General features: G+C 70.0%; 22 protein-coding genes (1 of these 22 running past the window's edge). 15 read left to right on the forward strand and 7 right to left on the reverse strand.

What is annotated here, in order from left to right; genetic code table 11:
• The 5 genes in view from DDE18_RS21025 to DDE18_RS21045 are tightly spaced (at most 2 nt apart) and all read left to right on the forward strand, a layout consistent with a single transcriptional unit that may run on beyond the window.
• Positions 1-1,463: the 3' end of a DUF6603 domain-containing protein gene (locus tag DDE18_RS21025; RefSeq protein WP_116574313.1), read on the forward strand. 1,834 nt of this gene lie to the left of the window's left edge; the window shows 1,463 of its 3,297 coding nt (coding positions 1,835-3,297); its start codon lies off the left edge, out of view; the stop codon is at positions 1,461-1,463.
• The gene (locus DDE18_RS21030) at positions 1,460-4,711 is read left to right on the forward strand and encodes a hypothetical protein (RefSeq protein WP_116574315.1); all 3,252 of its coding nucleotides are present in this window, start codon (positions 1,460-1,462) and stop codon (positions 4,709-4,711) included. Before DDE18_RS21025 ends, DDE18_RS21030 begins: the two co-directional genes overlap by 4 nt.
• 2 nt (positions 4,712-4,713) lie before the next feature.
• Entirely contained in the window at positions 4,714-9,126 is a 4,413-nt protein-coding gene (locus tag DDE18_RS21035) for a hypothetical protein (protein WP_116574316.1), read from the forward strand.
• The gene (locus DDE18_RS21040; protein WP_116574317.1) at positions 9,123-10,790 is read left to right on the forward strand and encodes a hypothetical protein; all 1,668 of its coding nucleotides are present in this window, start codon (positions 9,123-9,125) and stop codon (positions 10,788-10,790) included. Before DDE18_RS21035 ends, DDE18_RS21040 begins: the two co-directional genes overlap by 4 nt.
• On the forward strand, positions 10,790-12,322 hold the full coding sequence (locus DDE18_RS21045) for a phage baseplate assembly protein V (RefSeq protein ID WP_116574319.1): 1,533 nt from the start codon (positions 10,790-10,792) through the stop codon (positions 12,320-12,322). The genes DDE18_RS21040 and DDE18_RS21045 overlap by 1 nt, the downstream gene beginning before the upstream one ends.
• A 231-nt stretch (positions 12,323-12,553) precedes the next feature.
• Here the strand turns inward: DDE18_RS21045 and DDE18_RS21050 are convergent, their stop codons facing one another.
• Positions 12,554-12,934 carry a hypothetical protein gene (locus tag DDE18_RS21050; protein WP_133241295.1) on the reverse strand — a complete coding sequence of 127 codons (381 nt, stop codon included), beginning with the start codon at positions 12,932-12,934 and terminating at the stop codon, positions 12,554-12,556.
• Positions 12,935-13,097: 163 nt separating this feature from the next.
• Here DDE18_RS21050 and DDE18_RS21055 point away from each other — a divergent pair, with 163 nt between their 5' ends.
• The 3 genes from DDE18_RS21055 (at position 13,098) to DDE18_RS21065 (ending at position 18,632) form a co-directional block, all read left to right on the forward strand.
• Positions 13,098-15,755 (forward strand): tetratricopeptide repeat protein, encoded by a 2,658-nt coding sequence (locus tag DDE18_RS21055; protein ID WP_165821283.1) that lies wholly within the window; start codon positions 13,098-13,100, stop codon positions 15,753-15,755.
• Between the two features lie 799 nt (positions 15,756-16,554).
• Entirely contained in the window at positions 16,555-17,205 is a 651-nt protein-coding gene (locus DDE18_RS21060) for a response regulator transcription factor (RefSeq protein WP_165821284.1), read from the forward strand.
• A 35-nt stretch (positions 17,206-17,240) separates the two neighbouring features.
• The gene (locus DDE18_RS21065) at positions 17,241-18,632 is read left to right on the forward strand and encodes a sensor histidine kinase (RefSeq protein WP_116574326.1); all 1,392 of its coding nucleotides are present in this window, start codon (positions 17,241-17,243) and stop codon (positions 18,630-18,632) included.
• A 93-nt stretch (positions 18,633-18,725) separates the two neighbouring features.
• Here DDE18_RS21065 and DDE18_RS21070 read toward each other — a convergent pair whose 3' ends face one another.
• The 5 genes from DDE18_RS21070 to DDE18_RS23860 all read right to left on the reverse strand — a co-directional run bounded on the left by DDE18_RS21070 (position 18,726) and on the right by DDE18_RS23860 (position 43,026).
• On the reverse strand, positions 18,726-19,466 hold the full coding sequence (locus DDE18_RS21070) for a hypothetical protein (protein ID WP_116574328.1): 741 nt from the start codon (positions 19,464-19,466) through the stop codon (positions 18,726-18,728).
• Between the two features lie 41 nt (positions 19,467-19,507).
• Positions 19,508-39,304 carry a right-handed parallel beta-helix repeat-containing protein gene (locus tag DDE18_RS21075; protein WP_165821285.1) on the reverse strand — a complete coding sequence of 6,599 codons (19,797 nt, stop codon included), beginning with the start codon at positions 39,302-39,304 and terminating at the stop codon, positions 19,508-19,510.
• 504 nt (positions 39,305-39,808) lie between these two features.
• Positions 39,809-40,498, reverse strand: a complete 690-nt coding sequence (locus DDE18_RS22680; protein ID WP_165821286.1) for a response regulator — start codon at positions 40,496-40,498, stop codon at positions 39,809-39,811.
• Entirely contained in the window at positions 40,495-41,946 is a 1,452-nt protein-coding gene (locus DDE18_RS21085) for a sensor histidine kinase (RefSeq protein ID WP_165821287.1), read from the reverse strand. Before DDE18_RS21085 ends, DDE18_RS22680 begins: the two co-directional genes overlap by 4 nt.
• Positions 41,947-42,831: 885 nt before the next feature.
• Positions 42,832-43,026: a hypothetical protein gene (locus tag DDE18_RS23860; RefSeq protein WP_245916922.1), complete on the reverse strand. Its 195-nt coding sequence runs from the start codon at positions 43,024-43,026 to the stop codon at positions 42,832-42,834.
• Between DDE18_RS23860 and DDE18_RS21095 the strand changes: the two genes are divergently transcribed.
• Entirely contained in the window at positions 42,971-45,784 is a 2,814-nt protein-coding gene (locus DDE18_RS21095) for a CBM96 family carbohydrate-binding protein (RefSeq protein ID WP_245916921.1), read from the forward strand. The two genes, DDE18_RS23860 and DDE18_RS21095, sit on opposite strands and share 56 nt — an antisense overlap.
• An 894-nt stretch (positions 45,785-46,678) precedes the next feature.
• Positions 46,679-47,794 carry a GlxA family transcriptional regulator gene (locus tag DDE18_RS21100; protein WP_245916919.1) on the forward strand — a complete coding sequence of 372 codons (1,116 nt, stop codon included), beginning with the start codon at positions 46,679-46,681 and terminating at the stop codon, positions 47,792-47,794.
• A 901-nt stretch (positions 47,795-48,695) separates the two neighbouring features.
• Here the strand turns inward: DDE18_RS21100 and DDE18_RS21110 are convergent.
• Positions 48,696-49,217 carry a hypothetical protein gene (locus tag DDE18_RS21110; protein ID WP_116574341.1) on the reverse strand — a complete coding sequence of 174 codons (522 nt, stop codon included), beginning with the start codon at positions 49,215-49,217 and terminating at the stop codon, positions 48,696-48,698.
• A 1,125-nt stretch (positions 49,218-50,342) separates the two neighbouring features.
• Between DDE18_RS21110 and DDE18_RS21115 the strand changes: the two genes are divergently transcribed.
• The 5 genes from DDE18_RS21115 to DDE18_RS21135 form a co-directional block, all read left to right on the forward strand.
• Positions 50,343-51,239 carry a LysR family transcriptional regulator gene (locus tag DDE18_RS21115; RefSeq protein WP_116574342.1) on the forward strand — a complete coding sequence of 299 codons (897 nt, stop codon included), beginning with the start codon at positions 50,343-50,345 and terminating at the stop codon, positions 51,237-51,239.
• A 222-nt stretch (positions 51,240-51,461) separates the two neighbouring features.
• Positions 51,462-52,433, forward strand: a complete 972-nt coding sequence (locus DDE18_RS21120) for an ABC transporter substrate-binding protein (RefSeq protein WP_116574344.1) — start codon at positions 51,462-51,464, stop codon at positions 52,431-52,433.
• A complete protein-coding gene (locus DDE18_RS21125) occupies positions 52,430-53,662 on the forward strand; it encodes a quaternary amine ABC transporter ATP-binding protein (protein ID WP_116574346.1) in 1,233 nt (410 codons plus the stop codon). The genes DDE18_RS21120 and DDE18_RS21125 overlap by 4 nt, the downstream gene beginning before the upstream one ends.
• The gene (locus DDE18_RS21130; protein WP_116574348.1) at positions 53,655-54,590 is read left to right on the forward strand and encodes an ABC transporter permease; all 936 of its coding nucleotides are present in this window, start codon (positions 53,655-53,657) and stop codon (positions 54,588-54,590) included. The genes DDE18_RS21125 and DDE18_RS21130 overlap by 8 nt, the downstream gene beginning before the upstream one ends.
• On the forward strand, positions 54,587-54,835 hold a 249-nt coding region (locus tag DDE18_RS21135), incomplete at its 3' end, for an aldehyde dehydrogenase family protein (RefSeq protein ID WP_116574361.1). The genes DDE18_RS21130 and DDE18_RS21135, both read left to right, overlap by 4 nt.

Raw genomic sequence — 54,835 nt, forward strand, 5'->3', positions numbered from 1 at the left:
CCCGCCCCGGCCAGGTGGTCGTCGGCCCGATGCTCAAGCTCGGCTGGGGACGACCGACGTCGTTCGTGACGGCGGCCGTCGGGGTCGTGTTCACGTTCCCTGACCCGGTCGTCATCGCGGTGATCGGGTCGGTCCGGGTCACCCTGCCGGTGCCCGAGGCCCCGCTGATCGACATGCGCGCGGACTTCGCCGGGTTGATCGACGCCTCGACGGGGGAGGTGAGCTTCGACGCCTCGCTGACGAACTCCCGCATCGCCACTTTCGACGTCACCGGCGACCTTGCCCTGCGCGCCGGGCCCTCCGGCTTCCTCTTCACGGCCGGCGGGTTCTACCCGGGCTTCCCGGTGCCGGCCGGGCTCGAGGCGGTCCGCCGGCTCGGCATCTCGATCTCGCCGCAGCCGATCCTCTCCATCCGGGCCGACGCCTACTTCGCGCTGACCGCCAGCACTGTCCAGTTCGGCGGCGGGCTGCTCGTCGTGGCCGAGCTCGGCCCCATCGGGGCGCGTGGCAGTCTCGCCCTCGACACCCTCATCCGTACCTCGCCCAAGCTGCACTTCACTGCCCAGCTCACCGGCAGCTTCCGGCTCAGCTTCGAGGGCGAGGACCTCATGGGCGCGAAGCTCGACGTTCTCCTCGAGGGCCCCGGGCGCTGGCACGCGCGCGCCCGCGCCGAGATCGAGATCCTGTTCTTCTCCGTGTCCGGGACGCTCGAGCTCAGCTGGGGGGACGAGGCCGAGGAGACACCGCCCAGCGTCCTCGTGGCGGAGAAGGTGCGCGAGGCGCTCGAGAAGCCTCCGGTGTGGGCGCACGTGCTGCCCGCCGCGGACGGCGGCCTGGTCACCCTGCGTGAGGGCGGCGAGGGACTGCACCCGCTCGGGAAGCTGCGCCTCACCCAGACGATCGCCCCGCTCGGGGTCCCGCTGGCGCGCTTCGGGAGGGCCGCGGTGGCCGACGGCGGCCCCGTGACCGTCACGGTCTCGGCCGACCTGGCGACGCCGACACCGGCCGAGGAGCTGTTCGCCGCCGCCCAGTACTTCGACCTCACCGACGACGAGAAGATCTCCAAGCCGCCCTTCGTCCCGCACCACGCCGGCTATGAGCTCGGCGGGCAGGCCTGGGCGCCGCTGGCGGACCCGCTCACCGTGGATGTGGTCTACGAGGAGAGCGACGGCCACGAGCGCCCACCCGCAGGGTCGCGCTCCCTCGGAGCGCTGGGGGAGGAGTTCCTCGCCTGGTCGGTGGTGGGAGCCGCGGGCCGCTCGCACGCGCAGCAGGTCCCGGTGGCCCGACCGCTCGCCGGGCTCAAGGTGACGCCCACGTCGTACGCCGTCGCCGACGCCGCGACGGGCACGGCGGTGGCCGCGGCGGTCACCGGCCTGGAGGGGGCGTTCGGCGCGTCGGCCAGGGTGAGCGCCGACAGGGTCGTAATGGCCGACTACGAGCTGGCGGGACTGGGCGGATGAGCCTCGCCCAGTACACCTTCGCGTCGTCGGTCCGCCGGGGCTTCACTCCGGACGCCAGCGGCAGAGCGAACGTGACGGTGAGCGTGGCCGGCCAGGCCGACTTCAGCCGCGAGGTCGAGCTGATGACGGCGGCCGACGCGATCGGCCTCCCGCCCGGGCAGGTCATCCGCACGTGGCCCCGGCCCGGTGTCCAGAACGCCGAACCCAACTACCTCGCCCTCGTCGAGTTCGACGCGCCGAACCTGCCCTGGCTGCTCGGCCGGCCGGACCCAGCCGGAATGGTCCACCCCTGGCTCATGCTCGTGGTGGTGGAGGACGACGGCGTCGCGCTCTCCTCGCCGGGCGCCGGGCACACGAGTCTCCTGCTGCCCGCCGACCAACGGCCCGATCCCGGGGAGGCGTGGCTGTGGGCACACGCCCAGCTCCTGGACCGGGAAACGGTCCCCGACGACCCGTCCAGGTCGCTGTCCAGGCTCGTGTCTCCCCGGCGGCTGGAGGAGGACACGGCGTACGTCGGCTGCGTCGTGCCGACCTTCGAGTCGGGCCGCCTCGCGGGTCTGGGCAGCGATGTGCCGCCCGAGATCCGGATCCGCGCCGCTCCGGGATGGGACCAGCCCGGCGACGTGGAGCTCCCCGTCTACTACAGCTTCCGGTTCCGCACCGGGCCTGCTGGTGACTTCGAGTCGCTCGTTCGCCGCCTCCACGGCGTCGCGTTCCCCGCGGGTCTCGGCTTGCGCAAGCTGCGGCTCGACCACCCTTTGAGCAACCTTCCGTCCTCCGGCGCCGGCGACCTCGACCTGCCGGTCGCCCTGCGCCCGATCGGCCCCGACTCGGAGCCGGTGGCCGGCCTGGTCGCCACCGACTACCTCACTGCCCTGAGGGCCCGGCTGGTCGACGCCGACTACGACGTCTCCCTCCTGGGCACGAGGCTCCCGAAGGTCGGGCCGCCCGTCTACGGCCAGCTGCCCGTCGGCGCGCCCGCCCGTGCCGCGAACCTCGGCAGCGGCCTGGTGCCGCCCTGGCTCGAGGCCGTGAACACCGATCCGCGGAACCGGGTGGCCGCCGGCCTGGGGGCGGAGGTCGTGCGGCGCAACCAGGAGCGTTACATGGAGGAGGCCTGGCGGCAGGTCGGTGACGTGAACACCGCCAATAGGCTGCGGCGGCGTGCCGAGTATTCGCTTGGCGCCACCCAGCGGTTGTTCCGGCGGTGGCTCTCGGCGATCGATGCCGGTGACCTGGTCACCGTCACCTCGCCGGTGCACGCGAAGGTGTCCTCCGCGGCGGGGGAGACCCTGGTCGGCCGGCTCCGCGACTCGCCGCTTCCCCCCGCGGTGCTGTCCGTCGAGCTCCGGCGGTTCGCCCGCACGCGGGGGCAGCTTTCGCATGCGACCGACTGGCAGGCTTCCGCCGGGGTAGCCGCGGTGGCCGCGCGGGCCGAGCAGGCCCAGCCCCTGTTCGACCGAGTCGCCCTCGACGGGATCGAGACCCTCGACCCGCCGAGCACGATCTGGGGAAACGCTGCCACCGTGGAGATCCTCGGCAGGCTGGTCACCGAGGGGGTCGCCGGCCTCGAGCCGGAGGCCGCGGCGCGGCGACTCGACGCGATCAGCACGATCGACCAGGCCACCCTGCCGGAGCCGGAGGCCGTCGCTCGACGCGTGACCGGCGCCGACCTGGACAAGACCATGACGGCGATGGGGCTGATCCCCACCGCCGCGGTCGTGGACGCGGTCACCGAGCCCGACCCTGATCGCGGGGCGGGCCGAGGCGAAGGCCGCGGCGAAGGTCGTGGCTCGGGTCGCGGACGCGCGGTGGGACGGTTCGAGCCGGGGGAGGAGCACGTGGTGGTGGGGCGCGGCGCGGGCGGCGGGCTGCGTGGCGGGCTGCGTGGCGGCGGCCTCGACAACCTCCTCGTCCGGGCCGGCCGGGACCGGCTCGACCTCACCACGATCCTGCGGCCGACCGAGGTCCTCGACACCATCAAGAGGCAGCCCGGGCTGGTCACCCGCGCGGGCGACCGCGTGGTGCTCGACACCGGCCTGCTCGAGGAGGCCGCCCGGACGGGCCTCGAGGCGACCACCGTCTCCAACCAGGTGCTCGACCGGATCGTCGACGGCACCTTCCAGGCCCCCGTGGCGCCGCCTCTGGAGTTCCGGCTGCCCACGGACCGGGCCGACGGCATCCGCGCCGAGCTCGGTGCGGCGCTGGCCGGGCTCCTAGAGCTTGGCATCCGGCCCGACGATGGAGTCCCGGCGCCGGGGCGGCCGCTCGATGGCGGTCTGGAGTCGCTGCGCGGCCCGCTGCTGGCCGCCCTCGACCCGTCGGTCACGATCCTGCGGGCGGTCAACAGCCGGATCGCCGCGCTGGCCGACGCCGACGCGGGTGGGCTCGACGACATCATGGCCGCGCCGGACCTGTCGGAGCCGACGTACCTGCGCCTGTCCGAGATCTCGCAGGACTGGTTGCTGCCCGGGCTCGACGACCTGCCGGCCGACACGACGACCCTGGTGCAGGCCAACCTCGACTTCATCGCGGCCTTCCTGGTCGGCATGAACCACGAGATCGCCCGCGAGCTGCTCTGGCGCGAGTACCCCACCGACCAGCGCGGCACCTACGCCCGGCAGTTCTGGACGCACGTCGGCGCCGGGGGCCACGACCTCGCGCAGCTGCTCCACGCGGCGCCGGCGGCCAGCCTCCGCGGACTGACGCGACCGGCGGGCGGGCCCGAGCCGCAGGACCCGCTCGTGCTGGTGGTGAAGGCCGAGCTGGTCCAGCGCTACCCGGGCCTGATCATCGTCGCGGCCACGACCGAGAAGAACTCCGAGGGCGTGCGCGTGCCGAAGCAGACGATGGTCCCCGACTTCGTCGGGACGCTGGAGCCGGACGTGATGCTGGTCGGCTTCACCGGGCTCACCGCCGAGATGGTCCGCGACGCCGAGGCCGCCAACGACCCCGAGAAGCGATGGTGGTTCTACTTCTCCGAGCACTTCACCGAGCCGAGGTTCGGGCTCGACGCGGGCGACGAGGAGGACCCGCCGCCGCCGACGTCCTGGAACGAGGTCAGCTGGAATCACGTCCAGGACGCCACCTTCCTGCAGAAGGCTTCCTTCTCGCTCAGCCTGCCGAAGGGCCTCCACCCGAGCCCCCTGCACGCGTGGGGCACGGACGCCGCCAGGCAGGCCTGGATCACGCTGCAGTTCCCGTTCCGGCGCGGCATCGCCGCCGTGGACCTGCTGCCCGAGGAGTGACGGTGAACGACTTCCACGACCTGCGCGAAGCACTCGCACGCCGACGGGCAGCACTCGGTGACGCCGAGCAGGACGCCGCCCGGGCCAGGTGGTCGCTGGCCGCTGCGGACACGGCACTCCAGGACGCGATGCGCCGTGGCGACGCCGAGGCGATCGCGCGCGCCGTCGACGAGCGGCGCACCGCGGAGGAGGAGCACCTCGCCATCGCCGGTCGTCTCACCGACCTGCACCGTGCGGTGCACGGTGGGCTGGCGGAGTTCGTGGACCGCCTTCCCGTCGCTCCCGAGGGCCGGGCGGACAGCCTGCTGGAAGGCGTCGACCAGGCCGTGCCGATCGCGTTGTTCCCGGTCCGGCTGGAGACCCGGTTCGCCGGCCCCGATTCGGCGCCCGTCCTCAGGGTGCGGATATATCCCGACGACCTGCACGTCGACGACCACGAGCCTGACCTCAGCGAGGAGGAGGCGGATCTCGGCCGGGCCTACTGGACGTCCGTCGGTGCAGGCGCCGGCGAGGCAGACGCGTGGGCCGTCCTCGCCGGCCGGCTCGGCCCGCACCGCGCGCTGTGGGTGCGGCACGTGCTGGAGCCCCCCGACGGGACCTTCCCCGAGGTCGTACTTCGCCCGCCCGGCACGTCCCGGGCGCCGGTGGCTCGGGCGCTCCCCGACCTGTTCCTCGTCCGGGTGCGTGCCGCCGGCCAGACGACGGTGACGACCGGGGGACCGGTCGCCGACACCCTGGCGGTGGGTGCCGACCTGACGGGCACGACCGCCCCGGTGGCCGCCGACGGCGACGTCCTGGCCCTCGGCGAGGAGGCACGCTGGCTCGCGGACTTCGACGCCGCCGTCGCCGCGGGCATGGCGATCGAGGTGGCCCTGCCGGTGGGCACCACGGTGGTCGACGAGGTGGCCGTGACCGGCGTCTGCGTGTCGATGTCCCCCGACGAGGCGAGCGCCCTGGTCGGTGACCTGGTCGCCCGCCACCGGGTCACCCACGGCGCGGGCTTCATTGCACCCGGTACGCCGACCAACAACCTGGCCGACACCACGAGCGGCTGGCTCAGCAGGCCCGACCCGGCCCGGCTGGACCCCGCCACCCGACCTGTCTCGGGCAGTCGCTCCAACGCCGCCGTCCTGGGGCACGCGCTCGGGCTCCCGGCCGAGTCGCTCGCCGGCCTCGTCGGCGCCGCGGACGCCGATGCCGAAGAGGCCGAGGTCATGGCCAGGGTGCTGTTCGAGGCGACCTGGGGCCCCTACCTGCGCATGCATGCGCAGCCCGGCTTCCCGCTGCGCCACCTCCCCGAGGCCTACGTCCATATCACCCGCTGGGTGAGGGGCGGCGGCCCGCTGCCGGCGATCCGGCTGGGTCGGCAGCCCTACGGGGTCCTGCCGATCCAGCCGCGCGGCGCCGTACCTGCCCCGGGGGACGACGCGGTGACGGCGTGGCTCACCGACTTCCTGCCGCGGATCCGGGCTCTCTGGCTCGCGGGCAGGGGCGACGCCCCGGCGGGCATCGCGGCGTACACACACGAGCCGGTGTCGAGCCGCTTCCGGGTGCGCACTGCCTACGCCAGCCGGACCCGCCCCCTGCTCGACGGCCTGGGCCTCCTCGGCGAAGGCGTCACCGCCGAGGCCGGCGTCCGCGAGCGCCGGCTGGTGGCCGAGCTCGGGCTGGGCAACGTGCTGCCCTCGGTGGTCTCCACCATGTTCCGCGACGCCGTCGACCTCTGGCTGCCACCGGCCACCGACGACGACCTCGACTTCCTGCTCGCCGACCCGGACCCGAAGGAAGCCACGAGCATCCTCGGCCTGCTGCTGCGCAACGCCGCGCTGCAGGTGACCAACAACCTTGCGGACGAGTTCCTCGAGCCGCACCTCGACGCCGAGGTCAAGGGGTACGCCGCCAGGCAGGTGCCGTCCCTCTTCCTCACCACCCCCGACGAGCTGGCCGTCAGCGCCACCCCGGAGGTCCGGGTGGGCGAGGCGGTCACCCTCGCCGACAAGCTGGCGACGCGCGTGCCCGAGGGTGACCGCGCCGGGGCGACGGTGGCCGAGTCGATCGCCGCGATCCTCGGCGACGCCAGCCCGATCGACGTGCTGGACGACTACCGCCACATCGAGGCGCTGCGCACCTACGCCGGCGCCCACCAGGACCTCGCCGCGATGCCCACCGAGCGGCGCGCGCGCCTGATGGGGGAGGTGCTCGACTGCGCCTCCCACAGGTACGACGCGTGGGTGACCTCGCTGGCGACCAGGCGGCTCCACCTTCTGCGGGACGACCGGCCCACCGGGCTGCAGATCGGTGCCTGGGGCGTGGTGACCGACGTACGCAGGCGGCTGCTGCCCACTCTCGCCGACCGGCCGGACCTCCCCGAGGGCACCGTCACGGACGACGCCAACGCGGGGTTCGTCGTGGCGCCCTCTCTCCAGCACGCCGAGGTCGCCGGGGTGCTGCGCGCCGCCTGGATCGCCCACGGCGGGCCGGCCGGGGACGCGGAGGCGCCGTTCGCGGTCGACCTGAGGTCCCGCCGGGCGCGGCAGGCCCTCGCCCTAACCGACGGCATGCGCAACGGCCAGCAGCTCGGCGCCCTGCTCGGCTACCAGGTCGAGCGCGCCCTCCACGACGCCTCCGGCAACGGGGTGGAGGTCGACTGGGCCGTCTTCGAGCTGCGCCGGCTCTACCCGCTGCGGGTCGACTCAGCCGAGAACGCCGGGCTGGCGAGCGAGCGGCTCGTCGTCGACGGCTGGCGCCTGGCCAAGGACGCGATGGCGTCCCTCGACCCGGTGCTCGACGCCGTCCTCGCCAGCATCCCGACCAGGCCGGACGGATCCCCGGCGCTGGACGTCGGGGACTCCCGGTCCGCCATCGCGGCCGCAATCACCGACCTCGTGGGGGCCCTCGACGGCCTCGCCGACCTCGGGCTGGCCGAGGCCGTGCACCAGCTCGCCGGGTCCAACTTCGCGCGGGCGGCAGCGGCCACCGACATGATCGGCCGGGCCGCCGTGCCACCGGACTCCTTCGACACGGTCGCGACCCCGCGCGGCGGCCAGGGCATCGACCAGCGCCTCTTCGTCGTCTTCGGGGACACGACCCGACCGGCGGGCTACGCGGCCGATACCCCCCGCGCCCGGCTGGCCCCGGCGGCGGACGCGTTCGTGGCCAGACGGCTCGGGCCGCTCACCGGGATCCAAGTGCGCCTGCGCGGCCCGGACGGGGCCGAGGTCGGGCCCAGCCTCGCGGACCTCGGCCTCTCGGCCCTCGACCTGGCCGCGGACGCGGCCTCCACCGGGCACACCGATCCCTTCCCGCTGCTGCTGGCTCGGGCTCGCGACGCGACCAGCCTGTCCGACGCGGCGCTCCAGCTGGATCCCGAGGCGGACGAGGACCTCGTCGACCTGCTCGAGCACGCCGCCCGGTGGCACCGGGCGCTCGCCGGGCGCAGGCCGCTGGCACCCTCCAGCATGGTGACCCGCGGCGACAAGCCCCCCGCCGGTGAGGCGGACGGTGGCGCGCTCGCCGCCGTCCTGGTCGCGGCGGACCAGCTCGCAGCCCTCCAGCCCGACGACGTGGACGCCTTGTCCTCCTGGGGCTTCGACCGGCATCTCACCCGCACCCAGGTCGAGGTGGCGAAGGAGCGTCGGGTGGCCGACGCCCGCGCAGCAGGCGACGCCGCCACGGCCGCCTCCGCTCTGTTCGGAGGCAGGTGCGTCGTGACCGGGAAGGTGACGCTTGCCGACGTCGCGCCATGGGCCGCCGAGCAGGACGCCCTCGGCCTGCACCAGGGAGACCTGGTCGGCTGGATCCAGGACACCGGCCGCGTCCGGGACGCGGCGTACGCACTCGACGAGGCCCTACTGCACGACGAGCTGCGTGGCACCGGCGACGCGGTGGCGATCCGCGCGGGCCAGACCCCCGCAGTCGCGGGCGCCGTCTCGGCGAACCCCACGGCGGAGCAGCTGGCCGACGCGCGGCGCTGGGTCGGCCGGGCGTTCCCGGGCGCCCTCGGCCGGCAGCCGGTCGTCTCGTTCGTCACCGTCCAGGACGACGGGGCGCACACAGCCCAGGAGGTCGTCGGCATCGAGGTCGACGCCTGGGTCGAGGCGGTGCCGGACCGGGCGGGTGCAGGAGCGATCGCGGCGAACCTGTCCTCGCCCGACTCCCGGGCCCCGAACACCATCCTGCTGGCGGTCCCCGGCGACCTCGGCGCCGCCTGGACGCAGGAGTCGCTGTTCTCGGTGATCGATGAGGCGCTCGAGCTGGCCGAGTGCCGGCTCGTCGACCTGGACGCGAGCCGCCGCGTCCCCGCGATGCTGCCGGCCGTCTACATCTCGGAGTACGACGACGACCAGCGGTGGCGAGACATCCTGCGCCAGCGCGTGGAGTTCCCGCAGCGCTACGTCGCGAAGGGGGCGCTGTGAGCATCCGGGTCTACGCGCTCCACCGGGTCGAGCCGATCAGCCGCCAGGGCGACCCCGGCCGCGGGCTCGCCGCGCCCGTCCACGACCCGCTGTGGGGCCTGGCCAGGCAGCGGCACTTCGGCGAGCTCGCCGGGGAGGACACGGGCAGTCCGATCCAGGTGTCCGTCCGGATGCGGGTTGACCGGCTCGACGGCTGGCGTCCTGTGGACACCGACGACGTGCTGCCCTACGACCCCGACCGCGACGTCCTGGAGGCCGTGGTGGCGGGGGAGTCCGCGGCTCCGGCCCCCGGGCTTCGCGACCGCGTCGACGCCGGGCGGCGGCTCGCCGCCCTGCTGCCCGCCGCGACGGTCTCCGACCTGCGCGACTCCGCGCCGATCGAGGTCGGTCCCGACGCCCCCCGCCTCCTCGCCAGGGCAGCCGCGCGCTATCCCGACGGGATCCAGGTCGCCGCCGCCTACGACGGCGTGGCCGGTGACTCCGACGACGCCGTCGGCACCGCCCTCGGCACGACGGCCGCCCGGGCGTCGCAGGCGCGCCCCGTCCTCGACGAGTACGCCGCCTGGGTGCGGACCACGTTCGGCACCGGACCCGCCACCTGGATGCCCGAGCGGCTGGAGCGACGGTTCGAGCTCAGCACCGGCGGGCACGTCGTACTCACCGCGCCCGCACACACCCGCGACACCGTGGACGCCCTCGACCTCGACCTCACCGAGGCGGCCCACGAGCTCCAGGCCTGGCCAACGCCCACCGCGGGGGAGTGGCACCGCCGGATCCCCAGCAGGCTGTCCTTCCCCGGCATGCCCAACAACCGCTTCTGGGAGTTCGAGGACGCGCAGATCGCCCTCCACCGCATCGACGCGGCAACCCACGACCTCGCCCGCCTCGCGCTGGTCGAGTTCAGCGCGACCTACGGCAACGACTGGTTCACATTCCCGATCCCGGCCGAGCACGGCACCGTCGCGACCGTGCCGGAGGTGCTCGTCCGGGACACGTTCGGGGAGCACGAGCTCGTCCACGTGGCCAACGACCCGACATGGTCCATGTTCGTGCCGAGCGGTCCGGCGTCCGCCCCGCATCTCCTCGTGGCTCCGGTCACCGTCTCCCGCCTCGCCGGCCAGGTCGTGGAGGAGGTGCGGTTCGTCCGCGACGAGAACGCCAACCTCGTGTGGGGGCTGGAGGCGGTCGTCACCGACGCAGCCGGGGTGACGCACGACGTCATCGGTGAGTACGCCGCGTCCGCGGCCCCGGTGCCGGAGCTGCCCGTGGACGCCGAGCTGCTCTACCGGTTGATGACCGACGTGCCGAAGCACTGGGTGCCGTTCATCCCGGCGCACCTCGACGAGGACCGCGAGGGCCTGGAGCACGTCGAGCAGGAACGGCGTGCGGTCGGCCTCGTCCAGGCGCTCCTGCCGCGGCCGGACACGTGGGGCATCCCGGTGCTCACCGCCCCACGCTCGAGCGTGCTGGCCGAGCTGCGCCAGAAGGTGCTGTGCGAGGAAGAGGTCGGGCCGGCCGGTGTCACGGTGCGCCGGCGCTGGTACCTCGCCCGCTCCGCCGACGGCGGACGGCACGTGTGGTGCGCGCGCTCGGTCGCGACCGGCCGGGGCGAGGGCAACAGCGGCCTGGCCTTCGACGTCGCGCTCGACGTACGGGGGACGTGATGGGCGAGATCATCTACCTGATGGATCGCGACCCCGGGACGACTGGCTACTTCCACGAAGCCGAGGGCTACTTCTCGGCGCGGCCCGACTCCACCGTGGTGCCGACGGCCGCGGGAGACCCGGCGACCACGCTCCAGGACGTCTTCAAGGACCTCCGGGCGCGCGCCCGGACCGATGACATCTTCCCGGTCATCAACCTGGTGAGCCACGCGACCGGCTTCTCGTCGCTCGAGTTCCCGATCAGCGACGCCCGCCGGGACAAGGATGGCGGGCTGATCACCAAGGAGACCCTCAAGGCGGCCTTGGCCTCGCCCGGCTCGGGCGGCTACCCTGCGGTGCTCGGCCCCCCAGCCGTCACCAAGGCGACCAAGGTGGTGCTCTACGGCTGCGACGTCGGTCGCGACGAGGAGTTCATGAAGCTGCTCGGCCAGCTCTTCGGGCCGGAGCTGACGATCTACGCACCCGTGCGAGTCGCCGTGTTCCGGCACACCGGCACGCTCTTCGAGCACCGGCTGGCCCGCACCTGGGCCGCCAACCACACCTCGGACATCACGAAGACCACGAACTGGGCACCGGTGCGGACCGCCTTCGTCACCAAGGCGGTCACCAAGTTCAAGCCGCGCGGCGGCGCGGAGGTGGAAGCCGCGATCAAGGCGGCCGCCCAGACCGCCACCGCCGTGCAGGCCAAGACGTTCTTCTTCAGCGAGTCGCTGTCGACCGGGGACGACCCCGTCGCGACCTCGGTCAGCGGCTCCAGCGCGGTGCTGCCCTCCGGCACCACCGACGACACCACCGTGCCGATCACCGTCGGCCCGACCGACTTCGCCAAGCAGCCGGGCCAGCCCCCGACCTGGGTGGCGTGGGTCGCCGTCCTCGGCCAGGTGATCGAGGAGGAAGTCTCGATCAGCAACCGCAGCCAGTTCCGCGAGACCGTGATCAAGCCGCAGAAGGCGGCGTCGGTCAACCCGCTCGTGCCCCAGCCCGATCTCGAACCCAACCCGATCGATCCCGACGAGGAGAACACCATGGCCTTCTTCGGCAAGTACCGCGGAACCGTCGTCGATGCCGCCGACCCTCTGGGGGAGGGCCGGCTCCAGGTCGAGGTGCCGGTGGCCTCCGTCACCGCCGAATGGGCTGCAGCGTGCCTGCCCCCGGTGCCGCAGGCCCTGCTCCGCCTGCCGGAGGTCGGAGCCTCGGTGTGGGTGGAGTTTGAGGGCGGTGACGTGCTGAAGCCGATCTGGACGGGAGCCACCTGGGACGACGCCGCGGCGGGTGGACTCAGCCTCGAGAGCGAGGACGAGCTCACCCTTCGGTCCGTGGGGAACCTTCTTCAAGAGAGCTCAGGCGGGCAGATGATCAGGTCGGGGGCAGACCTGACGCTCGAGTGCGGGGGCACCCTGACGCTCAAGGCTGGCAATGTGCGCGTCGAATCGTCGACAGCTGACCACACGGGCATCCTCAAGTCCGACCAACTGATCACAAACAGCGTCGTGGCCTCGTCGTACACACCTGGCGCCGGAAACGTCTGGTAGGAGTGGGCTGCTTCGTCCCTGGTGGCAGAACCGAAGGAGTCGCCAAGACGACCTGGATATCTACGCGCACCTGTCACGGACGAGGCCTGGTTCCTTCATCGCATCAGACGGCAGTGGTTCTCTTGCTCGCGATCAACATTCGCGATCAGGCGCACCGCGTCCCCAGGGCTTGTGTCGGCTTAGCGGCGTGCTGGAAGAGCCGCGCCCATCAGCGTCGGAATCGTCTCCGTTTCATCGGCCACCGTCAACGCGGGTCTCCTTGGTGCCGACCCCGATGATGTCGGCGCGCTGCCTCTCTGTGAGGTCGGCGACCAGCAGCCCCGGGATCGGGTTGCCGCCCAGTGTCCAGTCCCAGAACTGCCGTCCGCTGCGGACCTCCACCCGCTCCTTCTGGGTGGTGTCGACCGTGACGTCCCGCAGGCCGGCGTCGATGAGCCGCTGTCGGAGCACGTCTGGGTCGGCGACCTGGAACTCCAGGAACGGCTCGTCCTCCGCGGGGCCCTCGAAGTCAGGGACCACCGCTCGGGTGGCGCTGAGGAAGTAGTGCAGTGCCTCGAACTGGGAGGGGTCGCCGTACGCCGTGATCAGCACGCGCCCTCCGGGTCGGGTCACCCGGACCATCTCAGGAACCGCTGAACGGCGGACACAAGGTCGAGTCGCTGGCGCACCCCCCTGTTGAACTACTGGCCATGAAGGACCACCGGGTGTGGGGATCAGGAGCAGATGACTCGAACAGGCGTGGTCGTGGGCTTCGCTGAGTCCTAGGGTGATGGTTGTGACGACGGATCATCTGTCCAGTTCGTCGGCGCGGCGGCTTCCCGAGGGCGTCGTCACCTTGCTGTTCACCGACATCGAGGGCTCGACACGGCTCCTGAGCCGATTGGGTGCGGCGTACAGCGAAGTGCTCAGCATCCACCATCGACTGCTGCGCTCCTGTATCGCCGCGCACGAGGGATACGAGGTCACTACCGAGGGGGACGCGTTCTTCGCCGCCTTCTCCTCTCCTCGTCAGGCGGTCGCGGCGGCCGTCGAGGCGCAGCGCTCCCTGCATTCATATCCTTGGCCGCACGGCGAACCGATCAAGGTCCGGATGGGCCTGCACACCGGTGAGCCGGTAGTCGTCGACGGCGACTACGTCGGCATCGACGTGCACCGGGCAGCCCGGATCGCGAGCGCGGGCCATGGGGGCCAGATCCTCATCTCCGCCCTGGTGCGCGACCACGTTGCCGATCAGCTGCCCGACGGTGTCACGGCCAATGACCTTGGTAGTCACTGGCTCAAGGATCTACCCGCGCCGGAGCACCTCCTTCAGCTGGACATCGAGGGCCTGCCTCACCGTTTTCCGGCCCTGAAGTCCCTGCTTCCTTCGACGAACGTGCCGCGCCGCGCGGCCGCGCTCGTCGGAAGGCACCGGGAGCGCAGCGAGCTACGAGAGCTGGTGGCCGGCTCCGACGTGCGGCTGGTCACCGTCACCGGCCCAGGTGGGGCGGGCAAGACCCGGTTGGCGAGTGCGGTGGCCCTCGACCTGAGGGGGGAGCATCCACACGGCGTCTACTTCGTCGATCTCACCTCCGTGAGCGATGCTGCGGATGTGGTGCCCGCCGTCGCCCGGGTGCTCGGAGTGGCAATCGACGGCGATGGGCCCGCCGGGCAATTGGTCGAGTCCTACATCGGCGACCGGTCGATGCTGTTGCTGCTCGACAACCTGGAGCAGGTCATCGACGCGGCGCAGGCGATCGGGCACCTGGTGGCCGCGTGCCCCGGTCTGACCGTCCTGGCAACCAGCCGCATCCTCCTGGGCTTGAGAGACGAGCACGAGTACGCCGTCCCGCCCATGACGCTCCCGACCGGAACATCGCTGACCGAGGTGACCGCGTCGGAAGCCGTCCAGTTGTTCGTCGAGTGCGCCGGCCGGGTCCGCCGCGGCTTCGAGGTAACCGAGGAGAACGCCGCGGCGGTGGCCGCGATCTGCACGATGCTCGACGGGCTGCCACTGGCGATCGAGCTGGCCGCGGCCCGCACCCGGCTTTTCCCACCGCAGGCTCTGGTCACCCGTCTGGGGGACCGCCTGGGTTTCCTCACTAGCGGAAGCAAGGACACGCCCCTACGGCATCGCACCCTGCGCGCGACCATCGACTGGAGCTACCTGCTGCTCTCTGAAGAGGAACGGCGGTTCTTCCTCGACCTGGCCGTGTTCAGGGGCGGCGCCCGGTGGGACAGCATCGTGGCTGTTGTCACGACCGACACCGAGGCCCTCGACCTGGTCACCGCGCTGGTTGACCACAGCCTGGTCGTCCAACGTGAGGACCGGGACGGCGAACCACGCTTCACCATGCTGCAGAGTATCCAGGAGTACGCGCTGGCTCGCCTCGCGGATGACCCCGTCCATGACCTGGAGCTTCGCCAGCGCCATGCCGGGCACATGCTGGAGCTGCTGGCCGGCGGGATCGAGCAGGGAGCTGCAGCCGACGAGGAGATCGCGGCGCGGGAGTACGACAACGTGCGGGCGGCGCTGGCCTTGTGGCTCGAGGGCAGCGTGAGGGGCGGCGCCCCAGCGGGGGAGAAGGCACTCCGGCTGGCGGCGGCTCTTGGCGCCTACTGGTACCACCACGGGCTGGCGAGCGAAGGCGCCGCGTGGCTGGAGCGCGCGTTCGCCGCCGCGGATGATCCGCCGCCCCAGGTCGCGGCGCAGGCGTTGCGGGAACTCGGCGTCATGTACGAGGTGCGCCAGGAGCTGGACCGCGCTCGCGATCTCATGGTCCAGGCGCTGGCGCTGTACCGGGAGCTCGGCGATGCCGCGGGTGAGGCCCGGTGTCTCAACAGTCTGGGGGTGGTCGCGCGTTCGGCCGGGCAGGTAGACGATGCCGAGCGGTACGTCCGCGAGGCGGTCGCGATCCGTCGGCGCACCGGAGATCAGAAGGGGCTCTCTACGGCGCTGAACAACCTTGGCATCCTCCATCTGGACCGTGGTGACTGGGCGCAGGCGCGGGCGGTGCTGGCCGAGGCGCTCACGCTCGACCGGTCCAACCAGGACACGTGGGGCGCCGCCTGCACGTCGGTCAACCTCGGCCTGGCGCACGTACTGGGCGGAGCGGTCGAAGCTGCGCAGCAGCTCTTTCGGGACGCCCTCACCTCGTTTGGCACCGTCGGGGATCCCGACGGTGTGATCCAGACGCTGGAGTCGACGGTGGGCCTTGCGGTCGCGCGAGAACTGTGGGCAGCGGCGGCTCGGCTGGCGGCGGCCGCCAGCGAGGGACGTACGCAACTCGGGCTCCCGGGCTCGCCGGCAGACAGTCGCCAGCTCGACGCCTGGGTCGAACAGACGCGCGCAGCGTTGGGAAGAACGGCATACGAGGAGGCGTGGACCAAGGGCTCTGCGATGACCTTGGAGCAGGCCACGAAGCACGCCATCGAGGACGTGCTCACCGACTGATAACACTCGTCAAGCACCGCCGCCGGTTCGATGAGTCCATCTGCCACCAGGCGACCCCGCCGAGCCACAGAGACCCGGTGCTGCAGTTGATGAGCGTCAGGATTGCAGTGGCTCCGCCGGCGCTCGTCGGGGCACGAACGAGGGGAAACACAACGTCAAGACTGCACGATGAAGAGTCTCAGAAGCCCAGCCGACCGGTGCGATGGTGGTGTGCATGTGCGCGCCCCGGCCACAACTCACTGGCGCTTCCGCTCTGTCGAGATTCGAGGGTGGACGCACTTTTGGACGCGGATTGAGGCGCGTATATCCGCGAATCGGAGCAGGAAGAGACAAGGGGAAGCAAGGCCGACCTGTTGTCATTCCTGCAGGCCAGAGCATGTTTGCGCACAATCCGGCGGGGGAGCGCAAACGGCCGCAAAGAGCGGATTCTGACGCTGATGTGCGTCCTAACGGCCAATTCGGACCCACATGGAACTCATCGCTGATCATCTATATCCGCAGGTGAGAGTGTCTTCTTCGGTCGGGCTGACAGGATTTGAACCTGCGACCCCCTGACTTTGAACCGCTGATTGAGCGTGAAGTGGCCAAAAGCTGACCCCGGCCCTCTGCGCGACTGCCGGAGGCGACGAGGAGCGCTCCGTTCGTCACCTCCTGCTGGACAGCCTGCGGCGTTTCGCGAAGCTCCGTCGCCGGCGGCCTCAATCTGGGCGCTCCGGGCGAACGCCGGAGGAAAACCATGCGATGGCACCTGGTCCGCCGGTATGGTGCCTACCAGGTGGGGACACCCGGGAGAGCGCACATGGATGAGTCATCACGCACCGGCGCGTTGCGGGTTGTCGTGGTGGACGACCACACCTTCTATCGTGATGGGCTGGTCGGACTGCTCGAGGAGAGTGGACTGGACGTCGTCGCTGACGTGGCCACCGGAGAGGCTGTTCTCGGAGTGGTCGGGGAGACGAAACCCGACGTCGTGGTGATGGACCTCAGCATGCCCGGCCTGGGTGGCATCGAGGCGACGCGTGCGTTGGGCGTGCGCTATCCGTCGACCCCGGTCGTGATGCTCACCGTGAGTCAGGAGTCGGACGACGTGCTCGGAGGGCTTCTCGCCGGGGCTCGGGGCTTTGTTCTCAAGGACGGACCCGTGGAGGACGTTGTCACGGCGATCGCAGAGGCGGCTGCGGGTGGTGCTTACCTGTCCTCTCGGGTCTCGCTGCGTCTCCTGGAGTATGTACGGCGTACACGTGGGCGCGCTGGCGGTGCGCGGTTCACGGACCAGGAGATCGAGGTGCTGACGCGTCTGTCCGAAGGCGACAAGCCAGCGGTGATCGCGGAGACGATGGGCATCACGGAGCGCACCGTGCGGCGCCTTGCTTCTGACGTCGTGATGAAGATGCACGTTGAGAACCGCGGGGAGATCGCGGTCCGTGCGTTGCGAGATCGCATCGTCTGATGGGGGTCGTGCGAGGGGTCGGAATGCGAGGGGCGGTGCTCGGCGCGGTCGGCCTGTGCCTCGTGCTTTCGGTGCTGCTGGAGGTGGTCGACTTCGACCCCAGTGCGGGCAATCGCCGCTTCCACGTGGCGCTGGAGACTGCTGACGCGCTGGTGCTGATCTTCTTGGCGTCGGTGCTGCTGGGACGCTTCCGGAGTGACGGGTCGCGACGCAACCTGCTGTTGATGGGCGGTGTGGTCATCCTGGCGTCCAAGAACGGCCTGTTCGCCGTGCTGGCGATGTTCGAGGAGGACCCGATCCGGGGAACCGACCCGGTGGTGTGGGGCACCGCGGTCAGCGGGGTGCTTGGTGCGGGCGTCCTGGCGTCGGCGGCCGTCCTCTCCGACCGTAGGATCGACAACTCGGCCGGCCGTGCGGCCCTCGTGGTGCTGCTCGGCTGCGGGGTTGTCGTGGCCATGACGATCGTTGCTGTCCTGATCGGCGACGCGCTCCCGCATGCGTTCCCGGAGCTACCAGAGGAGCCGGACACGGTCACCGAGCTGGAGCTGTTGAGCGGGCACCCGATCAAGATCGCGATCGACCTGCTGACAGCGCTGGGCTACGCGGTTGCCGCAGTGGCCTTCGCCCGGCTTGCCGACCGCACCTCCGACCGCTTCATCGGCTGGATGGGCATCGGTGCGACGATCGCGGCCGGTGCGTTTGTCTACTATGCCCTCATCCCGTCTCGATTCACGGAGCTGATCTACGGCGGGGAGTTCCTGTGGATCTGCGCCGTGGCTGCGTTCTGGTACGGCGCAGTCAGCGAGATCGCCAACCTCGAGGCCGCCCTAGTCCGGTCGGCTGTGCACGCTGAACGGCGCAGGGTGGCGCGAGATCTCCATGACGGTGTCGTGCAGGAGCTCGCCTACATCTCCTCCCAGACCGGATGGCTCTGCGGACGGGTATCAGAGGCTCCGTTGAAGTCGGCCGTCGAACGCATCGCTGATGCCGTCGACCGGGCGCTCGACGAGTCACGGGGAGCCATTGCGGCACTCAACCGGGAAGCCCACGAACCGCTCCACCTGGCGGTCGGCAACGCTGCCAAGGACGTGGCCGACCGCGTCGGCGTCCAACTCGTTCTAGACCTGGATCCGGATGCGGACGTACTGGCCGAATGGCGCGACGCGCTCATCCGCATCGCTCGGGAGGCCGTGGGGAACGCGGTGCGCCACGGCGGTGCGACGCGAGTGCATCTGCAGCTGCGGGGCAATCCGCCGACCCTGGAGATTGAGGACGACGGGAAGGGGTTCGACCCTGCTGCTCCCCGGTCGCCCCATAGCTTCGGGATCCGCTCGATGCGCGAGCGTGCCGAGTCGCTCGGTGGGTCGCTCGAGATCGGCTCGTCGCCAGGTCAGGGGACTCGGGTGGTGGTGCTGGTTCCCCGGTGATCAGCCGGATCGGCCGGAACGGGTGCCGTCCCGGGCAACCGATCAGCCTCGGCGCAACGAGGTCCCGGCTGCTCACGTGAACGTGCCATCAGGTCATCCGCGCATCCGGGCTTGGGCGGAGCGGATGAAGAACTCGAAGCCGCCGCCGTTCGCCGGCCGAGCCTTGGCCACGCCCCGCAGTCCGCCGTCCGAGAGGACGATCAGCCGGACCTGACCCGCGCGCAGATGACCGAGCTCGCCCCCTCGTTTCCGGACGAGGGCGATGTCGAGGCGCTTGCCATCGACGAGCCTGAGCTTGCCGGTCCCACGCTTCCCGAGCGAGATCTCACCCTTGACGGCCAGTCCGGCTGCGGAGGCGCCGCTGAGCTCTCCGCTTGGCGAGACCGACAGCTCGTAGAGGCCCGCCCCACCGGACGGCGGGGTTGCCTCGAAGCTCCCCTTCTTGCCCCCAGGAAGAACGACGGTGCCCGTCGCCGAGCCGGCGCTCAGCTGCCCCTCTGCTTCTGCGTCGCCGTCATCGGACGTCGCGACGAAGCCGCCGTCCGAGAGGTCGCCGGAGAACCACTCGCTCACGCCCCTGCCGTCGGAGATGTAGACCTGGACCGCGCCGGCGTCCTTCCCGCCCTGGGCAGGTGTCGCCACGACGGCCACGAAGGCCTTCGTGCCCGACACCTCGCCCACGAAGCTGCCGAAGGCTGCGTCCTCGGCCTCCACGGCCAGGTCGGTGTTCTTCACGTCGGGTCCGTCCTCGTCGTCCCCGCTGCAGCCGGCGAGAGCCGTGAGCAGCAGCACGGCAGCCAGGGAGCTGGCACCGATCCGTGTCCGCGTGACCATCCGTGTGTCCCTCCATGAAGTGGTGCGTGGTCGGGTCCCGCTCACGGAGCAGGCCTGAAGGTGAGGACCAGCTGCGGGACGTTGTCGCCCTTCTCGCGCGCGTGGAGCTGCTGCTCGGCGTCCTGCCCCTCGGTGGCGTCCTTGATCAGGAAACCGTGGTTGGCTCCGCTCGAGTACATCCCCTGCACGAGGGTGGCGACGCCCCACTCGCGGTAGCCGGTGCCCGATGTCGTGGTAGCCGCAGCGCCCGCCGTCACCGGCGCGTTGGCCCACGTGACGCTGCCCTCCGTCCACGCTGCGCCGAGCCGATAGGCCTCGAGGGTCCGCTGGCTGCTGGACGAAGAGGACGCGTACAGGCGCAGCCTGGCCGTGTCGAGTACGCACCCTGCCGGGATCGTCGGGAGGTCGAACCGGACCAGGGCCCGCAGGTTGGCGCCGCTCTTCGACATCAGCTTGAGGATCGAGTCGCCGCCCTTGTTCGAGGAAGGACTGCTCTGGTCGATCCACGCGTCGGCCACGGATGTCCTGGTCTGCGCGGGGCCACAGTTCACGGGGTCGCCGCCCGGCTGGATCGTCCACAGCTGGCTCGCCGGCGTCCTGTCGACGTTGCCGGCCGCGTCGATCGCCCGCACCGAGAACGTGTGCTGGCCGACGGCCAGGTTCGCGTAGTCCTTCGGCGAGGTGCATGCGGCGTACAGCGCCGAGTCGAGCTTGCACTCGAACGTCGATCCGGTCTCCGGGGACTGGAAGGCGAAGCTCGCGCTCGTGCTGGTCGACGACGTCGGACCGCTCGTGATGATCGTCTCCGGCTCCGTCTGGTCGATTGTCCAGGTGAAGACCGCGGGCTGCGGGTCGACTGCCCCACCGCTGTCGACGGCGCGCACCCTGAAGGTGTGCGAGCCCGTCGCGAGCGACGAGTAACTACGCGGGCTTGCACACACGGTCCACGCGGAGGTGTCCAGCTGGCACTCGAACCTCAGACCGCTCGCCGGAGTCGTGTCATCGGTTCCGGTGAAGGTGAACGTCGCCGAGGCGCTCGACGTCGCCGCGAGCGGGTTGCCCGTGAGCTGCGTCTCCGGCACACCGTTCGGCGGAGCGCCAGCACCGAACGTCAGCACGAGCTGCGGCCGGTTGGTGCTGTCCTCACGGCTGGTGAACTGCTGCTCGGCGTCCTGGTTCTCGCTCGCGTCGCGGACGAGGAATCCGTGGTTCCCGGCCGTGTACATGCCCTGAACCATCCCGGCCACGCTCCACTCGCGGTAGCCGGTGCCCGAGCTCGTGGTCACTGCGGCACCCGTCGTCGCCGGCTGGTTTGCCCAGGTGACTCCACCCTCGGTCCAGGAGCCGCCCAGCTGGAAGGCCTGAAGCGTGCGACCACCCGCGGCGGCTTTCGCGTTCAGGCGGAGCGTCGCGCTCTTGACCGAGCAGCCCTCCGGCATGGCCGGTAGGTTGAACCGAACGAGGGCCCGCAGGTTGCCGCCGCTCTTCGACATCACCTTGAGGATCGAGTCGGAGCCCTTGTTCGACGACGTGCTGCCGGAGTCGATCCAGGCGTCGGCATTCGCGGTCAGCGTCTGCTGGGGGCCGCAGTTCACGGTCGTGCTCTGGACCGTCCACGAGTGGCTCGCGGGCGACCCGTCGACGTTGCCGGCGGCGTCCTTCGCTCGAACCGAGAACGTGTGCGAGCCGATGGCCAGGCCCGTGTATGCCCTCGGCGAGGTGCAGGCCGCGTAGGAACCGGCATCGAGCTTGCACTCGAACGTCAGGCCGGCTCCCGGCGTCTGGTTGTCCGTGCCCGTGAAGGCGAACGACGCGTTGGTCTCCGTAGTGCTGGCCGGCGGGTTCGCGCTGATCGTGGTCTCCGGCGCCGTGGTGTCCGGCGTCGGAGCCGGCTCCTGGACCTGCCACGTGTGGCTCGCGGGCGAGCCGTCGACGTTGCCTGCGGCGTCCGTGGCCCGCACCCGGAAGGTGTGCGTCCCGACTGCCAGGCCCGAGTACGTCTTCTCGTTGGTGCAGGTCGCGAACGCTCCGTCGTCGAGCGCACACTCGAAGGTCAGGCCCGCTGGGGCGGTGCCGTCGTCGCTACCCGTGAAGGTGAACGTCGCGGTCGTGTTGGTCGTCGTGGCGGCCGGCTGACCGGTGATGGTCGTGTTCGGCGCCTTGGTGTCCGCCACCGTGAAGGTGCGGCTGTCGGCCGGGCCGACGTTGCCGGCCTCGTCGATCGCACGGACGTCGAACCTGTGTTCACCGGGCGACATCGCCGCCAGGTCGGCGTCGGTATACGTCTTCGGGCTCGTGCACGCGCTGTACGCGTTGCCGTCGACGCGGCACTCGAACGAGAGATCCGCGGGAGCGGTGTGGTCGTCCGAGCCCGTGAACTCGACGACCAGCGAGCCCGTCGTGACGTTCGTGATCCGCGCCTCCGGGTCGACGACGTCCTCCACCGTCCAGGTGTGGCTCGCGGTCCGCGCGTTGCCAGCGGAGTCGGTCGCCTTCACGTCGAAGGTGTGCTGGGTGGCCGACAGGTCGGCGTACGAGGTCGGCGAGGCGCAGGGGGAGTACGCCGCTCCGTCGAGGCGGCACTGGGTCGTGACCGCGCCACCCCAGTTGTCGCTCGTGCTGAACGCGAACTGGGCCGTCGTCCCGGGCGTCGTCGCCGCCGGCTTCTCGCTGAACGTGATGCTCGGCGCGGTGAGGTCGGCGACCGTCCAGCTCCGGCGGACCGGCTCGCTGGCGTTCTCACCCTCGGAGAGGTCCGCGGCGCGGACGTCGAACGTGTGCGGGCCGCGATCCAGGCCGGTGTACTGGACACCGGACTGGCAGGCGCCGAACGGCGCGCCGTCGAGCGAGCACTCGAAGGTGGCCGGCTCGTCGGTCGAGAAGGCGAACCTCGCGCTCCTGGCGTCCACCGTGCCCGTCGGGCCCTCGTCGATCGTGACGACCGGGGCCGTCAGGTCGGCGACCTCCCACTCGAACTGGGCGGGCAGGAAGCTCGCGTTGCCGCCCTTGATCGCCTGCACCTCGAAGGTGTGCTCCCCGAGGGCGAGGTTCTCGTATCGCTGCGGCGACGCGCAGGGCTGCCACGCCGTGCCGGTGGTCTCGCCGGTCAGGCGGCACTCGAACGTGCTGGCCGACTGGTCCGAGGAGAAGACGAACTCCGCCGTGCGGCCCTCGTTCTCGATGTCCGGAGTCGCGGGTGCCTGGTCGGCAGGGCCGGACTCGATCGTCGTGACCGGCCGCGCGAGCACCGTCCAGGTGTAGACGGCCGGCGTGGCGTCGAGGACGCCCGCGTCGGTCATCGCCCGGACGCGCAGCGTGTGTTCACCGAAGAGCGCGTTGAACCGGTACGGCGTGGCACAGGAGCTCCACGCCCCGGCGTCGAGCCGGCACTCGAACGTGGCCGGGTGCTCGACCGTGTCGATGGTCGAGGCGAACTGGAACTGCACCTCGGCGCCGTCGCCGGTCGACTGGATCGTCGGGTCCGCCGGGGCCTGGCTGATGGTGGTGTCGGGAGCGACCTCCGCCGAGGCCTCGGCGACCGCGAACGGCGACAGGCTGCTCACGACGCCGCAGACCAGGCCGTCCTGCTGCTCGCGGGTGACGTCGACCCACTCTCCGTTGAAGTGGAGGACGTGCGCGCCGGAGAGCGACTCGTACGGCAGGCACACCGTCACGTCGCCGACGAAGGTCGCCGTGGTGGAGACGTCGTACAAGAGCGCGCTGCCCGCGGCGTACCCGTTCGGCAGGTCGGGGGCCTGGATCGGGGTCAGCCCGGAGACCGAGCTGAAGCCCGCGGCCGTGACCTCGGCGAAGGTGAGCCTCGCGCCGCCCACCGAGACCTCGACGTTCGTACCCGTGGGCGTGTTGTCCGCACCGGGCGCCTCGATCGTCCAGTGGTACGTCACCGGCGTGGCGTCGACGTTCGGCGGGACCGCCGTGTCGGACGCACGCACCTCGAGGGTGTGCTCGCCGACGGCCAGGCCTTCGTAGACGTCGCCGCTCTGGCAGCCGGTGAACCCGGCGCCGTCGAGCGAGCACTCGAAAGTCAGCGCTGCCGGCGCCGTGAGGTTGTCCGTGCCGCTGAAGAGGAACGTGGCGGACGTGCTCGTGGTGGTGGCGGCCGGGCCGAGCTGCAGCTTCGTGGCCGGCGCCGTCGTGTCGGCGGCGTCGATCGTCCAGGTGTACCTCGCTGCCGGGCTCTCGGTCATGCGCTGCCCGTCCAGCGGCAGCGTCCGCGCCCTGACCTCGAAGACGTGCTCGCCGTTGGAGAGGTCATAGGCGTACGGCGACGTGCACGGCTCGAACGGGTCGACGTCCGGGTCGACGGCGTCGAGTCGGCACTCGTACGTCGAGCCGGGCTGGTCGAAGAACGACAGCTCACCCGTCGCGCTGGTGCTGATCTCGCCCTCGGGGATCGCGGTGCCGACCGGCGCCTCGTTCGTGACGGTGGTCAGCGGCGGCGCGATGACGCTCCAGGTGAAGCTCGCCGGCTCGGGGTCGGTGAGGAGCGTCTCGTCGGTCGCCCGCGCCTCGAAGGTGTGCTCTCCGCCGGTCAAGCCAGGGATGGTGTGCGGTGACGAGCAGCCGGCCCAGTCGCCACCGTCGAGGCGGCACTCGAAGGTGAGGTTCGCCGGGATGGTGCCGTTGTCGGAGCCGGTGAAGCGGAACTCGACCTCGTTGTCGCTCGGATTCGCGGGCTTTGCGAGCAGGGTCGTCTCAGGAGCGGCCTCGTCCGCGATGACCCACTCGTGCGTGGCCTCGAGGAGCGCGACGCTCGGCAGCAGGTCCGCCCTCGTCGCCGTGACGGTGAACGTGTGCTGGTTCTGCTCGCCGGCCGGCAGGTCCGTGTAGTCGAACGGCGAGGTGCAGGGACGCTCCGCGCCACCGTCAAGGGTGCAGAGGAACGTGGCCTGCGGGTCGGTCGAGCCGAACTCGATCGCGCCCGTGGTGGCAGTGCCACCGGTCGCCGGCGGCGCGTTCGTGATCGTGACGTCGGGCGGCACGTCGGTGCCGCTCACCCACTCGAACTCCGCAGGCGTGGAGTCGGGCGTGCCGAGCTCGCCGACTGCCATGACCTGGAACAGGTGCTCGCCGTACGGCACGTCGGTGTATGTCCGCGGCGACGTGCACTCCGAGAAGGTCGTCGTGTCGAGCGCGCAGAGGAACGAGCCACCGGTGCCGGAGAAGGTGAAGGTCACCGAGGTATCGGTGGTCTCGAGGTCGACGCCCATGTCGGGGGTGATCGAGAGGATCGACGTCTCGGGCTCGCCCTCGACGACGAACTCGTACGCCGGCTCGGGTGCGGGCGTCTGGTCGTGGTTGCCCGCGATGTCGAGCGCGCGCACCTGGAAGGTGTACTCGCCCTCGGTGAGGTCTGCGTAGGCGATCTCGTGGAAGAAGGTGTCGTCCGCCGCGGGCTCGCCGCAGCCTTCCCAGACGACGGGGTCGCCCGCCGAGGTGTTGGTGAAGGCGCACTCGTACTCGAGCTCGAAGGAGGAGGCCAGATCGTCGTCGCCGCGGAAGGTGAACCGGAGACCCGGCTCGAGGAACTGCTCCGGTCCGATCTCCGTCGCGCCGAGGAAGTGGGTCTCGGGCGCCGTGACGTCCTGGACCGTCCAGCGGTAGACGGCTGGCGTGAGGTCCACGACCTGCTCGCCGGCGGCGTTGCGGTACTGGTTGACAGCTCGGACCTCGAACTCGTGCTCCTCTGGCGCGCCGGCCTCGCCTGGCAGGAACGGGCCCGCCTGGTATCCGGTCGAGCAGCCGACGTACGGCGACCCGTTGACCGAGCACTGGAAGGTGGCGCCGGGCTGGTCAGAGTGGAAGTCGAAGGTCGCGGTGTAGGAGCCGGTCGGGTCCGCAGGCCCGGAGTCGATGATGGTCTCCGGCTCGCCCGTGGTGGTCCAGACGAAGGGCTCGGTGTCGTTGGGCCCGAAGCCGCGGTCCTTGCCCGCGGGCGTCGGGTCGACGTTGGGCGCGAGCGCGGCGTCGATAGCGCGCACCCACAGCCAGTGCTGACCGGAGCCGAGACTCTCGAGCAGCCACACGGCCTCGCACTCCTCCCACGAGGTCGGCGCTGCCGGCGCCGGCCCGCTGCCCCACGAGCACTCGAAGGTCTCGACGGGCTCGTCGCTGGCGAAGCCGAAGGTCACGTCGGGGCCGGAGTTCGCCGGGTTCGGGAACGTGGTGATGAACGTGTCGGGCGCCGTCGTGTCCTCGGGACCGACGATCTGCCACTCGTAGAAGGCCGGCGAGATGTCGCGGTTGCCGTCGGGGTCGACCGCGCGGACGTGGAAGATGTGGACTCCGCCGCCGAGCGGGCCGGCGATCTCGTACGGCGAGGTGCAGGCAGCGAACTCGCCCTGGTCGAGGGCGCACTCGAACTGGGTGACGGGCGTGCCGTCGAGCAGCTCGACGCCCTCGAAGGTGAAGGTGGCGCTGGTCTCGGCCGTCTCCTGCTCCGGACCGGTGAGGACCTCGGTGTCCGGCCCGGACATGTCCACGACCGTCCAGGTGCGCGTGGCACCCACCGGGTCGATGTTCCCGGCGGCGTCGATGGCCTGCACGACGAGGGTGTGCTCGCCTGGCGTGAGGACCTCGATCTCCTCCGGTGTCTCGCAGCCGCCGATGGCCTCGCCGTCGAGCGTGCACTCGAAGTCGAGCTCGATCGCCGGTGTCATGTCGTCTGTTCCGGAGAACTCGAACATGCTGATGAAGTTCGGCGTCGACGAGCCGTCGGGCGGTCCGCTCGTGATGAGCGTCGTCGGCGGTGTCACGTCCGGCCCGATGACCTCCCACTCGTAGCTCGCGGGCGTGAGGTCCGTCCAGCCGAACTCGTTGATGCCCTGCACGAGGAACTCGTGGTCGCCCGCGTCGAGCGGACCGATGGTCAGGGGCGACTCGCAGTAGAAGTACGGGTCACCGTCGATCGAGCACTGAGTGATCGCGTTCTCCTGGTCGGTCCAGAACTCGAACGTCGCGGACCCGCTGGTGGAGGTCGGGAAGCCCTCCGGGCCGAGCGGGCCCTCCGGACCGGACAGGATCGACGTCTCGGGCGCCATGCCCGACGAGGCGCGCGCGATCGCGAAGAGACCGAAGTTCTCTGCGATGTTGCTGCACACGCGGGCAGGCGTGGAGAACGGGTTGTGCAGCGTCGTGACGTCGAGCCACTCGGTGCCGTCGAAGTTGAGCAGCCGCAGCGACGTGGCTCCGTTGAAGGACGCGGGGTCGTACTCGATGCAGACGGTGACGGGCTCGGTGTGGAGGGCCGTCGTGTTGATGTCGTAGATCCGGGCGCTGGCGCCGCCGTAGCCCTCGGGCAGCGATGGCCCGCCTCCGATCCGGTCGGCTGTCGTCGTGCCGGCGGTCTCGACGGAGAAGTACGTCACCCTGACGTCACCGAGGTTGACCTTGACGTGGTCGCCGACCGGCGTGTTCGGCGGGCCGTCGGGCGTCCCGATCGTCCACTGGTACGTCGCCGGGCTGGGGTCGACGTTCCCCGACGGGTCGGTAGCCACGGCCGTGAAGGTGTAGTCGCCCGGGACGAGGTCGGTGAGCTCGGTCACCACTCCCGGCTCGCAGTCGGCCTGCTGCGGTCCGGTCGGGCCGGTCAGCGTGCACTCGATCGTCGCGGTCTGGTCGTTCGAGCTGACCTGGAGGTACGCGCTCGTGCTGAGCGTCGTGGCGGCAGGCCCGAAGTCGATCGTCGTCTCGGGCGGCGTGAAGTCCTGGACCGTCCACGTGTGTACGGCAGGGATCGGGTCGTGCTCGAAGGGCTGGCCCGCCCAGTCGAGGCCGGTGTAGAGGGTCTGCACCTGGAAGGTGTGCTCGCCCGGAGAGAGGTTGTTGTAGGTCTTCGGCGACTCGCAGGTCCCGAACGGGCGGTCGTCGAGGGAGCAGTAGAAGACAGCCCCCGGGTCGGCCGGCTCGCTCGTGAACTCGAACGTCGCCGTCGTGCTCGTCCCGTTCGCCGGGGCCGAGGTGATCCGGGCCTCGGATGGGGTGATCCGGAACTCGGAGTCCTCCCAGGCACCGAGGTTGCCGTACTGGTCGACCGCGCGGACCGCGAAGAGGTGGTCGCCAACGCCGAGGTCGGTGTACGTCTGTCCGGCTGGGTCGCAGGGTGCGGGTTGCGACGGGTCACCCGGAGCGTGCGGGTTGAACTTGCCGTCGAGCCAGCAGTGGAAGGTGACGGGGCTGACGTCCGCCGAGAACGTGAACGTAGCCGTCGTGTCGGTGCTCTCCTCCTGCTCCACGCCGGGGCCGGAGAGGAGCGTCACGACCGGCGGGGGCGCCACGATCCAGGTGTACTCAGCGGGCGTCGACTCGATGTTGCCGGCGGCGTCGACGGCCCTCAGGCGCAGCGTGTGCGAGCCGCGGGCGAGGTCGGAGAACTGCTCGGGCGAGGTGCACGAATTCCAGGACGTCGCCGAGTCGAGCGCACACTCGAAGCTGAGGTCGAGCATCGGCGTCCTGTTGTCGGTGCCCTTGAACGTGAAGGTCCCGACGGTGTCGAGCGTGCCGTTCTCCGGCCCGGTGACGAACTGTGAGCTCGGCTCCGCGGTGTCCGGGGCGAGGTTGACGAGCCACTCGTAGACGGTCTCCTCGCCGAGGATGCCCTCCGGGTTGGTCGCACGGACGGCGAACTGGTGCTCGCCGTTCTCGACGACCCAGGCTGCGCCGTTCGCCGGGAGGGTCGTCCCACCGCACGGCAGGAAGTCGGACCCGTCGACGGAGCACTCGAACGTGGACCCGGGCTGGTCGGACTCGAACGTGAAGATGGCGTTCTCGGTGCCGCTCGCGCCGTCCGGCTCGCCCGAGATGGGGTCGAGTCGGCCGTCCGGCCCGGTGAGGAAGGTGACGACCGGCGCGGCCGTCACCGTGACCGTCCGCGTGGCGGCCAGCCCGATGTTGCCGGCGAGGTCGATCGCCCGCACGGCGACGGTGTAGTCGCCGGGCTCGAGGCCGCTGATGTCGTAGCCGCCGCCGACGGGCGACTCGCACGACGCCCACTCGGCGGACCCGATGCCGGCCGCCGTGAGGAAGGCCGCGCACTCGAACTCGAGCGCCAGCTGGGGCGTCGCGTTGTCCTGGCCGGAGAAGGTGTACGGCTCGGGCTCCATGCCCACGGTCGTGCCGTCTGCAGGCCCGCCGGTGATGTTCACGACGGCGGCCCGTGTGTCAGCGACGGGGGTCCAGGTGAAGGAGGCCGGGGTCGGGTCGACGTTGCCCTCGAACTCGGGCTGCGTCGGGTCCGGGAATTCGGGCTCGGACGTGTCCACGGCACGCACCCAGAAGGTGTGCTCCGTGAGCTGCATCTGCGGGTCTGCGTACGAGTAGACGTCGAGCAGGTTGAACGGGCTCGTGCACGCGACCCACTCGTTGTCGTTCGGCGGCGCAGTGCCGTTGGTGACCTGGCACTCGAAGGTGAGCAGGAACTCCGGCGTCAGGTCGTCGATGCCGCTGAACTCGAAGACCGTCGAGCTCAGGTCGGCCGCGACCGGGGCGCGCTCGATGGTGGTGTCCGGAGGCAAGGTGTCGACGGTGTCGACGACCTCCCACTCGTAGATCGCAGGCTCGAGCTCGGCCGCGGAGCCGAACAGCTCGGACTCGCCGTAGACCTCGAGCACGTGGTCGCCCGGCAGCAGCGCGTCCGGGAACGCCGTGTCGCCGGCGAAGGCGGGGCCGACCCGGAACGGCGACTCGCACGGGAAGTAGTCGCCCGGGTCGAGGCTGTCGAAGCGGCACCAGAACTGGACGTCGCCGACGTTGGCCTCGAAGGTGATCTCCGCCGAGGTGCTCGCGGTCGGACCACCGGTGGCCGGCTCGCCCTGCGGGCCGCCGCTTGCCGGCGTGAAGCCGGGACCGTCGGTGAAGACCATGTTGACGCCCATCAGCTCCCACGTGAAGGTGGTCGGTGCTCCGACGTTGCCCTCGAAGTCGATGGCGCGCACGGAGAACGTGTGCGGGCCGACCTCGTGCTCCATCAGCGCCCACTCGAAGGCGCCCTGGTTCATGAACGTGGCCGCCTCGAAGCCGCACGGCTCGTAGCCGTTCGCGTCGACCTTGCACTGGAAGGTGACGTCGGGCTCGTTCGCGTGGAAGGTGAAGATCGCGTCGAGGAGCCAGGTCTGGACGCCGGGCGTGCCGGGCTCGATGTCGTCCGGCACGACGTCGAGGATCACTTCGGGCGCCACGCCCGTCGGCAGCGGCACATAGGTCCAGGTGAAGCTGGCGGGAGTCGGGTCGGCCAGGCCCTGGCCCAACAGGTCGACGGCGCGGATGTCGAGCGTGTGCTCGCCGGGGCTCAGGTTCAGGTACTCGGCCGGGTAGTCGCAGTCCTCCCAGGCGAGCGCGTTGGTCGAGTCGAGGCGGCACTCGAACACGAGGTCGGTGATCGGGCTGGACTCGTCGGCGCCCATGTAGGTGAAGCTCGCGTTGCGGCTCCCGCTCTGGATCCCGGCCGTGCCGGTGTCCCAGTCCGCCGGACCGGAGACGATCCAGGTGTCGGGAGCGCCGGGAACGGTGCCGATCTCACAGGCGACGCCGAGGCACTGGTCCGGCTCCATGTTGCCGGCGGCGAAGTTGCCGCCCCCGTCAACCGCGCCGACGGAGTAGATGCCCCAGCCGCCGTTCAGCTGGGCGACGTTGCCCTTGATCGTGTGCCCGGCCCCTTCGACGTAGATGCCGTCCCCGCCGTTGGCGTCCGTGGTGTTGTTCTCGACCAGCGTGCCCCGGTTGAGGACGGACGACTCCGTGATCGCGATCCCGTCGCCGCCGTTCCCGCTCGCGGTGTTATCCCGCACGACGGAGTCGAGGGAGAACTCGCCGATCTCGATGCCGGAGCCGAGCGTCCCACTGGCGTTGTTCGCCTCGACGATGGTTCCCGTCGCCTCGCCGACGACGATGCCGCCCGCGCTGCCGCTGAAGTCGTTCCCCTTGACGAGGGTGTCGGTGGCGAGCTCGACGGAGACGCCGGGGCCGGTGGTGCCGATCGCGTCGTTGTTGAGGATCGCGTTGCCGTCGCCCGCGACGAGGACGCCGCCCTGGCCGCCTCGGATCGTGTTCCGCTGGATGAGGTTGTCGTTGGACTGCAGGAGGTCGTCACCGGCCATGATCCCGATGCCGCCGTTGTCCTTGAGGACGTTGTCGGTGACGGTGTTGCTGCCGCCGCCGAGCACGGACACGCCGCTTGCGCCGCTCTGGCCGATCTGGTTGCCCTCAATCAGGTTCTCGCTCGCGAACTCGAGGACGATCGCGCCCTCGCCGAGGTTCGCGGCGAGCGTGTTGTCGCGGATCACGGCGTGCCGGGTGCCCGTGTAGAGCGCGACGCCGATCTCGTTCGCGACGATCGAGTTGTCGCGGATCGTGTTGCCGTCGGTGCCCTGGTCGGCGTCGGAGAGCGCGATCCCGGCCTCGTCGTTCCCTTCGACCCGCAGGCCGTGCACGACGTTGCGCGCGGTGCCTGGGTTCAGCTGGACGCCGTACAGGAACTGGGTGACCAGACCGTTCGTGATCGTGACGTCGTCGTGGCCGTTGTTGAGGATGCCGGCATCCAGCCCGAGGCCGTCGACGACGTGGCCGTCGAGGTCGATGGTGATGCCGGGCGCGCCGACGATGAGGCCGTGACCGCCGCAGTCGACGAGGTCGTTGAGCAGCCGGGTGCTCCGCGTCAGGATCTGGCCGCATGTCACGCGGTCGGCGACTGGCGTCGGACCGACCGTCCAGGCGTACATCTTCGTGTCGAAGTTGCTCGCCGCATCGGTGGCCCGGACCCAGAACTCGTGGTCACCCGGGGTCAGCCCGGTATACGTCTTCGGCGAGGTGCACGCAGGCGCGGTCGCCCAGAGGCCGGTGAGGTCCGCGCCGGCGTCGACGCGCAGGCACCGGAACGTCACGCCGTTGTCGCGGTTCGCCGAGAACTCGAACGTCGCGCTGGTGTCGACGGTGACCTTGTCCGGGGTCGAGTCGATGGAGGCCTTGAAGTCGCCGAGCGCCACGGCCCACGTGTAGCTCGCGGGGGTCGGGTCGGTGTTGCCCGAGAAGTCGACCGCTCGGACCTCGAACGTGTAGGTGTCGTTGACCAGGTTGTTGTACCTGGTGGGGCTCGTGCACGCCTGCCAGTCCGACTCGAGCGTGCTCTCGAACCGGCACTGGAAGGTGACCGGGCTCGAGTTGTCGGCGCCGGTGAACCGGAAGACGGCGACGCTCTCCGTGCTGGGGTTGAGCGGCGTCTCGAGAATGCTCGTATTGGGCGAGATCTGGTCGCCGCCTCCCAGACCGTCCGTGCAGTTGATGTTGTAGCACTGCTGCGGCTTGAGGTCGACGCCGAGCGGGCCGTCGTTGCCTTGGGCGACGTTGCCGCCGCCGTCGATGTTGGACTTCCCGCCGGACGGGTCGCCGACGTTGATGCCCCAGCTGCCGTTGTCGAAGGCGATGTTGTCCTTGAAGATGTGGCTCGGCTTCGAGGCCTGGATGCCCATGCCCTTGTTGCCGTTGGTCGTGTTGCCCTGGACCAGGGTGCCCTGGCCGGCCGGGGTCTCATCGCCGATGTAGATGCCGCCGCCGACGTTGTCGCTCGAGACGTTGTTGACCAGGGTGTTCGAGAACGACTGCGACTGCAGCGTGATGCCCGTCGCCTCGGAGTCACTGGCGTCGTTGCCCTCGATCATGTTGCCGCTCGAGTTCTTCAGCGAGACGCCGCCCTTGTTGCCGCTGACCTCGTTGCCCTTGATGAGGTTGTCGTTGCCGTGGTAGAGGTCGATCGCGTCGGAGCTCACGAGTGTCGCCACGTTGTCGATCAGCTCGTTCTGGCTCGAGTGGTCGATCTCGAGAGCCGGCCCGGCGCTGTCAGAGATGTGGTTGCCCGCGACCCGGTTGCCGGTCGACTCGATGCCGGTCGGCGCCATCGTGGTGGCTCCGACCAGGATGCCGACGCCGACGTCCACGACGGAGTTGTCCTGGATGGTGTTGTCGACGGCGCCCTCGAGGAGCACGCCGGCGCCGCTCGAGACCTGGATGCTGTTGCCTTCCACCAGGTTCTCGCGGGCGCGCTCGATCCAGATGGAGTCGTCGCTCGACGAGCCGATCAGGTTGCCGCGGACGACGTTGTTCTTCGCGCCGTTCAGCAGCCAGACGCCGCGCCGGTTGGACACCAGGGTGTTGGACCGGAGGATGTTGTCGTCGACCCCCGACTGGAAGCCGGGCACCGGCTCGCTGGGCGCTAGGGCCGGGTCCTCGGGGAAGGTCCCGTGGCCGAGGGCGATGGCCGCGTCCTGGGTCAGGTCCACCGTGACGCCCTCGACGATGTTCAGCTTGGCGCCGTTGTTCAATATCACGCCGTAGTCGAAGTCGGTGAGACGGCCGTTCTTGATCGTCACCGAGTCGAAGCCGTTGTTGAGGATTGCGGAGCCGATCGACTTGCCGTCGATCGTCTTGCCGTTGAGGTCGATGGTGATCTTGTCTGCCCCGACGATGAGGCCATGGCCGAGGCAGTCGCCGAGGTTGTTGTTGACGATGATGCTCTGGGTGATCTTCTGGCCGCAGAAGACGGTCTTCGTCACGGGGGTCGTGCCGACGGTCCATTCGTAGGCCGCTGGGACCCCGTCGCTCGGGTCGAGCGCGTCGGGCGCGTTCGGGTCATCGACGTGCCCGTTCACGTCGTCGACGTTCCCGGCCAAGTCGACGGCGCGGACCTGGAGCACGTGGTGGGCTGGCGTGAGCCCGTTGACGGTGTACGGCGAGGTGCAGGTGGTCCAGGCAGGCTGGCCGCCGCCCATCGCGCCGTCGAGGCGGCACTGGAACGCGAGCTCCTCGGTCGGCGTCTGGTTGTCGGTGCCACTGAAGGTGAAGGTCGCGCGCGTCTGCACGGTCGTCGGGTCGGGTCCGGAGATCATCTTCGTGTCCGGCGGCGTCGTGTCCGGGGGCGGCGGGTGGATCCACCATGTGTGCGAGGCCGGCGTGACGTCCCGGTTGCCTCCGAGGTCGATGGACCGCACCTCGAAGATGTGACCGCCGTACCTCAGGTCGCTGTATTGCTCGGGTGAGACGCACGGCTCGAACGGGAGCACCGCCTCCGAGGGCATGTCGGCCGGCGTGAGGTGGTCGTTGAACTCGTCGTAGTGCGTCCGGCACTCGAACGTGAGGTTGTAGCCCGCGGTCCGGTTGTCGATGCCGTTGAACTTGAAGGTGGCCGCGCGGTTGGTCGTGTCGTACCGCGTGCCCGCGACGTCGGTGATCAGCTCACCGGGCGCGGCGGTGATGCGCGTGTCCGGCGCGACGCCCGCGACGGTGCAGTCGACGCCGAGGGTCTCGCCGGGGCCGCATTCCTCGGTGCCGTCTTCCTCGACGCCCGGCTCGATCCGCCAGGTGTACTCGGCGGGGGTGAGGTCGAAGTTGCCGGCCTGGTCGACCGCGCGCACCTCGAAGTGGTGGTCCACGGCCGGCTCGAGGCTCAGGTAGGTCTTCGGGCTCGAGCACTCGGCCCAGAACTCGCCCTCCGGGGGTTCGGGCACCTCGGGCGGCTGGTTGGGGTCCGGGGGCTCGGGGTCGGGCTCCTCCGGAGGCAGCGGCGGGTCGGCCGGCGCGTCGAGGCGGCACTCGAAGCGCATCGCGGTCAGCGGGTCGCCGTTCGGGCCGTCGTTGGCGGTGAATTCGAAGATCGCCGTCTCGTTCCCGGTCACGGCGGGAGGCACCGAGGTGAGCGTGGTCTGCGGCGAAGCGAGGTCGGCCGGGGTTACCGGCCCCGGGTCGCCAGTTGCGCAGACCACGCCCACGCACTGGACGGCGTCGGGGAGGCCCGGCGTGACGCCGTCGGAGTGGTTGCCGACGGCACGGTTGCCACCGCCGTCGATGTTCCGGTTCGGGTCGAGCGGCTCGCCCTGAACTGGCTCCTCGCCGGCGTCGATGCCGTAGTTGCTGTTGTTGTTGGCCGTGTTGTTGCGGATGGTGTGCTTGGCCACGGCGACAGCGATGCCGCTCTCTGCGTTCTCGTTGGCCGTGTTGCCCTCCACGAGCGCGCCGCCGACCGCGTTTCCGAGCGTGTCGAACGCACCGGCGTCGACCGAGATGCCGGCGCCGCCGGTCCGGTTCGCGATGTTGTTCCGGACGACCATGTTGACGCCGTCGCCGAGCGCGATGCCCGTCTGGAGCGAGTTGGAGACGTCGTTGTTCTCCACCACGAGGTTGTTCGTGCCCGACGCGTCGACGCCGGACGGGTTGTACCGCAGGTCGCTGTTCTTGACGACGCTGTTGCTCGAGTCGCCCAGCACGACACCGCCGTCCGACTGCTGGTGGGCCAGCACGCCGTCGATCTCGATCCTGTCCGAGCCCTCGGCGATGACGCCGGCGTCGCCGTTCCGCACCAGGACTCCGCCGAGAACCCGGTTGCCGTGAGAGCCCTGGTGGATCTTGATGCCGGCGTCGCCGGTGTCGCTGATGTCGTTGTCCTCGAGGACGTTGTCGCGAGAGCCGTTCTCGACCACGATGCCGGCGTCCGAGTCGAGCGCAGGGTCGAGGATGATGCCGCTGATCGTGTTGTCGCGGATGACGTTCCGGTGGCTGTCGAACAAGTGGATCGACATGCCGTTGGAGATGAAGTAGTTGTTCTCGATGAGGCTGCCCTCGGTCCCGCTCATGAGCTGGAGACCCGTCTCGCCGTTCGAGTCGAAGACGTTGTCGCGGACCGTGCTTCCCAGCCGGCCGTTGTCCGCGTCGAAGAGCTGGACGCCGGTGAGGGCGTTGCGGGTGAGCGTCATGTGGTGCACGTCGCTGTGGACCGAGCCCGGACCGAGGAGGACGCCGTAGCCGTAGTTCGTGACGGTGCCGTTGCGGATCTCGACGTTCGGGTAGCCGTTGCGGATGCCCGGTAACAGGTTGTCCTCCTGGCCCGCCTCGAGCAGGAGGCCGCTCTTCACCGTGTGCCCGTTCAGGTCGAGGACGATGTTCGGCGCCCCGATGGCGATGCCCTCGCCGAGGCAGCCGGTGACGTCGGCCGCGAGCTTGGTGCTCTCGGTGATGACCTGCCCGCAGGTCACGACCTCCGGGGCTCCCGGCTCCTCACGGGGCGGCGGGGGTGGCGTGTCGGCCGCCTCGAAGCGCAGCTCGAGCTCGGGGAGGGTGATCTCCGGCGGATCCTGCGGCTGCTCCCTGGAGATGAAGCTCTGGTCGCCGCCCTCGGGATCGCTCTCCTGGTGGTCCTTGACGGCCCAGCCGAAGTTCGGCATCTCACCGGCGAAGATCGCCTCGACGTGCGCCTTCACGTCGAACTCGCGGTAGCCCTCCCCGGCTCCGGTCGTGGCGCCGACGGCGCCCGCGACCTGGTCGGGCTGGTTGACCCAGGTGAGGGTGCTCTCCTTCCACGTCTCGGCGAGCGGGACGGCCACCAGGGTCCGGCCCTCGGTATGGGAGCCGGAGTGGAGGCGCAGGGTGGCCGAGACCAGCTCACAGTCGGGCGCGTCGGACTGGAGGGGGAAGCGGAAGAAGGCGCGTGCGTTCCGGTGCTCCGTTGGTCCGGTGTCGGGGATCGTCGCGTCGGAGGCGACGGTGAGCTCGGTGTGGACCCAGTAGTTCTCGAGCGGGTTGACCTGGTCCGCCCAGCCGTCGGCGTTCGCGGTCAGGGTGATGTTCGCCTCGTCGCAGCTGATCGGCGTCCCGCCCGGGTCGTCGGGATCGGGCCCGACGCGCCAGGTGTACCGCGCGGGGGTCGGATCCGGCCCGGCGGCCTCATTGGCGAGCGCCCGGACCTCGAAGGTGTGCAGGCCGGTGGCCAGATCGGAGAACATGGTCGGGTTGAAGCACTCGAGCCACATGTCCGGGTCGCGGCTGTCGAGGCGGCATTCGTACTCGGCGAACTGCGAGGGCGTGAAGTCGCTGACCGCCCTGAAGCTGAACAGCGCGGAGCGGCTGTTCGTGGTGGGCGTGGTGGTCGGAACCGGGGGAACCGTCTGGCCGGGTGTCAGGCCCGGGGCCTCGACGATGAGGGTGTCGGGCGGGGTCATCCCCACGCCGCTGATCAGCTGGCTCACCGGCGTCGGGTCGATGTTGTCGGCACGGTCGATGGCGCGCACCTCGAACCGGAACAGCCCTTCCTCGGGAAGCGGCACCGACCAGGGGCTGGAGCAGCCGTTCCACATGAACTCGGGCGGCACCGGCTCCCACGGCGCGGTCGGCTCCTGCTCCTCGACCAGGTCGATCTCGAGGAAGCGGCACTCGAAGTTGAGCTCCTCGGCCGCGGTCTGGTTGTCGGTGCCGCGGAACCGGAACGCCATCGTCTCGAGGCCGTCCTGGAACGGGCCGTCCTCGGGATAGTTGAACTCGGTCTCGGGCGGCTCGTTGTCGTTGGCCGGCGGCTCCCCGACGTACTCGAACGCGCCCGCGTCGCAGCGGCCGTTCTGCGGCCGTTCGATCCCGCGCTGGTCGACGACCGAGCACGGCGGCGCGCTCGAGTCGATCGCCAGGCTGCCGTACCGGAGCGCGTGCGTCAGCGTCGGCCCGCCGTTGTCGGCGATCGCCTCCAGCTGCGGGTCACCGCGCCGGTCGCGGACCCCGAGCTCGACGGGGCTCTCGGCGTTCTCCGCCGTGACCGCGAGGAAACAGGTGTTCCTCGCTCCCGTCTCGAGGTTGCCGCCCTCCGAGCGGACGTACCAGTCGCAGCTGCCGCCCTCGAGGCTCCCGCCGACGATCGAGTTCTTCATGATCACCGACGAGATCGCAGACGGCGGGACCGGCGGGACGAAGTCGGACTCGACGACGCCGACGGCGCCACCGGCCGGCGCCGAGTTGCGCCAGATGGTCATGTGCACGAGCCGGAGCTCGCCGTCGGCGTCGTGGAAGAGACCGCCGCCGGCTGTCCCGGCCTTGTTCCCCGAGATCGTCGTGTTCTCGAACAGCGAGTCGCCATCGGCGAAGCTCATGATGCCGCCGCCCTTGCCGGCGTTGTCGTCGAGCTCGCCCTCATCGGTGAAGCCGATGCGGGCAGTGTTGTTCAGGAAGAGCGACCCGCGCACGATGATGGCGTTGTCCGGGGCGTTCGCGAGCCCGCCGCCGATGACCCCGCTGTTCCCCCGGATGGTCGAGTCGATCAGGCGGAAGTGGCCACTCGCGGTGTTGTAGATCCCGCCGCCCGCTGCCTTGGCCCGGTTGCCCGAGACCAGCACGCGCCGGAAGGTGACCTCGGTGGCGCTGTTCTCCAGGCCGCCGCCGTCGTACGCGCGGTTGTCCTTAATGATTGTGTCCACGACGTCGACGTCGCCCATGTTGTTGAGGCTGAGGGCGCCGCCCTCCTCGGTCGCCGAGTTGCCCTCGAAGGTCGAGCCCCGGATGGTGAGTGGGCCTCCGTCGGTTTGCAGGGCGCCGCCGCCGGCGACGTCGTCGCTCAGCGTGCCGTCGTCCTCGACGACCGGCACGCCGGCCTTGTTGTTCGTGAAGGTCGAGTCGAGGATCGTCTGCAGACGCTCGCTGCTGGTCCAGACGCCGCCGCCCTCACCGTTCGACTCGTTCTCGGTCACGGTGACGCGGGTCAGCGTCATGTTCGACCGCCCCCCGCTGGCGATGGCCGCGCCGTGGTCTGAGGAGTGGTTTCTCCCGAACGTCGTGTCAGTCACGGTGAGCTGGCCGTCACCGTCGCTGTAGAGACCGCCGCCGCTCTCGGCGGTGTTCTCGAAGACCTGTGAGCCCTTCACCGTGAACGAGCCGCGCAGGCCGTGCTGGGAGACGTGTCCGCCGCTGTAGAGGCCGGCGCCGTTCGCGGCCTGATTCTTGGAGACGGTGCTACCCGAGACAGTGACCGTGCCGCCCTCGGTGTACAGGCCGGCCCCGCTTGCCGACGTGCGGTTCTGGGTGATCGTCGAGTTCGTGACCTCGACGATGCTGTCCCCGAGGCTGAGGATGCCCGCCCCATCCGCCTCCGACGCGTTGAGCGAGATCGTGGAGTCGGAGATCTTCAGCGTGCCGACCTTCTGCCAGCCGGCCTGGTTCGCGATGGCACTCGCCGCGATCGGGTAGTCCGACGGGTCGACGAGGACGAAGGACTCCGGGTCGAGCGGGTCGGGCTTGATCGGGCCAGGGTTCAGGGTGACGACGCTGCCGTCGGAGATCGTGATCGTGCCGCCTGACACGTTGTTGATCGCGCCACCACTCCCGCCGGCCGAGCCGTTGCCCGTGAAGGTCGAGCCCTTGATCTCGACGCGGCCGTGCGGGAGCAGGTCGAGGTTCGGTGGCTCTGTCGTCCACACGTAGTCATTGAGGTCGGCGTGGTTGAGGCCACCTCCAGCCTTCTCGGCGTAGTTGTCCACCACCTTGACGCCGTCGAGGGTCAGCTTGCCGAGCGACCAGTTCTGGATGGCGCCGCCCTCCTCGGGGCTGAATCCGTTCTGGAGGGTCACGTTCCTGAACGTGACATCGCCGGCCCCGGGGTGGATCTCGAAGAGGCGGTCGAGACCACGGGCGACGAGGGGCGCGTCCGGGAGCGGCGTGCCGCCGTCGATGATCGCGTCGCCGAGATATCCCGGCGCCTTCTCGATGATGACCGGGTCGAGGATCTCGAAGTCGCCGACGTTGGCGGCGTTCTCGTTGATGGGTGCGATCTCGATGGGATAGGTGCCGGGGAGGATCTGGATCAGGTCTGGACCGGGATTGGCGTTCGCCTCCTGGACCGCCGCGCGGAGCGAACAGTCACCGATGGTCGCCTTGCACACTCCGTCGCCGGCGTTGGAGTCGTTGGCGTCGACAGTGCTGTTGACGACCAGGCTGGTGGAAAGCGCCTGAGCCGCCGTGCCGATCGCGACCACGGCGCCGGACGCGATGACCCCCGACGCGATGACCAGGGCGAGCAGGCACATCAGGACGCGACGACTGCCGCGACGCGCGCGGTGGTGCCAGTGCGTTCCGAGCCGCCCACGCCCTCGTCGGTGCACGTCGGGTCTCGACGTCAGAGTCTGCCGAGATGAACTGCCAGATCCGTGCATCGCGCCACATCTCCTCGAGGCGGCAGCCGGCGCCGCCGTGAGTCCCGAGCAAACGCCCCTGGCGCACCGGTGCGCATGACGTCGCGGAGTCATCTGGCGTGCAGATGCCTGAACGCTCCCGGGTCAGGTGCCGTCGGGGGACAGGTGTCGGAGCTGGACCCGTCCGGGGAGTCCCGTGCTGAACCGCGCAGCGGTGGTTGGCGGGACGTGCCCGGCGGATGGCGACTGCATGCTCGTGTGCTCGTGCGGTTGTCCGACCTCGTTCCAGACTTCGCGCGCCGCATGTACGGTCTGCTGCGCCAAGTCAGCCAACGCAGGGGGCGTCGTGATCATGACACTGGCGCCTCACTCGGCGTTCAAAGCGCTGAACGCAGAGGACTAGTCTCGGGATCCGCGGTCAGGGGGAGGGGTGGCGCGGTCGCCCGACTGGGCCCGCAGCAGCGCGATCGCCTCGTTCCGGGAGCTCACGCGGAGCTTCCTCATCGCGTCGGAGATGTGGCGTCGGACGGTTATGGGTTGAACGAACAGCCGCGAAGCGATCTCGGCGGTCACGCAGCCGCTGGCGAGCAGCTGCAGTACCTCGGTCTCCCGGTCGGTGAAGCTCACCTCGTGTCCTTCGGAGTTGACCACGCGCGCAGAGCGGCCCTTCCGCCGCAGCTCGTCGACGACCAGGGCGGTGAGGTCGCCGTCGAGGACAGCCTGCCCCTCGATGGCGGCGCGGACGGCGGGCGCGATGGCCGAGGGGGAGATGTCTTTGACCAGGTAGCCGGCGGCGCCGCCCCTGAGGGCGTCGAACAGGTCGTCCGAGCTCTCCGAGACGGTGAGCATGATGCACTTGCAGGTCGGGTTACTTCTGAGGATCTCCCGGACCGCCCACAACCCGCTGCCCGGCATGGCGATGTCGAGCAGGCACGCGTCGGGATGCTCCTGTCGGGCAAGTTCCACAGCGGCGTATGCGGTCTTCGCCTCGCCGACCACCTGGCAGCCGCCGAGCTCGAGCGCCTCCCGGACGGCCGCGCGGATAGGGTGGTGATCGTCGGCGATGACCACGCGTGGCAAATCGCTCACGGCAGCTGCACCTCCAGCGCGGTCCCGTTGCCGTCGCCCGACTGGACGCTCACCCGTCCGTTGACCCCTTCGGCCGACTCGTGGATGCTGGCCAGCACTGAGGAAGCGGATGCACCTGGGTCCTGGTCGAACCCGGAACCGTAATCGGCTATGCGGAGTCCGACGGAGCCGTTGTCCCACAGGTCGATGCGCACCTGGTCCGCTCCGCCGGTTCGCGCGGCGTTGCTGACGGCCTCGAGGGTGATCTTGACCAGGGCTGACCGCACGTCAGGGGACACGACGATCGATCGGTCCAGGTCGAGCTCGAGGCGTACACCGGTGCGCCGCGCGACGACGCCAGCTGCGACCTCAATGGCAGCAGCGAGCGTCTCGTCGACCGGACCCGACAACTGCTTGATGGCACTCCGCGACTGGTCGAGCGCCCGGTCGACCGAGTCCTGGATCCGACGAACAGCCTGGCCGGCTCTCTCGGGGTCGCGCGCGCTGGTGATCGTGCGGGTCTGCGCTGCGATGAAGGCGAGCTCCTGGGCGACGGTGTCGTGCATCTCGCGGGCGATGCGACGGCGTTCGCCGTACAGCGCGGAGTCGACCAGCGCGGCCTCGGCCGCTCGGATCTCGTGTACCGCACCGACCAGCAGCACCGCCACTGCCGCGAGGAAGAAGTAGTCGCCGAGGTAGAGGAGCTCGGTGAAGTGGGATGGCACCAGCGCGTAGTTGGTGTAGGAGACCGCCAGCAGGACGCTGGCGATACCAAGCCACCCCGTCAGGGCGTCCTGGCGCCGGCGCGCGGACCTGCTGAACAACAGGCCGGCGGCTACACAGCAGCAGGCGGCCATGGCCTCACCGACGGAAAGCGTCGGGTGCTCATTCAAGAAGGTGAGCTCCTCGGGCGTGGTCGGCCTGGTGCGGAAGGCGTCGGGCAACACGTCCCGGAGGAGCCAGGCAAGGGACATGGAGATGCCGATGACGCAGCCCGTCGTCACCAACGTCCGGACCACGGCCAGTCGGGGCCTGGCGAGCGGCTCGTCGGGCAGCCAGGCCGCAAGGAACAGCAGGGCGGCACCGATGAGCCCGATCGAGGTCGTCGCCCAGGTGGCGAAGCGACTGGTGGACAATGAGTCGAAGCCGGCTGTGAACAAGGCGGACACAAGGTTGTCGAAGGCGAGCGCGCACAGGGCGGCGAAGAGCATCAGGTGCCCCCGGGTCGGCAATCGTCGAACCCGTTCCCACACGACGGCGGCCACCAGGATGAGCACCATGGCAGCAGCTAGCTCGACCTGCCCCTCGTGGAGGTCGTCGAGGGTCACCACGCCGATCGCGTGGCGGTCCTCGCCCAGGGAGGGCGAAAGGCGCGCGACTGTGATCGCCGCGGTGACCACGAGGCCAAGACCGGCGGCGAGAGAAATCAAGAGTTTCGATCCCGCCGAGTCGGGGCCCTTCGTGGGCATGCGTCGAGGGTAGATCGGAGGTCGGGTGTCGACCACCAGAACGCCCATCTTCGTTCGGCAGCGGTCGTCGGAGCCATGGCTGCGTTGTCCGGCATGCAGGTCGCGAGTGTTCAAGGACTTGAACGCCCGATGACCCGCTGGGGCCATTGCGGGGGAGAGCGCTGCGCGGTGTCCGTTCACCAGCGGGTTCTGTCCCTCATCGCCACGGCGGGGACGCAAGCATGAGTGACCGTTGGGCCCGGCGCGGACCTCGTCACCGTGGCCGACGCCTGGGCCGACGAGAGCAGCCCGGCGTCGAACCTGGAGAGCAACTCGATCCTCAAAGTGGGCTCACGGGGACCGAACGAAAACTTCCGAGTTCTGGTGTGCCTCCTGACACCCGAAGTCGCCCCTGCCGGTTGTGTCCTGCGGACCGTGACGCTTCGCGTGTACGCCGCCGCGCCCGGGGAGGGCCGGACCCTGCTCGTGGTGTGACAAGCCGTGGCGAGTGGAGGATCACCGCGCAGGTCGTCGCGGGGTTGCTCACGGCTGCCTTGTGCGGAACGCAATCGAGGGCGACAGCGGGCAGCAGGAGCTCTGCAGACCTGAGACGAGCGATGTCTCCCGGTCGGGAGAGAACCTCCCGTGGACCCACGAGCCGGTCCGGCGCGCGCCGCCGCGGGGTCTCCGACGGGAGTCGAAGATCTGGGGAGTCACCCGTCGTCGGCTGCACGCAGAGAGGCAGGCCAGTCAGTGCCACGCCGACAGCGCATGGAGGTGATCGTGTTCAGAGAGTTGAACGGCGGATCACGCACTCGTGTCATGGCGGTGCGCGCGCTCCGGTGGTCCGATGGTCCTCTGGGCGAGGCGCGCTCGGCTGTTTCTCGGGCTTGGAGGGACCATGACTCAGGAGTGGGTGAGGGGTGGCCACAGGTGGATGATCGCGGTTCCGGTTGCCTCCCTCGCGTCATCGATGGTGGTCCTGGTCTCCGGCCCGAGCGGTGCCATCACGGCCGCCGTCGACTGCGGACCTCCTCGGACGTTGGTGACTGCCGCTGACGCGTGGATCGACGAGAGCAGCCCGGCGACGAACCTGGGCAATGACTCGATCCTGAAGGTCCGCTCACAGGGGCCGAGCGGGAACTTCCGGGCCTTGGCGCGTTTCCCCGCAGCCGACCCGGCGCCTGGGGGCTGCGTCCTGCAGACCGCCACGCTGCGCATGTACGCCGCGTCGCCCGGCGAGGATCGAACTCTGATGGCCGTAGGCCTCTCCTCAGCATGGTCGGAGTCGGAGGTCACGTGGAACAACCAGCCGGCCACGGATGATCTCGCCTCGAGCATCGCCTCTGGGTCCGAGCAGGGATACCGGGAGTGGAAGGTGACGGCTCAGGTCGCCGCCGGAGCACCGCACGGCTTCCTCATCAGGGACGCGGCCGAGAACGACAGTGGAGAGCAGTCCTTCCACGGGCGCGAGAAGGGGGAGAACCCGCCAGAGCTGGTTCTCCGCTACGCACCGCCGCCGGACCCCTCCCAGGGCCAGCTCCCGCCCGTTCCGGGCGAGGTGGCCTGCGGGCAGGAGATCGTCGCGAGCACGCTGGTGACGAACGACCTCACGAACTGCCTCGGTGACGGGCTGGTGATCGGCGCGCCCAACATCACCGTCGACCTCGCCGGGCACACCATCGACGGGGTCGGGCTCGGCGTCGGTATCCGGATTGACGGCTTCGGCGAGGTCACCGTGCGGAACGGCTCGGTGACCGACTTCGACTACGGAGTCCAGCTCAACACCGGCACGGCGCGCGGCCTCGTGGAGCAGCTGATGCTGACCGCCAACCAGGTGGCCGCAGTCGAGCTCCTCGACGCCGACGGTCCGGCCGGCGGGAACACCATCAAGTCGAATCGGCTCGAGGGCAACGGCCTGGGTATCTCGCTCGTGAACGGCACCTCCGGTGCGACGGTCGTCGGCAACACGGTGCTCGAGAACGCCCGGGAAGGCGTCGTCCTGCACGGGTCGGCGGGCAACGTCCTGGACGGCAACCAGTTCGTGGGCGGCAGTGACCGCGCGATCGAACTGTTCGCGGCGAGTGACAACGTCCTGCGCGGCAACTCCATCTCCGGCAGCGGGGACGGGGGGATCGACGTGGTCGCCGGCTCGCACCGCAACCTCCTCGAGGGCAACGTCCTCACCGCCACCGGAGACTCGGGTCTCTACGTCAGCGAGTCAGACGGAAACCGACTCATCGAGAACACGGCCCACGGCATGTCAGACAACGGGATCACGCTGTCAACGGCGAACGAAAGCGTGGTGCGAGGGAACGACGTTCGGTTCAACGCCGTCGGGATGGAGCTGTCCGGCTCAAGTCGCAACGTAGTCGTGGGGAACGTCGCAGGCGAGTCGTTGGGCAACGGCATCGAGCTCGCGGGCGGCTCGTTCGCCAACACCATTCGCGGGAACGTGGTGAACCGCGGCGGCGGCGACGGCATCGTGGTCGCCGACGACGCACTGGTCGCCGATCAGACCGAGCCCGGCGTGGATCATGCGAACGTCGTCGAGGGCAACACCGCGAACGAGAACCAGGGCGACGGCATCGAGGCCGCGAAGGGCGGGCACGTGCTCGCCTCCAACGTGACGATCGGCAACGGTAGCTGGGGCATCTTCGCCGAGATCGGTACGACCGGCGACGGCGCCAACGTGGCAAGGGGAAACGGTAAGCCAGGTCAGTGCTTCGGGATCGCTTGCATCGATGGGCCGCCTCCGCCGCCTGACACGGTCGCCCCGGAGACCGAGATCACGGCTGGTCCGCCGGCGGAGACCGACGCCAGTACTGCCGAGCTGACATTCACCGGGGCCGACGAGACCGCGGGTCAGGAAGGGCTGCGGTTCGAGTGCGCCCTCCACGGCGGGCCTTGGGATCCATGCACAAGCCCGACCCGGTACGCCAACCTGGACGTCGGCGCTCATGTGTTTGCCGTGCGTGCGGTGGACGCGGCGGGCAACCTCGACCCGACCCCGGCGACGTACGCGTGGGCGGTCGTGGCGCCGCCTCCGCCGCCGGACACCACGGCACCCGACACCGAGATCACCGATGCCCCGCCCGCGGAGACCGAGCGAACCACCGGCACGTTCGCATTCGCTGGCAGAGACGAGAGCAGCAGTGCGGGTGACCTTCGTTTCGAGTGCGCTCTCGACGCCAGCGCCTGGATGTCCTGCACGGGCCCGGTGGAGTACGCCGAGCTGGGCGTCGGAGCCCACGAGTTCGCCGTGCGTGCGGTTGACGCTGCGGGCAACGCCGACCCGACCCCAGCGACGTACCCGTGGACCGTCGTGACGCGGCCTCCGCCGATGCCCGAGTGCGGTCCCCCGATCACCGTTTCCGCGAACGCCGACTCATGGATCGACAGGTCGGAACCCCGGCGGAATCGCGGCAGCGACACCAGCATGCGAGTCCGCGACACCAGGTCGGCCGACCTCTACCGGACATTGGTGCGGTTCGATCTCGCGGCAGATCCGCCCACCGGGTGCGAGATCGCCGCCGCAACCCTGCGCCTGTACGCGGGCACGTGGTCGCAGCACCGCACGTTGCGGGCCGTCGCTCTTGCGGGCGGGTGGTCGGAGGGCACGGTGACCTGGGCCAACCAGCCCCCGGCGACCGACGCGGCCGCGGTCGTGACGTCCGGCCCGGGATGGCTCGAGTGGGCAGTAGCCGAGCATGTGCAGGGAATGTACGACGGTGCGAACCATGGCTTCCTGATCAGCGACATCACATCAAGCGGGAGTGGCGAGCAGCGGCTGTACAGCCGCGAGCGGTGGTCCAACCAACCCCAGCTCGTCGTGACGTTCACTCCGATCGTCGAATGACATGAAGCGCATCAACCGTGGAAGATCCGACCGTTCGTCCCGTGGCAGCGCGCTCGCGCCCTCGGGGTTCGCACGGCGTCCACGCCGAGATCGTCATCCCTGAAGCGACCTCGACGATCCCAGTCTGGTTCCTGTGAAGAGCATGGGCGGCTTCCGCAGACAGAGGGTCGTGCCCGCGACCGCGGGTCGGACCTCGGCGACTGCGCGCGTGCTGCTCGATGAGTCTGGCCGCGTGGCTGGAGGAAGATGAGATGACAACAAACGGGCACCGGGCGGCACTCGTGGTGTTCGTCATCGCGGGAGTTCTGTGCGCTGTGGGAATCACCATCGCCCTTCTTTGATGCCCAAGTCCCACGGTCCTTCCGGCATGTCATCAACGGCGCGCCGTGGCGGCTTGGCATTGGCCACGTCTGCCCATTGCGAGGTCGATGCGGGATTGAAGAGAACGACCGGCATGCGCCTGCTCAACCCTCAGGTGAAGGTGATCGGGACGGCCTCCGTGCATTCAAGGGCGGTGGGATCGGCGTGGAGAAGTTCTCCGTCCAGCTGGAGGTTGAGCGTCCGCCGAGGAGCAGGCACCGGGTGCACCTGGCGGTCCCTCGGCGCAAGCCGGGGCCGTCCGAGTACAGGCCGAGCCCGGTCGTCAATACTCGGCAGGTGGGGGTCATTCTGTTCCCCGACGTGCCTGGCTGGCTCCTCTACGGGGAAGCACGCACGGCTCGAGCGAAGGAGCGTCGTGTTGGCGCCGACCGACCCTCACGGGGACTGTTCCATGCACCTCGCTGCCGTACCCGGTTTCAGGTGCGCTCACGGTGCTTCATCAGCGTGATCCAGCTAGAGCCCGTGTCTCGAGGCGGGGCGTCGGGCGGGGTGGTCGGGTGGCACTACGCCGCCGTGTCGGAGGATCGAGCCGGCGTCGACGCCGGCGGCAAACCCTGTGGCGGCGCTGAGCGCGAGCGATGCGAGATTGCGGGATTTCGTCATGGCCCCACGGTGGCACCGGAGAGGCCGGCGGAGGAGTGGCAAGGTGGCCACACTTCGCTAGGATCTTGCCACATGTCCACAACTCGACCGACCGTCGCTATTCCCTTGGTGGACGGCATGACGCTCTTCGAGATCGGCATGCCGTTGGAGGCCCTCGGCTACGCGTGGGAGAGGGAGTCCGGGCCGCTCTACGACGTCACGCTCTGCGGAGACCGCCGCGGTGTCCGCACGAACACCGGTGCCAGGCTGACCCCGGAGCGCCCGCTCAGCGCGGTGCTGGAGAGCGACACCGTGCTGGTGCCTGCTGTGCCGCCTGCTGCCCCTGTCGGCGCACCGCTGTTGCGGGCATTGCGCGGTGCATCGCAGCAGGGAGCGCGGATCGTCGCGCTCTGCACCGGAACGTTCGCGCTCGCGGAGGCCGGCCTTCTCGCCGGACGCCGCGCGACCACCCACTGGCGGCACGCCGACGTGCTGCAGCGCATGTATCCCGACATCGAGGTCGACGGCCGCGCGCTCTACGTCGACGACGGCGTGCTGACCAGTGCCGGCTGCGCTGCCGGGCTTGACTTGTGCCTGCACTTGATCCGGCAAGACCACGGAGAGCGTGCGGCGAACGCGATCGCACGGAACCTCGTGATCGCTGCGCACCGCGACGGCGACCAAGCGCAATATGTCGCCGCGGAGCCGCTCGATGACGAGGCTGGCTGGCTCGATCAGTTGCGAGAGTGGCTGAGGGAGCGGATCGATGGTCCGGTGTCGCTGGCTGAGTTGGGAGTGGCGGCGCGGATGTCGCCGCGCACGCTTGCCCGCCGGTTCCAGCAGGACGTCGGGACGACACCGATGCGCTGGGTGGCGGGGCAGCGAATCGCGGTGGCGAGGGAGCTCCTAGAGTCGACAGACCTGCCGATCGACCGGATCGGCTACCAGGTCGGCTACGGATCACCGGTGAGCTTCCGCGCTGCGTTCGTCCAGGCGGTCGGGGTCTCGCCGCGGCGCTACCGGACGGCGTTCTCAGGACGCGCCTGAGCACCGGACGGCCTCCTGGCGGCAGAGGCTCGCCGGACCTTGTGCGTGCCCGGTCTGCTGCACGACCGAGCGGCAGACCGAGCCAAGCGCTCCGTGGGGCATCCGATCTGCGCCCTCCCTATCGAACACTGGCCGGCGGGAGGCGGTCGGGTGCATGGCCGCTGTCATGGATGCGACGGATACGCGACTCAGACCGGGAGCTTCTCTGGCTCGGCCGGCGGCAGAGCCCCTCGACCTCACCGCCATCACCGGTTGCGAGCAGCACGCGGGCGGCGGTTCCCTCGAGGCGCAGCTCGCGGAGTGCTGCCAGCGTCGAGCGCCGGGCCCCCGTCGAAACCGTGGCGTGACGGGGGAGCCGGACGGTCCTGTTGAGTGGCGCCCACGCCCCGAGACAGTCCTGCGGCGTAGATGGCACCGGGCAGGCCCAGCAGCAGCCAGCCGGACATGTCAGAGGGACCGGTCGCGGAACACCTCGTCGGCGGGGTCATCGACTACGAGGACGGTCAGCCGGACGAACCAGGCCTATGCGTCGTCGTACGTGTGCCAACGCACCGGGCCTGAGGACTGATACGGCTTCTTCATGCCAGGCCGCTGGGGCCAGCGGCGTGCGCCGGGTCGATCGCGGCCTTGTATCGCCCGAACGCAACGGGTCGTCCCCGTCGCGCAGGACCACGCGCTGCCGCTGACGACCACCTGACCGCCCGACGCCGTGCCCTGACTGGTGGTGAAGACCCGCGCGCTGGCCGGCCAAGCACTGGGCATCCCACTGGTGATCGGGACCGGGAGCGATCGACCTGGCGTCGACCCGGGCGAAGCCGGCGACGTGGTCCCGGATGCGAGCCAGTGCCAGGAAGGTGCCGGCCGGCCCGGTTGCTATCCCGTGGGCGTGTGGCGATCTACCTCAGAGATCGCGGCACTGGTCCTCCTTGTTGCCCTGGACCACGTTGTTGCTCCCGGTTGGCTTGGGGTTGTTGCTCTTGCACTGCAGGTTGCCGTCGACGTGGTTGCTCTCCACGACGAACAGGCCGACATTCGTGAACAGCTGGATGTCGCTTCCAACGTCGGTCCTGGCGATCCTGCCGCCGTCACCCTGCTTGAGCTGGATGCTCCCGTCGACATGGGATCGGCCGCCGTTCAGCGCCTTGACCACGACACGTTCGTGGTTCTCCGCCTGGACGCTTCCGCCGACGCGCACGCCCTTCGCCTTCAGGACCGCTCCGGATTTGACCTGGACGTTGCCGTCGACGCGGGTCCCGATCAGCCTGCAGAGCGCCCCCTCTGGGACGATCACGTTGCCATCGAGACTGACCGCCCCGATCGTGCCGTGGCACGTCGTGTCGTCGGCGTGCGCGGGCGCCGCACCGAGGCCGAGGCTGACGGCTACGAGTGGAAGTGCGACAAGGCACGCCAGAATTCGGTTCATGGTGTGCACCTTTCGAGGGAGCGGTCCGACGCGTCGTCTGCCTGTGGGTGCCGGCCACCGCCCCATGGGGGCACCGACCGCGGGGAGGGATGTCACGAGCGGCCGGTGGTCATCTGGCTCGGCGAGTGCGCACCTTCAGAATGGTGCGCCGCCGCAGAGAGCGCCAGAGGATCATGCGTTCAACTTCATGAACTCTTCGGGCGCGACAGTTCGGCACGCTGGTCAGCGGACAGTTTCTCGCCGAGACAGGTCCTCAGCGATGGCCGCGTGCGAATGAGCGCCCCGATTGGTAACTCCGGGGTCTTGTCGGGCAGGTTGGATTGAGGCCCCAGCGCTCAAGGAACAGTCGCCGGCTGATCGAGCACGGTGGCCCAAGCCCAAGCCGCTCTGCGAAGCCGTGCCTGATCAAACGAGATTCGACGGTGGACGCACGTTGGCCGCGGATTGAGGCGCGTAAGTCCGCAAACGGAGCAGCAAGTGACAGGGGGAAGCAAGGCGGGCCGGTCACCATCACTGCAGGTCAGGGCTTGTTTCCGCACAGTCCCGCGGGGGAGCGCAAACGGCTGCAAGAACGCCGATTCTGATGCTGATGGGTCAGGGGGTCGCAGGGTCAAATCCTGTCAGCCCGACCGTGTGATCTCTCAGGAGATAGGCGACAGGCCGAACCCACAAAGGGTTCGGCCTGGTCGTCATTTTTGGGGGTGTTCGGGTGGGGCCCTTGGGGGCTCTGGTGGGCTGGTAGTCGCGGTCTGGGTCGAGGGCGAGCTCGCGGTTCAGCTCCAGTTGGACCCGAAGCAGTGGGCCAGGGCGGAGCGCGAGCGACGGTCGACATCGAGCATGCCTGGGCTCTTCGAGCCAAAGCGGAGCGGCGATGGCATCGGCGGAGGCGCCCCCGCTGCCGCGGCCCAGCGGCTTCTGGGGGAGCGCCTGTTCGGGGCGGACCTGGTGAAGCTGCGCCCAGGCGACGGTGCGCCGGCAGGCGAGTGTCGCAGAAGGCTGCAGTTGGTGACGCTGCGGCAAGGAAGATCTGGCTAATTCGATCGCCGTCATGGCCATGCCGATCTCCTCCCATCACGAGCGTGAGAGGCCATCGCGGCCGCCGGTGGGGAGCTAGAGTCACCCGTCATGGAGCGGCGTCACCTCGAGTACTTCCTGGCGGTCGCCGACTCCGGGAGCTTTACGCGGGCGGCCGCCAAACTAACCATCGCGCAGCCGTCCTTGTCGGCCTCGATCGCTTCGCTCGAGCGCGAGCTTGGCCACGAGCTCTTCGAGCGGCTGGGGCGCGGCGTCAAGCTCACGCCTGCCGGCGAGGCACTCCTGGAACCGGCCCGCCGCACCTTGCGGGCGTTCAGCCTGGCCAAGGGGGCCGTTCGCAGCGTTGCCGATGCCGGGTTCGGCCACCTGTCGATCATCTCCGGCACGCTGTGGGCGATCGAGCCGCTGGTGCGGATGATCGGCGAGTTCCGCCTCGTCTACCCAGCGGTGCAGTTCACAGTCTCCGACCCGCTGACCCGCACGGAGGTCTTGGACGCCGTGCGGTCGGGTGAGGCCGACTTCGGATTGCTCGATGGCACGCCCCCAGGCGGTGCGTTGGCGAGCCGCTGGCTTGTCGACCACGAGCTCGTGGCGGTGCTCCCGACCCGGTCGCCGGTGTCTGCGCTGTCGGTCGGCGTGGGCGACCTGGTGCCCCTCGGCCTGATCAGCACGCCCAAGGGCACTCCGCTGCGTACGCTGCTTGCCGAGCAGCTCGAGCTGGTCGGCCAGCCGGACGAGGTCGCCGTTCAGACCGCGCACCTGGCGTCGGTTATTCCGCTCGTCCTCGCGGGCGCGGGAGCCGCCATCCTGCCCGAGGGCCTCGCCTCCGACGCCGCTGCCAAGGGGGCCCGAGTTGTGCGGCTCACCCCGGCCACCAGGGCGCCCGTGCACATCATCTGGCGTGACGGGCGACTCAACAGTCTGGGCGAGCACTTCCTCTCCGTGGGCGCGGAGCTCTACGGCAACCACGGCGCGGCCAACCTATAGACCGCGCCTATTCCGGCGTTAGCCGGACGGTCTAGCTCTCTCGGTCTCTGGATCCCCACGGGGCCGTGACCGGTGTCACGATTGGGACGTCCGCGATCGACCCGCGTGGCGCACACGTCAAGCGGAACGCCCGGTTTCCACCCCCTGCGCGTGGTCCCGGTGCTCGGCGAGACGGTCCGCCGTCTCCGACCTGGATCGCCCATACCCCAAGGGAGCTACACCATGAGATCAGAACGATTGACCTCCGCACTCAGCCTCGCCGCCGCGGTGTCCATCACGGCCCTCGCCTCGGCCTGCGCCTCGCAGGCGGACAAGGGCGACGACTTCGTCGGCCAAGATGGTGGGGGAGCCGACACGATCACCCTGATCGAGCAGCCGTGGGTCGACCTGCAGGTCGAGAACGAGATCAGCCGGCAGTTGCTGGAGCAGCTCGGCTACACGGTCAAGATCGACTCGGTCTCCGTGGAGCTTGGCGCGCAGGCGCTGTCCACGGGAGACGCGGACGCCTACCTCGGCAACTGGTGGCCGTCGCAGGAGCCCACCTACGGGAGCCTGATCGAGGGCGGGCAGATCGAGGTCGTCAACGAAGAGTTGCTCACCGGGACGCAGTACGGTCCCGCGGTGCCGGGCGACATCGCCGACGAGCTGGGCATTTCCTCGCTGGCCGACCTCGACGAGCACGCCGAGGCGTTCGACCACAAGATCTACGGGATCGAGCCCGGCTCGCCCGGCAACGAGACGATCCAGGCGGCGATCGACGCCGACGCCTATGGACTCGGCGACTGGACGCTCGTGGAGAGCGGCGCGCCGGCGATGCTGACCCAGGTGCAGAAGGCCCAGGGCCGCGGCGACGCCATCGTCTTCCTGGGCTGGAGCCCGCATTGGATGACGGTCGAGTTCGACACCGTCTTCCTCGAGGACCCCGAGGGCGTCTGGGGCGGTGCCGGGGCGATCCGGGCCATCGTCCGGGCCGGCTTCGCCGAGGAGGCGGCCGACATCAACACCTTCTTCTCCAACCTCACCTTCACCACCGACGAGGCCGGCCAGTTCTACTACGACCATGACAAGTCGGGACAAGACATCGGCGACATCGCCGCCGCGTGGATCAAGGCCAATCCCGACAAGGTCAAGTCGTTCCTGGCGGGCGTGAAGTCCGCCGACGGCGAGGACGCCGAGGCGGCGATCTTCGGATGAGCGGTCACTACTCCCAGCCCACCGGCGAGAGTGAGGAGCTCGCCATCGTCGGCCGCCACCTCACCAAGGCCTACGGCCTCAGCGAGCGCAAGGCAGCCAAGGCGCTCGAGGCGCCCGACCCCGCCGCAGCGGTGGCAGCCGAGGGCGGCTTCCTCGGGGCCCACGACGTCAGCTTCCAAGTCCGCAAGGGCGAGATGTTCGTCATCATGGGCCTCTCGGGGTCCGGCAAGTCGACGCTGCTGCGGATGATCAACCGGCTCAACGAGCCGACCTCCGGTGAGCTGCTCATCGACGGCGAGGACATCGTCACGGCGTCGAAGACCCGGCTCCGCGAGCTTCGCAACAACAAGATCGGCATGGTGTTCCAGCACTTCTCTCTGTTCCCCCACCGAACCGTCCGGGACAACGCGGCATACGGCCTGAAGGTGCGCGGGATGCCGAAGGCCGAGCGCCACGAGCGCGCCGAGGCCGCCCTGGCCCGGGTCGGTCTCGCCGGCAAGGGCCACAAGTTTCCACACGAGCTCTCCGGCGGCATGCGCCAGCGCGTCGGCCTGGCCCGCGCGCTGGCCGTAGACCCACCGATCCTCCTCATGGACGAGCCGTTCTCGGCGCTCGACCCGCTTATCCGGCGCGACATGCAGGACCTGCTGTCCGGGCTGCAGGCCGAGGACCGTCGTACGACGGTCTTCGTGACCCACGACCTCAACGAGGCTATGCGCATCGGCGACCAGATCATGGTGATGCGGGACGGCAAGGTGATCCAGGTCGGGGCCGGCGTCGACATCGTCGCCCGGCCCGCGGACGACTACGTCAGCGAGTTCGTGTCCGACGTCGACCGCGCGCGGGTGCTCACCGCGCAGGACCTGGTGCGCCCGGCGCTGCTCACCATGTCGGTCAAGGAGCCGCCGGACGTAGCGCTGCGCAGGCTCGCCGACAACGAGGCCAACGGCGCCTTCGTCTTCGACGTCGACGACCGGCTGCTCGGCGTCGTCTCCGACACCGACCTGCTTGTCGCGATCAACGCCGACCAGCCCGACCTGTCGGGCGCGGTGTCGCAGGACTACGACACGGTCGAGCCGGACGCGGTTGTCGGCGACTTCATGCACCTGTCCGGACGCCGGCTCGTGCCGATCACTGTGGTGGACCGCGAACGCCGGCTGGCGGGCGTCGTACCGCGGGCAGCCATCCTGTCCGCCCTGTCCCACGTGAAGGAGACGAGTCATGCCTGACTTCCGGATCGGCGAGCGCGGCGACGCTGTCATCAATTACCTGCGGGATCACTTCGGGGGGTTCTTCGACGTCATCCAGCAGGTCATGACCGACCTGCTCGGGCTGACCTACCAGGCGCTCTCGGCCCTCAGTCCACTCGCGATGATCGCGCTGCTCACGGTGCTGGCACTGGTGGCGACGCGCCGGATCGGCCTCACCCTGATCCTCGGGGTGGGCCTCCTGGTCATCGAGAGCATGGACCTGTGGTTCGAGACCATGCAGAGCATGGCCACCGTGCTGGGCGCGACGGCCGTGGCGCTGGTCGTGGGCATCCCGCTCGGCATCTGGTCCGCGTTCAGTCCTGTCGTGCGTGCCATCGTCACGCCGCTGCTCGACTTCATGCAGACCATCCCGGTGTTCGTCTACCTGCTGCCGACGGTGCTCTTCTTCGGCATCGGCCCGGTGCCCGGCGTCGTCGCCACGATCGTCTTCGCCGCGCCGCCGGCTGTGCGCCTGACCCAGCTGGGCATTCGCCAGGTGGACGCTGAGACGGTGGAGGCCGCCACCGCGTTCGGCGCCTCCCGCTGGGAGGTCCTCCGCGAGGTGCAGCTGCCGCTCGCCAAGGCGACGATTATGGCGGGGGTCAACCAGGTCATCATGCTGGCCTTGTCGATGGTGGTCGTCGCCGGCCTCGTCGGCGGCGGGGGCCTCGGCAGCATCGTCGTCAACGCTGTCCAGAGCCTGCAGATCGGCGCCTCCATCGAGGGTGGCCTCGCGGTCGTCATCCTGGCGATCTACCTCGACCGCGTCTCCTCGGCGCTCGGTGGCCAGGGCCGCGGCAACCCCACCTGGTGGCCCAGGCGCAAGCCCGCGGGCGCGGACGCGGCCCACGCGGAGCAGGTCGCAGACGGCGTCGGTGCCCCTCCCCTCAGCAAGGCGGCGGCATGAGAGACGCAGCCCCTACTTCGCTCTTCATCGGCGGCCGGTGGTGCGGGTCGGTTGGGGGTGGCCGACGCGAGGTCCGGTGTCCCGCGGACAACACGCTGGTGGGTGTGGTGGACGAGGCGACCGAGGTGGACACCGGCGCGGCGATTGCCGCGGCCCGGGAGGCCTTCGACCGGGGCTCGTGGTCGGGGTTGTCGGTGGGGGAGCGGGGTGCGGTGTTGGCCCGGGTGGCGGATCTGCTCGTGCGT

The organism is Nocardioides gansuensis (assembly GCF_003076135.1).
Taxonomy (GTDB): Bacteria; Actinomycetota; Actinomycetes; order Propionibacteriales; family Nocardioidaceae; genus Nocardioides; species Nocardioides gansuensis.

What these genes read in the sequence shown, in the direction of transcription:
- DDE18_RS21030 (WP_116574315.1), top strand. Translation starts at nt 1,460, where the DNA reads ATGAGCCTCGCCCAGTACACCTTCGCGTCGTCGGTCCGCCGGGGCTTC.
- DDE18_RS21045 (WP_116574319.1), top strand. Translation starts at nt 10,790, where the DNA reads ATGGGCGAGATCATCTACCTGATGGATCGCGACCCCGGGACGACTGGC.
- DDE18_RS21060 (WP_165821284.1), top strand. Translation starts at nt 16,555, where the DNA reads ATGGATGAGTCATCACGCACCGGCGCGTTGCGGGTTGTCGTGGTGGAC.
- DDE18_RS21070 (WP_116574328.1), bottom strand. Translation starts at nt 19,466, where the DNA reads ATGGTCACGCGGACACGGATCGGTGCCAGCTCCCTGGCTGCCGTGCTG.
- DDE18_RS21075 (WP_165821285.1), bottom strand. Translation starts at nt 39,304, where the DNA reads ATGTGCCTGCTCGCCCTGGTCATCGCGTCGGGGGTCATCGCGTCCGGC.
- DDE18_RS21085 (WP_165821287.1), bottom strand. Translation starts at nt 41,946, where the DNA reads ATGCCCACGAAGGGCCCCGACTCGGCGGGATCGAAACTCTTGATTTCT.
- DDE18_RS21110 (WP_116574341.1), bottom strand. Translation starts at nt 49,217, where the DNA reads ATGAACCGAATTCTGGCGTGCCTTGTCGCACTTCCACTCGTAGCCGTC.
- DDE18_RS21115 (WP_116574342.1), top strand. Translation starts at nt 50,343, where the DNA reads ATGGAGCGGCGTCACCTCGAGTACTTCCTGGCGGTCGCCGACTCCGGG.
- DDE18_RS21120 (WP_116574344.1), top strand. Translation starts at nt 51,462, where the DNA reads ATGAGATCAGAACGATTGACCTCCGCACTCAGCCTCGCCGCCGCGGTG.
- DDE18_RS21125 (WP_116574346.1), top strand. Translation starts at nt 52,430, where the DNA reads ATGAGCGGTCACTACTCCCAGCCCACCGGCGAGAGTGAGGAGCTCGCC.
- DDE18_RS21130 (WP_116574348.1), top strand. Translation starts at nt 53,655, where the DNA reads ATGCCTGACTTCCGGATCGGCGAGCGCGGCGACGCTGTCATCAATTAC.